The sequence below is a fragment of the Stutzerimonas stutzeri genome (genome assembly GCF_000952685.1).
GTDB lineage: Bacteria > Pseudomonadota > Gammaproteobacteria > Pseudomonadales > Pseudomonadaceae > Stutzerimonas > Stutzerimonas stutzeri_E.
Map to the genome: position 1 here is coordinate 1 of NZ_JYHV01000017.1, position 47,663 is coordinate 47,663.

The 47,663-nt window shown below is 57.8% G+C and carries 37 protein-coding genes and 1 pseudogene; 8 read left to right on the forward strand and 30 right to left on the reverse strand.

Going from position 1 to position 47,663, the window contains the following annotated elements; all coding sequences use genetic code 11:
- Positions 1–79: 79 nt before the first annotated feature.
- The 5 genes from UF78_RS10660 to UF78_RS10680 all read right to left on the reverse strand — a co-directional run bounded on the left by UF78_RS10660 (position 80) and on the right by UF78_RS10680 (position 8,938).
- Positions 80–1,333: an OprD family porin gene (locus UF78_RS10660; RefSeq protein ID WP_045162201.1), complete on the reverse strand. Its 1,254-nt coding sequence runs from the start codon at positions 1,331–1,333 to the stop codon at positions 80–82.
- 299 nt (positions 1,334–1,632) lie between these two features.
- Positions 1,633–3,891, reverse strand: coding sequence for an ATP-dependent DNA helicase (locus tag UF78_RS10665; RefSeq protein ID WP_045162232.1), 2,259 nt, complete (start codon positions 3,889–3,891; stop codon positions 1,633–1,635).
- On the reverse strand, positions 3,888–5,531 hold the full coding sequence (locus UF78_RS10670) for a VRR-NUC domain-containing protein (RefSeq protein WP_045162202.1): 1,644 nt from the start codon (positions 5,529–5,531) through the stop codon (positions 3,888–3,890). The genes UF78_RS10665 and UF78_RS10670 overlap by 4 nt, the downstream gene beginning before the upstream one ends.
- 185 nt (positions 5,532–5,716) lie before the next feature.
- Positions 5,717–7,105 (reverse strand): oxygen-independent coproporphyrinogen III oxidase, encoded by a 1,389-nt coding sequence (hemN, locus tag UF78_RS10675; RefSeq protein ID WP_045162203.1) that lies wholly within the window; start codon positions 7,103–7,105, stop codon positions 5,717–5,719.
- Between the two features lie 210 nt (positions 7,106–7,315).
- On the reverse strand, positions 7,316–8,938 hold the full coding sequence (locus UF78_RS10680) for a methyl-accepting chemotaxis protein (protein ID WP_045162204.1): 1,623 nt from the start codon (positions 8,936–8,938) through the stop codon (positions 7,316–7,318).
- A gap of 558 nt (positions 8,939–9,496) precedes the next feature.
- On the opposite strand from UF78_RS10680, the gene galU reads away from it, so the two are divergent.
- Positions 9,497–10,336 carry a UTP--glucose-1-phosphate uridylyltransferase GalU gene (gene galU, locus UF78_RS10685; RefSeq protein ID WP_045162205.1) on the forward strand — a complete coding sequence of 280 codons (840 nt, stop codon included), beginning with the start codon at positions 9,497–9,499 and terminating at the stop codon, positions 10,334–10,336.
- A 48-nt stretch (positions 10,337–10,384) separates the two neighbouring features.
- Here galU and UF78_RS10690 read toward each other — a convergent pair whose 3' ends face one another.
- A complete protein-coding gene (locus tag UF78_RS10690; RefSeq protein WP_045162206.1) occupies positions 10,385–10,807 on the reverse strand; it encodes a VOC family protein in 423 nt (140 codons plus the stop codon).
- Between the two features lie 72 nt (positions 10,808–10,879).
- Here UF78_RS10690 and gorA point away from each other — a divergent pair, with 72 nt between their 5' ends.
- A complete protein-coding gene (gene gorA, locus UF78_RS10695) occupies positions 10,880–12,238 on the forward strand; it encodes a glutathione-disulfide reductase (RefSeq protein WP_045162207.1) in 1,359 nt (452 codons plus the stop codon).
- Positions 12,239–12,372: 134 nt separating this feature from the next.
- Here the strand turns inward: gorA and UF78_RS10700 are convergent, their stop codons facing one another.
- Positions 12,373–12,864 (reverse strand): copper chaperone PCu(A)C, encoded by a 492-nt coding sequence (locus tag UF78_RS10700; protein ID WP_045162208.1) that lies wholly within the window; start codon positions 12,862–12,864, stop codon positions 12,373–12,375.
- A 206-nt stretch (positions 12,865–13,070) separates the two neighbouring features.
- On the opposite strand from UF78_RS10700, the gene UF78_RS10705 reads away from it, so the two are divergent.
- From UF78_RS10705 to UF78_RS10715, 3 genes are read left to right on the forward strand one after another with little or no spacing between them, the layout of a single operon-like run.
- A complete protein-coding gene (locus UF78_RS10705; protein ID WP_080890594.1) occupies positions 13,071–13,439 on the forward strand; it encodes a YidH family protein in 369 nt (122 codons plus the stop codon).
- 1 nt (position 13,440) lies between these two features.
- On the forward strand, positions 13,441–13,815 hold the full coding sequence (locus UF78_RS10710; protein WP_045162210.1) for a DUF202 domain-containing protein: 375 nt from the start codon (positions 13,441–13,443) through the stop codon (positions 13,813–13,815).
- A 23-nt stretch (positions 13,816–13,838) separates the two neighbouring features.
- Positions 13,839–14,885 carry a threonine aldolase family protein gene (locus UF78_RS10715; RefSeq protein ID WP_045162211.1) on the forward strand — a complete coding sequence of 349 codons (1,047 nt, stop codon included), beginning with the start codon at positions 13,839–13,841 and terminating at the stop codon, positions 14,883–14,885.
- A gap of 222 nt (positions 14,886–15,107) precedes the next feature.
- Here the strand turns inward: UF78_RS10715 and UF78_RS22605 are convergent, their stop codons facing one another.
- The 5 genes from UF78_RS22605 to xylA all read right to left on the reverse strand — a co-directional run bounded on the left by UF78_RS22605 (position 15,108) and on the right by xylA (position 20,585).
- The gene (locus UF78_RS22605; RefSeq protein WP_080890595.1) at positions 15,108–15,275 is read right to left on the reverse strand and encodes a DUF2790 domain-containing protein; all 168 of its coding nucleotides are present in this window, start codon (positions 15,273–15,275) and stop codon (positions 15,108–15,110) included.
- 59 nt (positions 15,276–15,334) lie between these two features.
- On the reverse strand, positions 15,335–16,471 hold the full coding sequence (locus UF78_RS10720; RefSeq protein ID WP_045162212.1) for a sugar ABC transporter permease: 1,137 nt from the start codon (positions 16,469–16,471) through the stop codon (positions 15,335–15,337).
- On the reverse strand, positions 16,472–18,028 hold the full coding sequence (gene xylG, locus UF78_RS10725) for a D-xylose ABC transporter ATP-binding protein (protein ID WP_045162213.1): 1,557 nt from the start codon (positions 18,026–18,028) through the stop codon (positions 16,472–16,474).
- Positions 18,029–18,130: 102 nt separating this feature from the next.
- Positions 18,131–19,132 carry a D-xylose ABC transporter substrate-binding protein gene (xylF, locus tag UF78_RS10730; protein ID WP_045162214.1) on the reverse strand — a complete coding sequence of 334 codons (1,002 nt, stop codon included), beginning with the start codon at positions 19,130–19,132 and terminating at the stop codon, positions 18,131–18,133.
- Between the two features lie 136 nt (positions 19,133–19,268).
- Positions 19,269–20,585 carry a xylose isomerase gene (gene xylA, locus UF78_RS10735; protein WP_045162215.1) on the reverse strand — a complete coding sequence of 439 codons (1,317 nt, stop codon included), beginning with the start codon at positions 20,583–20,585 and terminating at the stop codon, positions 19,269–19,271.
- A 143-nt stretch (positions 20,586–20,728) separates the two neighbouring features.
- Between xylA and UF78_RS10740 the strand changes: the two genes are divergently transcribed.
- Positions 20,729–21,961, forward strand: a complete 1,233-nt coding sequence (locus UF78_RS10740; protein ID WP_045162216.1) for a XylR family transcriptional regulator — start codon at positions 20,729–20,731, stop codon at positions 21,959–21,961.
- Positions 21,962–23,075: 1,114 nt separating this feature from the next.
- Here UF78_RS10740 and UF78_RS10745 read toward each other — a convergent pair.
- From UF78_RS10745 to UF78_RS10755, 3 genes are all read right to left on the reverse strand, one after another.
- The gene (locus UF78_RS10745; RefSeq protein ID WP_045162217.1) at positions 23,076–23,570 is read right to left on the reverse strand and encodes a nuclear transport factor 2 family protein; all 495 of its coding nucleotides are present in this window, start codon (positions 23,568–23,570) and stop codon (positions 23,076–23,078) included.
- A 144-nt stretch (positions 23,571–23,714) separates the two neighbouring features.
- Positions 23,715–24,125: a VOC family protein gene (locus UF78_RS10750; RefSeq protein WP_045162218.1), complete on the reverse strand. Its 411-nt coding sequence runs from the start codon at positions 24,123–24,125 to the stop codon at positions 23,715–23,717.
- Between the two features lie 158 nt (positions 24,126–24,283).
- Complete coding sequence (locus UF78_RS10755) at positions 24,284–25,024, reverse strand: SDR family NAD(P)-dependent oxidoreductase (RefSeq protein WP_045162219.1); 741 nt, start codon at positions 25,022–25,024, stop codon at positions 24,284–24,286.
- 157 nt (positions 25,025–25,181) lie between these two features.
- On the opposite strand from UF78_RS10755, the gene UF78_RS10760 reads away from it, so the two are divergent.
- A complete protein-coding gene (locus tag UF78_RS10760; protein WP_045162220.1) occupies positions 25,182–25,784 on the forward strand; it encodes a TetR/AcrR family transcriptional regulator in 603 nt (200 codons plus the stop codon).
- A 27-nt stretch (positions 25,785–25,811) separates the two neighbouring features.
- Here UF78_RS10760 and UF78_RS10765 read toward each other — a convergent pair whose 3' ends face one another.
- From UF78_RS10765 to UF78_RS10775, 3 genes are read right to left on the reverse strand one after another with little or no spacing between them, the layout of a single operon-like run.
- The gene (locus UF78_RS10765; RefSeq protein ID WP_045162221.1) at positions 25,812–26,789 is read right to left on the reverse strand and encodes a saccharopine dehydrogenase family protein; all 978 of its coding nucleotides are present in this window, start codon (positions 26,787–26,789) and stop codon (positions 25,812–25,814) included.
- Complete coding sequence (locus tag UF78_RS10770) at positions 26,786–27,187, reverse strand: VOC family protein (RefSeq protein WP_045162222.1); 402 nt, start codon at positions 27,185–27,187, stop codon at positions 26,786–26,788. The genes UF78_RS10765 and UF78_RS10770 overlap by 4 nt, the downstream gene beginning before the upstream one ends.
- A 19-nt stretch (positions 27,188–27,206) precedes the next feature.
- Positions 27,207–27,950: an SDR family NAD(P)-dependent oxidoreductase gene (locus UF78_RS10775; protein ID WP_045162223.1), complete on the reverse strand. Its 744-nt coding sequence runs from the start codon at positions 27,948–27,950 to the stop codon at positions 27,207–27,209.
- A 138-nt stretch (positions 27,951–28,088) separates the two neighbouring features.
- Between UF78_RS10775 and UF78_RS10780 the strand changes: the two genes are divergently transcribed.
- The gene (locus UF78_RS10780; RefSeq protein WP_045162233.1) at positions 28,089–29,006 is read left to right on the forward strand and encodes an AraC family transcriptional regulator; all 918 of its coding nucleotides are present in this window, start codon (positions 28,089–28,091) and stop codon (positions 29,004–29,006) included.
- Between the two features lie 106 nt (positions 29,007–29,112).
- On the opposite strand, the gene avs1c is transcribed toward UF78_RS10780, so the two are convergent.
- From avs1c to UF78_RS10840, 12 genes and pseudogenes are all read right to left on the reverse strand, one after another.
- Complete coding sequence (gene avs1c, locus UF78_RS10785; protein WP_045162234.1) at positions 29,113–29,367, reverse strand: AVAST type 1 anti-phage system protein Avs1c; 255 nt, start codon at positions 29,365–29,367, stop codon at positions 29,113–29,115.
- Between the two features lie 11 nt (positions 29,368–29,378).
- Positions 29,379–35,186 carry an AVAST type 1 anti-phage system protease Avs1b gene (avs1b, locus tag UF78_RS10790; protein WP_196298657.1) on the reverse strand — a complete coding sequence of 1,936 codons (5,808 nt, stop codon included), beginning with the start codon at positions 35,184–35,186 and terminating at the stop codon, positions 29,379–29,381.
- Entirely contained in the window at positions 35,183–36,364 is a 1,182-nt protein-coding gene (avs1a, locus tag UF78_RS10795) for an AVAST type 1 anti-phage system MBL fold metallo-hydrolase Avs1a (protein ID WP_045162225.1), read from the reverse strand. Before avs1a ends, avs1b begins: the two co-directional genes overlap by 4 nt.
- A 203-nt stretch (positions 36,365–36,567) precedes the next feature.
- Positions 36,568–37,044: pseudogene (locus UF78_RS10800) on the reverse strand (tyrosine-type recombinase/integrase); the annotation flags it as partial.
- A gap of 88 nt (positions 37,045–37,132) precedes the next feature.
- Positions 37,133–38,095 carry an LLM class oxidoreductase gene (locus UF78_RS10805; protein ID WP_045162226.1) on the reverse strand — a complete coding sequence of 321 codons (963 nt, stop codon included), beginning with the start codon at positions 38,093–38,095 and terminating at the stop codon, positions 37,133–37,135.
- Between the two features lie 250 nt (positions 38,096–38,345).
- Positions 38,346–39,242: a LysR family transcriptional regulator gene (locus tag UF78_RS10810; protein WP_045162227.1), complete on the reverse strand. Its 897-nt coding sequence runs from the start codon at positions 39,240–39,242 to the stop codon at positions 38,346–38,348.
- Positions 39,243–39,402: 160 nt separating this feature from the next.
- On the reverse strand, positions 39,403–40,395 hold the full coding sequence (locus UF78_RS10815) for a zinc-dependent alcohol dehydrogenase family protein (protein ID WP_045162228.1): 993 nt from the start codon (positions 40,393–40,395) through the stop codon (positions 39,403–39,405).
- Positions 40,396–40,780: 385 nt separating this feature from the next.
- Positions 40,781–41,572, reverse strand: a complete 792-nt coding sequence (locus tag UF78_RS10820) for an MBL fold metallo-hydrolase (protein ID WP_230623620.1) — start codon at positions 41,570–41,572, stop codon at positions 40,781–40,783.
- A gap of 281 nt (positions 41,573–41,853) precedes the next feature.
- Entirely contained in the window at positions 41,854–43,287 is a 1,434-nt protein-coding gene (locus UF78_RS10825; RefSeq protein ID WP_045162229.1) for a UvrD-helicase domain-containing protein, read from the reverse strand.
- A complete protein-coding gene (locus tag UF78_RS10830; RefSeq protein WP_052679314.1) occupies positions 43,280–44,989 on the reverse strand; it encodes an ATP-dependent nuclease in 1,710 nt (569 codons plus the stop codon). The genes UF78_RS10825 and UF78_RS10830 overlap by 8 nt, the downstream gene beginning before the upstream one ends.
- Before the next feature lie 191 nt (positions 44,990–45,180).
- Positions 45,181–46,269: a hypothetical protein gene (locus UF78_RS10835; RefSeq protein ID WP_045162230.1), complete on the reverse strand. Its 1,089-nt coding sequence runs from the start codon at positions 46,267–46,269 to the stop codon at positions 45,181–45,183.
- Between the two features lie 178 nt (positions 46,270–46,447).
- Positions 46,448–47,539, reverse strand: coding sequence for a hypothetical protein (locus UF78_RS10840; protein ID WP_155397628.1), 1,092 nt, complete (start codon positions 47,537–47,539; stop codon positions 46,448–46,450).
- Positions 47,540–47,663 lie beyond the last annotated feature (124 nt).

A 47,663-nucleotide genomic window follows, 5' to 3' on the forward strand; every position in this document is an offset into this window, starting at 1 on the left:
AAAAAAGCCCGTCACGAGGACGGGCGAAAGTTTCCGCAACAGGAGCGAGGAGCGTTGCGTCCAGCGTGGTGGATGCCGCTTACAAGATGGAGATCGGGTAGTTGAAGATCAGGCGGTTCTCGTCCAGGTCACGGGTGTTGGCCTGGGAGCGGAAGCTCGAGTTGCGCCACTTGATGTTGAGGTTCTTCGCCGGGCCGTTCTGGACGGTGTAGGCCAGTTCGGTTTCGCGGCCCCATTCCTTGGCATCGTCGTCGGCGGCGGTCTTGATGTTGTCGCCGCTGATGTAGCGGTTCATCAGGGTCAGACCCGGCACACCCATGGCGGCGAAGTTATAGTCGTGACGCACCTGCCAGGAGCGTTCGCCGGCGTTGTCGTAGGAATTGTTGAAGCTATCGTTGGCCAGCGAGCCGCCGCTGGTGCCGTTGACGCGCATCCAGCCGGTATCGCCGCTGACTTTCTGCAGGCCGACGTAGAAGGTGTTGCCACCAGTTTTCAGACCGAACAGACCGGAGTAGGTCTTGTTGTCCAGCTCGCCTGCCAGCGCGCTGCCGTCCTCGTCCCCCTGGAAGTAGCCCAGGTTGGCGGTCAGGGCCAGGTCGGAGCCCAACGGCTGAGTGTGCAGCAGCTGAACGTACTGCTGTTCGTAGACGTCCTTCAGCTCGGCAGTCCACAACCCTACGGTGGTGCGCTTTTCATTGAAGGCGTATTCGCCACCCAGGTAGTTGAAGCGGTCGGAGACGCCACCGCCGTAGCTCATGTCTTCCATGCTGGCGTCGTCGCGCGGGCTGTTCTGACGGAACTGACCGCCGCTGAGGGTCAGGCCATCGATTTCGCGCGAGGTGACCATGCCGCCCTCGAAGGTCTGCGGCAGCGAACGGCCGTCGTCGGCGCGCAGGATCGGCAGTACCGGCATCATTTCGCCGATTTTCAGCTCGGTATTGGAAAACTTGGCTTTCGCCGCGACGCCCAGACGACCGAAATCATCGGCCGGACGACCATCGCTATGACGCGGCAGCAAGCCGGTGCCGTAGGTACCGCCACCGCCATCGAGTTTGACCGCCAGACCGGCGAGCACGTCAACGCCAAAGCCGACCGGGCCCGGGGTATAGCCGGACTGGATGTTGAGTATGAAGCTCTGGGTCCATTCCTCGGCTTTGCTGCGGTCGGTGATCGAGTCGTCGCGGAATTCGCGGCCGATGTAGAAGTTGCGCGCGTTCACTGTGATCTTGGTGTCGTCGACGAAGCCTGCAGCACTGGCAGTGGCAGGGATGCCAAGCGCCAGGGTCAGAGTGCCTGCGAATACGGCGACAGACAGGGGGTTGCGTGGGGTCATTGTTGTTGTGCTCCCTTTTTTTAAGTAGTCCACCCCGTGCGGCCAAGGCCTAAGACGAGGCGGGATGTAGCGCGGCCGCAGATTCTGGAGCGGCGCTCGTCGGGCAATGAAACTGTTATCAGTTGTCTGACGACGTATCGGATTATGGCTATGCCGCAAGGCTTGTCAATTCAATTTGTAAAGAATTGTTAGGTCTCAGACTTTCGTCTAGTGCAATAGCTCGATGGCGTAAAAGGCGGAGAAACAGGCTGTTGCGGCGATTCGAGCCGAGTCTAGTCAGATGGCTGCACGGGGCTGACCTACGCTGGCCGTGGCCACCAGCCAGGCAGCAGTCGTCTGACCTGTGATCGAGCGAAGCGGTCGTCGATGAGATGAAGCGTGCCAGCGTCTTCCGTGGTGCGGATCACTCGCCCCGCAGCCTGCACGACCTTCTGCAGACCCGGGAAGAGGTAGGTGTAGTCGTAGCCGGCGCCGAACAGCTGATCCATCCGAGCCTTCATTTGCTCGTTCACAGGATTGACCTGGGGCAGGCCCAGGGTTGCCACGAATGCACCGATCAAACGTTTCCCGGGCAGATCGATACCTTCGGAAAACGCACCGCCCAACACCGCGAAACCGATGCCTCGGCTTTGCTCAGTAAACCGTTCGAGAAAGGCAACGCGTGCAGCTTCTTGCATGCTACGGGTCTGCTCCCAGTAGGGCAGGTCAGGGTGCTGCTCACTGAGCAGGGCGGTCACCTGTTGCAGGTAATCGAAACTGCTGAAAAAGGCGAGATAATTGCCCGGGCGCTCGCGGTACTGCTCGGCCAGCAGATCGACGATGGGCTGCAAGGAGGCGTAACGGTCCCGATAACGCGTGGAGATGTTGCGCGCCAGCCGTACCTGCAGTTGCTCAGCCCGAAAGGGTGACTCGACATCTATCCAGACATGATTGAGCGGCACGCCAAGGGTATCGGCGTAAAAACGCTGCGGCGCTAGCGTGGCGGAAAACAGCACGCACGAGCGCGCTTGGCGAATACGCGGGGCGAGAAAGGGGGCGGGGAGCACGTTGCGTATGCAGAGCACCGAGGCTTTCGTCCCATTGCGATCCAGCCCCGGGACCAGCGTACAGTCGATCAGCGAATGCTCACCGAACTCTTCGGCCAGTCGACAGAAATGCATGGCATCGAAATAAGCCGATAACAACGAGGGATCGAGCCCCGCGGGCTCTTCACTCATGTATTCGGTTATGGCACTGACGGCTTGTTGCAGCGCGTTGATGAGCTTGTACGGGATATCCGGGAGGACCTGATACGCATCGACCTGATCTCTGTGCAGGTCGCTCCAGCCGCGCAGCACGCGTTCGACAGGTCTTTTCAAAATCATCGGAAGAGTTTTCCGTAACTTCCTGATATTCCTTACATCTAGCTCGGCGCTGTACATGCTCCTGCCGCGTTCAAGCAGATTATGCGCCTCGTCGACCAGCACTCCGACGTGCCACTCATTGAGCAGCGTCAGGCTGTAGAGCAGAGCGCTCAGGTCGAAGTAATAGTTGTAGTCGCCGATCACCACGTCAGCCCATCGGGCCAGCTCCTGGCTCAGGTAATACGGGCAGATTCCGTGCGCCAGCGCGACCTCACGTAACGTCGCCTTGTCCAGGAAGGGTCGTGTGACGGCGTCGGCGCGAGCAGCTGAAAGCCGATCATAGAAGCCGCGTGCAAGCGGGCAGGATTCGCCGTTGCAGGCCTTGTCCGGGTGTTCGCAAGCCTTGTCACGGGCGATAAGCTCCAGTACCCGAAGCGGCGTGGAATCGCTCGACAGGCTTTTCAGTGCATCGAGGGCAAGTTGGCGGCCGGAAGTTTTCGCGGTAAGAAAGAACAGCTTGTCGAGTTGCTGACCAGGAAACGCCTTCAATTGCGGAAACAGGGTCGCCAACGTCTTGCCGATACCGGTGGGAGCCTGTGCCATCAGGTGCGTGCCAGTGCATACGGCCTTATAGACGGCCTCGGCCAGCTGCCGTTGACCGCTGCGAAATTCCCCGTAGGGGAACGCCAGGTCCCTTAGCGCCTGGTCGCGCTCGGCACGGTGCGCCAACTCCTGCTCGGCCCATGCAATGAAAAATTTGCACTGCGCCTCGAAGAAATTCTGTAGATCGTCCGCACTGAAGGTTTCGACCAGCAGCGTTTCCTTCTGCGTGACCACATCGAAATACACCAGCGCGATATCGAGCGTTTGCAGATAACGCGCTTCGCATAGCAGCCAGCCATAAACCTTGGCTTGAGCCCAGTGCAAATGGCGGTGATTGGCCGGCTGCCGGTCCAGATCGCCGCGGTAGGTCTTGATTTCCTCCAGGCGATTCTTTCCCGGGTCGTAGCCGTCGGCGCGGCCACGCACGTGAAGGGAGCCGTAACGGCCTTCGAGGGTGACCTCGCGTTCGTAGCCATTACCACGTCGTGCGGTGACAGTGGCGTGACCGGCGACGCCCTCCAGCGCGGTAGGCGAGGGCGTGAAGCGCAGGTCCAGATCACCTTGCTTGGCCGTGATTTCGCACAGCGCTCGCACCGCGACGCGATAACTCACCAGGTGGCCTCCGCCCATTGCACATAGCAAACGGCGATTGGCATCTGATGTCGCTGTGCAAAATCTATCCATCGCTTCTGATTGTCCTGCAGACGATCACCAGGGCCTTTTACTTCGATCAGTTGGTAGCGCCGATCGCCAGGCCAGAACTGGATGAGATCCGGCAACCCGCTGCGATGGTTGGGCACGTCCAGCAGAATGCGCTGGAAGAATGCCTTCAGGTGCTCGGCTGGAATGCATTCGAGCGCCAGCTCTAACAGCGTTTCGTCAAACAGTCCCCAACTGACGAACTGTGATTGCAGGCCGAACTTCTCGCGAAACACGCGGCGTATGCAGTCACGGTATTCGTCTGTGCCAAGTTTGCTCAGGCATTCATCGAAAAGCCCGGCTCGACGCGTATGGAAGTCGGGTCGGGCGAGATCAGCTGGAGCCGCATGGAACGGATGGAAGAACGCACCCGGCAGCGGCGCGAAGATCGCGTCCCAGCACAGCAGACCGAGCAGCGAGTTGATCAGCGCATTCTCGACGTAGTAGGCCGGCGCCTCGCTGCGCGACAGATGCTCCCGCACGGCTTGCTCGACGCTCAGGCCGGGTTGCCTGGCAATGGCAAGATCGATGCGTTCCGCTTCGACCACAACGCGGCGGCGTGCCACGGGCTCGCCGAGCGCACGACGCAGGCGTGGCAGGATCCGCTGCAGCTGCTGCGCTTCGTGTTCGCTTTCCGGCGCGGCATTGGCTTCGCTTGCCAGCTGCAACGCGGCTTCGGGCTGGTCGCAGCGTTCGAGCACTCTGATCGCCCGCTCGCGCGCACCGGGATAATTGTTTGTCGCGTGCAGGCGCAGGGCCTGGCTCAGGTCGCCAACACGTTCGCATTGGCGGCCAATGCTCAGCAGCAGCTTGCCGCGCCGATGCTCCAGCCATTCGTTGGCGTAGGGCACGTGAGGAATGTCGGCGAGCACCTCATCCAGCGCCTCGCCCGCCTCGAAACGTTCGCGGCAGCGATGCAGGTGCAAATAGGCGTCGACGTCCTCACGACTGTGGAACGCGCGCGAGGCGGGAGAGAAACTCACCTGTTCGTAGCGGAAGATGCCCAGGTCGGCGAGCACGAATTCTGTCCAGTCCTGGTGAATATTGCCAAAGAACATCAACCGTAGCCGGTCACACAACTCGCTGATGTTGAGCCCGAACGCGACTTCACCGAGCGCCTCGCACCAGTTGCGGAACGGTCGTGGCTGAACATGCTCGGCCAACAGCGTCTGCAGCAGGTCGGTTTTGCGCTGACTGCGGCCCGTCGGGGGGCCAAAGACCCGGATCAGTTCATCTTTATTGAGCAGGGCGAATAATTGAACCAGATCCAGCGTCGGATCCGCGTCGATCCAGCCCTGATCGATCAGCGCGGCGGAGGCTTCCAGGGGGCAGCCGATCTCGGCATAACGCAACTTGCTGGCACGGAATAACGTCCCCTTGCGCATCACCATGCGAACCAACAGCGCCTGCGAGGCTTGCGGGACTTCGCTGAACCGGTCTAGAAACGCGCGCTCGTGGTCGGCCAGCAGATCGCCATGGCGTTCGCCGACCCAGGCAAGCACCTGTCGAAAGTTCTCGAGGTAGTAGAAGGGGTTTTCCAGGGCCTGGCGCATCGAACGTCCGGTTCGGTCATACACGGGCGCATTCACCCGTTTGGCTGTGTATTTATACAGTTGTTGGCGAATTTGGCAACGGCGGGACGATCAGTGGTTTGGCGTGCTATTTGAAAGCAGGGCAGGCCGATGGCAGTGGATGTCTGCAGTGAGACGCACCCAGCAAGGCCGGGCGCGTTAGGCCGTCACACCGTGCGTGAGAACCGGCCGCGCTGCTCGCCGCCGAGATAGGCATCGAACGCCATGGCGACGTTGCGCATCATCAGGTGGCCCTGAGGCATCAGCACTACCGCATCGCTGCGTATCTCCACCAAACCGTCGGCCACCTGCTCGTCGAGCTTGGCCAGCGAATCGGCGAAGTAATCGCAAAAATCGATGCCGTAGCGCTCTTCGATCTCGGCGAAATCGACGCGTCCGTGACACATCAGGGAGATGATTACGTCACGGCGTAACCGGTCGTCTTCGCTCAGCTTGTATCCACGATGCACCGGCAGCATGCCTTCGTTCAGGCGTGCGTAGTACTGCGACAACTCCTTCACGTTCTGGCTGTAGCTGTTGCCGACCTTGCCGATGGAGGAAATGCCGAGCCCGATCAGGTCGCAATCGGCGTGGGTCGAATAGCCTTGGAAGTTGCGCTGCAGCGTGCCGTTGGCGCGGGCCAGCGTCAGCTCATCATCAGGCAGGGAGAAGTGGTCCATGCCGATATAGACGTAGCCGGCGTCTGTCAGGCGCTTGATGGTCAGCTCCAGCAGTTCCAGCTTGCGTTCCGGTGGAGGCATGTCTTCCGGGCGGATCAGCTTCTGCGCACGCACCAGATCCGGCAGATGCGCGTAACTGTAAGCGGCGATGCGATCCGGGCGAATATCGATGATCTTGTTCAGGGTGGTGTTGAAGCTCTCGACTGTCTGCAGCGGCAATCCGTAGATCAGGTCGACGCTGATCGACTTGAAGTTCACTTCACGTGCTGCCTGGACCAGCTCGCGGGTCTGCTCTTCGGTTTGGATGCGGTTGACCGCGATCTGCACCTGTTCATCGAAGTCCTGCACGCCAAAACTCAGACGATTGAAGCCGAGCGTGCGCAGTCCATGAATCTGTTCGGGCGTGACGGTGCGCGGATCGACCTCCAGAGAGAACTCGTGATTGTCACTGTCGTCCATGTTGAAGGCGTCGTGCAGTGCATCCATCAGGTCGGCCAGTTGCTCGCTGGTGAAATAGGTCGGCGTGCCGCCGCCCAGATGCAGCTGGGTCAGCTTGCGTGAACGATCGAACAGCGCCGCCTGCATCTGGATTTCACGCTTGAGATATTCCAGATACTCGACGGCACGATCGGTCTTGTGGGTGATGATCTTGTTGCAGGCGCAGTAGTAGCAAAGGCTTTTGCAGAAGGGGATGTGGATATACACCGATAGCGGCTTGGGTGCCGGGGCGTCGTTGGTCTCCTGCGCGGCGCTGCGATAGTCGTCGATGGCGAAGGCCTGATGGAACTGGGGCGCGGTGGGGTAGGAGGTGTAGCGAGGACCCGGACGGTCATATTTTTCGACCAGGGCGCGGTTAAAGCTCGGCGTTTGGTCCATGTGCGGTTTCACCTTGCGGGTTAATAGGGGAGTGGCTGGATGGGGAGCTCCGTCGACAGCCAGCGACATCGTGCCGCGATTATCCTTGATTCTAGTCACGGTTCGGATGTCTCAAATCAAGAACGCTGCGACTGCCAGACGCCGATATTCGACGCTCAATCCACCCGTCCCGGCGTATCAGAGCGTCGAACCCGTCTGGTTCGTGCGTGCTTAGAGACGGAATTGCCCGACCAGGCGGTTCAGCTCGGCCGCCAGGCGCACCAGCTCATCGCTGATCTGCGAGGTCTGGCTGGCATCCGTGGAGGTCGTGTCGGCAATGTTGCTGATGGTGGTGATGTTGCGGTTGATTTCCTCGGCGACCGCGCTTTGCTCTTCTACCGCCGTGGCGATCTGCATGTTCATGTCGTTGATCGTGCCCACCCCGCCAGCAATCACGTTGAGGCTTTGGGCGGCCTTGGCAACGCAGTCGGAACCGGCATGAGCGCGAATCTGTGCGTTCTGCATAACTGTGACCGCATCGCGCACACCGCTCTGCAACTGCTCGATGGTCGCCTGGATATCTCGAGTGGATTGTTGCGTACGCGAAGCCAGGGTGCGCACCTCGTCGGCGACCACCGCGAAACCGCGGCCCTGTTCGCCAGCGCGTGCTGCTTCGATCGCGGCGTTGAGTGCGAGCAGATTGGTCTGTTCGGCGATGCCGTTGATAACGCCCAGCACCATGCCGATGGAGGCACTGTCCGTCTCGACCTGCTTGATCACCTGTGCGGCCCGTTCGATTTCCCGAATCAGCCCGTCGATGCCGTCCAGCGCCTCGGTGGCCAGGGTTACGCCGGCTCTGGATTGCTCGTCCGCATCGTTCGAGGCCGATGCCGTCTGGCTGGCATGCCGCGCCACTTCCTGCACCGTCGCGCTCATCTCGTTCATCGCCGAGGCCACCATGTCGGTTTCGCTGCGCTGCGCCATGACCGCCGAATGGGTCTTTTCGGCCACATTGGCGACTCGGTCCGACACGGCGCCCAGTTGGCGGGTGATGCCCGCGACCGCTTCCAGGCTATGGCGAAACTTGCCAATCATGCGGTTGAATGAGTGCCCCATGGCACCCACTTCATCTTCGGCATGGACGGATACGATGCGGCTGAGGTCCTCGTCCTCCGTCATCGCCTCCATGGTGTGGCGCATGTCGTTGACGCGACTGATGATCACGCGGCGAATGATGTAGCTCATCACGATCAGGCCGGCCAGCAGAAGCAGAAGCTGGATGCCGGCGGAGATCATGACATTGCGATTGATTTCACCGTCGAGAACCGACAGGTCGTAGCTGATCCGCACAGCCCCCATCACCGAATTTTCGGCAACCTGGTGACACGAAAGGCAATTGGTGCCGCGGTAATCCCGATGAGCAAGGATTGGGTTGACGACGGTGAGCACTCGACCATCCTTGCCCTCCCTGACGTCCATCGTCGCCTTGCCTGCCAGCGCATCGCGGTCCATTTGATCGGCCGCCGCCTCGTGTGCGAATCCTGGGCCGAAGACCTTGGTCACCGGTTCGCCACGTACGATGCGCGCGTCAATCACGCCGGGCCTTGAGAGTATCTTTTCTCGCAGCACTTCGCGCTGGGCCATGGTGCCGGTCAGCATCATTGCGTTGATGCTGTCGAAGTACGAGTCGGCGGCATCCTTGGTTTGCTGTTCGACGACCTGCAACACCAGTCGCTTCTCGGTGCTGGCGGCATGCAGCAACGAGGCGGAAAGCACCAGTGCGAAAACCAGCACCAGGGCCAGGTTGATCTTCGCCTGGACGGACATCTCGCGGTTAGCGTGAGCGCTGCTCATCATCATCCTTACTACTGCTCGGAAACGAAATCGCCTGAAAGCAGGCGATAGACGTGGGGGCTACAGAACAGGCGGTCCAACGCAAGCGTTCGCTCCGTTCGATCAGCCAGGCAGTTGGCGATATGTTAAAGGCTGCGATCGGCTGCGCCTTTGGGACTCGCACCGTATCGGGCGCTAGTTGCTGTTTCACTGATCTGGGTCAGTCAAACGCTTCGTTTCGCTTGCGAAAAACGGAGGTGCTCCAAAGTACGGCGAACGAGTCGGCGGCGCGGATCTACGGCACGGGGAATCCTTGAATCTCCGGTCGTCCCGATTCACTTGGCCACTTGGCAAGCCGCTCGGCACCGAGCACTCTATGCCGCGCGTGCAAGTCAACGACCGCCGGTCAGCTGGCAGCTTCGTTTACCGACTCGAATTTTGCTGTGTGAACCTGCGAACCCCTAATCGTTTCGGCGGTCGTAGCCTCTAGTCAGCCGCTGTCGGCGGGACATGCAGGGTATGGCTGTTGACCGATCCAGGCGCAGTGCATCAACCGGAACTATCTTTTCAAGGACTCACATGATCAAGAAATGCCTTTTTCCTGCGGCCGGATATGGCACGCGCTTCCTTCCTGCGACCAAGGCCATGCCCAAGGAGATGTTGCCGGTAGTGAACAAGCCGCTCATCCAGTACGGGGTTGAAGAGGCGCTGGCTGCAGGGCTTAACCAGATCTCGATCGTTACCGGTCGCGGCAAACGTTCCCTGGAAGACCACTTCGACATCAGCTATGAGCTGGAGCATCAGATCCGCAACACCGACAAGGAAAAGTACCTGGTCGGCATCCGTAAGCTGATTGACGAGTGCAGCTTCTCCTACACCCGCCAAGTCGAAATGAAGGGTCTGGGCCATGCCATTCTCAGCGGCCGCCCGCTGATTGGCGACGAGCCCTTTGCCGTGGTTCTGGCCGACGACCTGTGCATCAACGTGGACGGAGATCCGGTACTGGCGCAGATGGTCAAGCTCTACAACCAGTTCCGCTGCTCGATTGTCGCCATTCAAGAAGTGCCGCCGGAAGAAACCAGTAAGTACGGTGTTATTGCCGGTGAAATGATCCGTGACGACATTTTCCGCGTCAGTCACATGGTCGAAAAGCCCAAGCCGGAAGACGCGCCGTCTAACCTGGCGATTATCGGTCGTTACATCCTGACGCCGGATATCTTTAACCTGATCGAGCAAACCGAGCCGGGCAAGGGCGGCGAGATCCAGATTACCGACGCCCTGATGCGTCAGGCGCAGGATGGCTGCGTCCTGGCATACAAGTTCAAGGGCCAGCGTTTCGATTGCGGTAGCGCCGAGGGTTATATCGCGGCGACCAACTTCTGCTACGAGAACTTCTATCTGACCGGCAAGGCGTTCTGATTCACCTAACGCCGAACACAAAGCCACCCAAGGGTGGCTTTGTGCGTTTCATGGCGCCGGCATGTCATCGGCGCCTGGTCCCAACGGCTGGCCATAGCTGAACTCGACGTAGTTGCCCGCCGGATCCCGCAGGCCGCAGTAGTAGCCGACCGGGTAGGGTTCATCACGCGGCTCCCAGATCAGGCAGCCAGCCTGGCGAGCCCGAGCGGCAATCGCATCGACTTCACCGCGGCTCGACAGCGCGAAGCCGAAATGGCTGTAGTCATTGTCGGCCAGCGCACGGTCCTGCCCCCCCGGCATGATCACAAAGATGAAATCGCGCTCCTTGCCAGGCTCAGCCATCCAGACGATGCGTGAACCTTTTCCAGCGCGCTCGTGAAATACGTGCATTCCGCAGAACTGTGCATAGAACGCGATGCATGCGTCCAGGTCGGGGACATGCAAGGCGAGGTGGGTCAGGGTAGGGCGCATGCGGCACTCCTTCGATGATCGGGCCAACGACGTTGGGTTATGCTTTGCGTTCTACATTGGAGACAACAGTTCATGGCTTACGACTTCGATCTATTCGTCATCGGTGCCGGCTCCGGTGGTGTCCGTGCCGCTCGTTTCGCCGCTGGCTACGGTGCCCGCGTCGCGGTTGCCGAAAGCCGTTATCTGGGTGGCACCTGCGTAAACGTCGGCTGCGTACCGAAGAAACTGCTGGTTTACGGTGCCCACTATGCCGAGGATATCGGTCAGGCCCAAGGCTATGGCTGGACCATCGATGGTGCGACTTTCGACTGGAAGACCCTGATTGCCAATAAGGACCGCGAGATTCAACGCCTCAACGGTATCTATAAGAATCTCCTGGTCGACAGCGGCGTCACCTTGCTGCAGGCGCATGCGCGGCTGGTCGATGCCCATACCGTCGAAGTAGACGGCCGTCACTACAGTGCCGAGCACATTTTGATCGCAACCGGTGGCTGGCCTTTCGTGCCGGACGTTCCGGGTCGCGAGCATGCGATCACCTCCAACGAAGCCTTTTATCTCGATGAGCTGCCGCGTCGCGCGCTGGTGGTCGGTGGCGGCTACATTGCTGTCGAGTTCGCCTCGATCTTCCATGGCTGTGGCGCCGAGACCAAGCTGCTTTATCGGGGCGACCTGTTCCTGCGTGGTTTCGATGGTTCGCTACGCGATCACCTCAAGGATGAGTTGATCAAGAAGGACATCGATCTGCAGTTCAACGCCGACATCGCGCGCATCGACAAACAGGCGGACGGCAGCTTGCTCGCCACACTGCAGGACGGTCGCGTATTGGAAACCGACTGTATTCTGTACGCCACTGGCCGGCGCCCGATGCTGGACGGGCTGGGGCTCGAGAATGTCGACGTCACGCTGGACAAACGCGGTTTCATTGCGGTTGACGAGCAGTTTCGAACTACCGCGCCATCGATCCTGGCAATCGGCGATGTAATCGGTCGCATCCAGTTGACCCCCGTTGCGCTTGCCGAAGGCATGGCGGTGGCGCGCCAGCTGTTCAAACCGGAGGAGTACCGGCCGGTCGATTACAACACCATCGCCACCGCGGTGTTCAGCTTGCCGAACATGGCGACGGTCGGCCTGACTGAAGAAGAAGCACGCAAGCAGGGGCACAAGGTGGTGTTGTTCGAGAGTCGCTTCAGACCCATGAAGCTGACCATGACCGGTAGCCTCGAGCGCAGCCTGATGAAGCTGGTGGTCGATGCCGAAACCGACAAGGTACTGGGCTGCCATATGGCCGGACCGGATGCCGGCGAGATCATGCAGGGCATGGCCATCGCCTTGAAAGCAGGTGCTACCAAGCGAATCTTCGACGATACGGTGGGTATCCATCCGACGGCGGCTGAAGAGTTCGTCACCATGCGCACGCCAACGGGAATCTGATCGAAGCACTGTGTTGCGCACGTCCGACCGGCCATGCGTCATGGCCGGTCGGACAAGGCATCATTGTGGAGGAGGGTGCTGATTTCCAGGGCGGGCAGCTAGGCACCTCAGCTGTCATCCGTGGTCGTCGACGCTCAATGATGCTGGTGGGTGTTGCCATTCGGCTCCGGAGCCTGCTCCTGAATGGCGACATCAACGGTTACTTCACCAGCTTTATCGAAAATCAGCGTAAGGGGGAAGCGCTCTCCGGCGACCAGCGGCTCGCTCAGTTTGAAAAGCATCACGTGATTGCCTCCCGGCTTGAACGCCACTTCGCCACCGGCAGGCAACTCGACCGAGTCGATACGCTCCATGCTCATCACGTCGCCCTTATGGACATGGGTATGCAACTCGGCTCTTTCGGCGCGCGGGGTCTGAATGTCCATCAGTCGATCCGGCGTATTACCGGGATTGCTCAAAGTGAAGTACACCGCACCGGTAGGGGCGCTCGGCGGCATGGCACGGGACCATACCTGCGTAACGATCGGCTTCCCATCGTTCATTTGATGGCTGTGTGCATGGTCATCAGCCATGGCGGTCAGAGTAACCGTGCCGAGCACGAGAGCGGTTGCCAGACGAAGCAGCATGAAGTTTCTCCAGAGTGGTGTGCGATGCCGAACATTATCATGACGGCTTTCACGTCTCATGAGAGCAAAGCCAATCGCGCCAGCGATGCTGGCGTCGCAATGAACCTGCAGCGCTGCTGCGTTTCTGTTTGAATGAAACGCCGAACGCGGTTTACAACGAAACGGGGACAGGCCTAGGTCCCATCTGATCGGAGATGCATCAACCAATGGAACGAAGTCGCTGGAGTCACCGGCTGTTACCCGGCGGAAAAGAACCTGATCCGCGATTCACCCTGGCCAACGAAAGAACCTTTCTCGCCTGGATCCGCACGTCGCTGGCGCTATTGGCTGGCGGCGTCGCGGTCGAAGCCTTTGCCGGAAGCGTCTTTACCCTGGAGTTGCGCAAGGTGCTGGCCGTCTCGTTGTTATTGCTGGCCATGTTCATCAGCTCAACGGCCTGTATCCGCTGGCTGAGCATCGAACGGGCGATGCGCCACAGCGGCCCTTTGCCGTTTCCGTTGCTGATCCCGATTCTTTCGATCGGCGGCACGTTGGTTACGCTGGTCCTTATCAGTTTCATCGCCCTGCGCAGCTGACATGCACATATCCTTTCGTCGTCGCCTGGAGCCCAAACCGCCGCGGCCGCCGTTGCACGAAGACCCGGGGTTGCAGCCGGAACGCACCTCGCTGGCTTGGGGTCGAACGCTGCTCACCATGCTCACCGTCAGCTCACTTTTCTTGCGCTGGATGCCATATCACGGAACCTTCGTCGCGATGCTGATCGCACTGTCGTTGCTCACGGCGCTAGGCATCTGGACCACCCAACGGCATCGTTACACACGCAGTGCCAGCGGCGTGAAAAGTGGACGCATTCAAGCTGACGCGGTCTCGGTACTGTGGTTGGGTGCTTCAGTTTCCATACTCGCCGTGTTAGGGCTCTATACCGTTATTTTCTTGCCGATCAGTAGGTGAGGCAGCAACCAGAAGAGGCTTAGATGACCACCGCCAATCAGCAATTTGCCAGCGACAACTATTCGGGCATCTGCCCGGAAGCTTGGGAGGCCATGGCCCGGGCGAACCAGGGCCATGATCGGGCTTACGGCGACGACCAATGGACGACCCGCGCCGCGGACCATTTCCGCCAGTTGTTCGAAACCGATTGCGAAGTGTTCTTCGCGTTCAATGGCACGGCGGCCAACTCTCTGGCGCTGTCTTCGCTCTGTCAGAGCTATCACAGCGTGATATGCGGCGATATCGCGCATATCGAGACTGATGAATGTGGCGCGCCGGAATTCTTCTCCAACGGCTCCAAACTGCTGGTGGCGCGGACCGAGCAAGGCAAGCTCACACCCACGGCAATCCGTGAAATTGCGCTGAAGCGCAAGGACATCCATTACCCCAAGCCGCGCGTCGTCAGCATTACCCAGGCCACTGAAATCGGCACCGTATACCGGCCCGACGAACTCCAGGCCATCAGCGATACCTGCAAAGAACTGGGGCTGCATCTGCATATGGACGGCGCACGTTTCGCCAATGCCTGTGCGTTTCTTGGCTTATCGCCGGCGGAGCTGAGCTGGAAGGCTGGCGTGGACGTGCTCTGTTTCGGCGGGACCAAGAACGGTATGGCCGTGGGCGAAGCCATTCTGTTTTTCAATCGCGACCTGGCTGAAGATTTCGAATACCGCTGCAAACAGGCCGGACAGCTGGCGTCCAAGATGCGCTTTCTATCTGCGCCATGGGTCGGCTTGCTGGAAAACAATGCCTGGATGAGATACGCCGACCATGCGAACAGCTGCGCCCAGTTACTTGCGACGTTGATCAGCGATGTGCCGGGCGTGGAGCTGATGTTTCCCGTCGAGGCCAATGGCGTTTTCGTAAGCATCCCACCCTTGGCCCTGGAAGCGCTTAGAAGCCGCGGTTGGATGTTCTACACCTTCATCGGTGTCGGCGGTGCGCGCTTCATGTGCTCCTGGGATACCAGCGAGGAGCGTGTGCGGCAGTTGGCGGATGACATTCGCGTTGTCGTTATGGAGAACCAGTAGTTGCGACCTTCGCCGGTGCCGCACGGAAGCGGCATCCACCCGGTTTGCGGCCGAAGCCGATAGACATTGATTAATTCACAGGTTGGTTTGCACGGCCGGTTCAATCCAGCCCGAAGATGTTCGCGGCGGATCTAGTAAAAGATCCCGCCGGCATCGTGAAGCATGTACATGGCGCCTCGGCGATCATTAACTCCGACTACATGCCGTGGACAAAACGACGTACTACAGCGTTTGGGATTTTCCGGACGAATCGATGTACTTCATGGTCTGCTCCACCGGTTCGCAGACAGCACTATCTCGAGTCGAGATAGACAACACTTTTTCTATATCCAGCTTCGTTCCGTACGCATCTGAACAAAAGATGGGTGTGATATTGGTTATCACACCCATCGATGCGGAACACGGGTGCCGTGATCCGGTGCGCCCGTAAGTTAGTGCATTGGTTTACGTCAGCGCCGTCCGGTTCGGGTGCTCACGTCTACCCACACGGCCAGCACCAGAATGCTGCCTTTGACAATCATCTGCCAGTAGCTGTCTACGTCGAGCATGGACATGCCGTTGTCCAGACTGGTGATGACCAGCGCGCCAAGGAGGGCGCCGTAGACAGTGCCGGAGCCACCGCGCATCGAGGTGCCGCCAATGAAGCAGGCGGCGATGGCGTCGAGTTCGCCCATGCTGCCGGCCGACGGTGAGCCGGCGGCCAGGCGCGCGGTGTTGACCATGCCGGCGAATGCGCACATCACACCCATGATGCCGAAGATCCACAGTTTCACGGCCTGGACGTTGATGCCCGATAGCCGCGTCGCCTCCATGTTGCTACCAACCGAATAGATGCGTCGGCCGAATACGGTCTGGCTGGTGACGTAGCTGAACACGCCAAGCAGAACGAGCAGGAGCAGCACAGGAACCGGAATGCCGTCGTAGCTGTTAAGCGTGTAGACGAACCCGGCCAGCACGGCGCCTATCAAGGCCACGCGCAACAGGTCGCGAACCAGCGAGTGCGCAGCCAGCCCGTGAAGGGCGCGATTGCGGCGCTGTCTCCACGTCAGGAACAGCGTCAGGGCGAACAGCAGTACGCCAAGTACCACACCCACCGTATGCGGCAAATAACCCTGGCCGATGTAAACCAGGGACGGCGATACCGGAGCAATGGTGGTGCCGCCGGTGATCCCCAGCAGGATTCCGCGAAACGCCAACATGCCCCCCAGCCCCACGATGAAGGAGGGGATGCGCAGGTAGGCGGTCATGTAGCCGTTTGCCAGCCCGATCATCAGCCCGCACAGAGCGACCAGGCTCAGGTTCGCCAGGAGCGGCACGTTGTAAATCACGTCCAGGATCGCTGCCAGCCCGCCAAGCAGGCCAAGCAGCGAGCCCACCGACAGATCGATCTCGCCGCTGATAATCACCAGCACCATGCCGCAGGCGAGAATTCCCGTGATGGACATCTGCCGCAGCAGGTTGGAAAGGTTACGCGGCGTCAGAAACCCGCCCTCGGTCTGCCAACTGAAGAACAACCAGATAATCGCTACAGCGATCACCAGCGCGAGCATCTTGTAGCGGCTGAATAATTGTTTGACGTGGTTCATTTACGCGGACTTCCGATCATTATCGTTATGGTCAGCGGGTTGGCTGAGCGCGGCGGCGAGCACCTGTTCCTGGGTGAGTCCGTGATTGACGAAGTCTCCGCGTAGTTGGCCTTCGCCGATGACTAGGACACGGTCGGAAATTCCCAGCACTTCGGCCAGCTCCGACGAAACCATGATGATCGACACGCCTTGAGCCGCTAGCGCACCCATCAGCTTGTAAATCTCGTACTTGGCACCGACGTCCACCCCGCGGGTGGGTTCGTCGAGAATCAGCACGCGGGGCCGCGTCAGAAGCATCTTGGCTAGCACGGCCTTCTGCTGATTGCCGCCGGAGAGACTGGTGATCGGTAAAAAGGGGCTCGCGGTCTTGAGATGCATGCGCGAAATTTCCTGATCGATGCTGCTCAGCTCAGCTTCGGCATCGATGCGGGTCATCCTCGCGTAGTTCTCCAGGACCGCCAGCGTGATGTTCTGGCCGACACCCAGGTCCGGGATGATGCCTTGGCGCTTGCGGTCTTCGGGAACCATGCACAGCCCGGCGCGGATGGATTTGCGTGGCGTTCGGGTGTCGATCGGCTTGCCCTCTAGCAAGACGTCCGCTTCGTACCCGCCCGGATAGGAGCCGAAAAGCGCCGACACCAGCTCCGTGCGGCCGGCGCCGACCAGCCCCGCGATACCGAGGATTTCTCCGCGCTTGAGAACGAAGGAAATGTCGTCGACCCGTTTGCGCTTGGGATTGTCGACGTCGTAGCAGGTGACGTGGCGCGCCTCGAAGATCACTTCGCCGATGTCGTGGGGTTCGGTGGGGTAGAGGTTGCTCATCTCCCGTCCCACCATCTGGGCGATGATTTTCGGAATATCCATGTCCGTCATGGCGGTCGTTGCGATGTGTTGGCCGTCGCGGATCACCGAAATGGTGTCGCACACGGCCGCCACTTCATCGAGCTTGTGGGAGATATAGACGCAGGCTACGCCCTTAGCCTTGAGGTCGCGGATGATGTCCAGCAACACCTCGATTTCCGAGCGGGTGAGGGCGGATGAAGGCTCGTCGAGGATCAGCAGCCGCGCTTGCTTGTTCAATGCCTTGGCGATTTCCACCAGCTGCTGGTAGCCACCGCCGTACTGCGACACCGGCAGCGAGACGTTCATGTCTGGCACCTTGAGTTCACGCATCAGGGCTTCGGCGCGGTGGATCATCGCCGGATAGTTCATGCGCCCGCCGGGCAGGGTCAGCTCGTGGCCCATGAAGATGTTTTCGACCACCGACAGGTCCGGAACCAGCGTCAGCTCCTGATGGATGATGACGATCCCGGCCGCTTCGGTTTCGTTGATCGATTTTGCCCGTAGCGGCTGACCGTCCCAGAGAATTTCACCGTCCCAGGTGCCGTAGGGATAGACGCCCGAGAGCACTTTCATCAGCGTGGACTTGCCGGCGCCATTCTCACCGCAGAGGCCCACGCATTCGCTAGGCTTGATCTTGATATCGATGCCGTCAAGGGCTTTGACGCCGTTGAAGGCTTTGACGATGCCGTTCATTTGCAGCAGGTAATCGGTCACGGGAGATACTCACAGATAAGCAACGGGCGGGGACGGCAGGGGCGCCTGCCAATCCACGTGGGTCGCGGTCGGGTCGTCAGTCGAGTCTGCTCAGCTCGATGATCATTGCCCGGCGATCTGTGCCTTGGTGTAGAAGCCGTCCTTTTCCAGCAGATCGATGTTGTCGCGAGTCAACAGGGTAGGGGTGAGCAGGATGGTGTCGACTTGCTTGGCGCCGTTGTCGAGCTGGGAGCTGTAAGCTGGCTTCTCGTTGCGCGCCAGCTGCACCGAGAGCTTGGCGGCTTCCGAGGCGATCAGTTTCAGCGGCTTGTAGACGGTCATGGTCTGGGTGCCTCCGATTACCCGCTTGACCGCCGCCAGGTCGGCATCCTGGCCGGAAATCGGCACCTTGCCGGCCAGCTTCTGCGCCGCCAGCGCCTGGATAGCGCCCCCTGCCGTGGCGTCATTGGAGGCGACGATGCCATCGATCTTGTTGTCGTTTCGGGTAAGGGCGTTTTCGACGATGCTGAGCGCTTCGGTCGGGTTCCATTCCTTGACCCACTGTTGCCCGACGATCTTGACGTCGCCCTTGTCGATCGCCGGCTGCAAGACCTTCATCTGCCCTTCACGCAGCACCTTGGCGTTGTTGTCCGTAGGGGCGCCACCGAGGAGGAAGTAGTTGCCCTTGGGCGCCGCCTGCAGCACGCCCTGGGCCTGCAGTTCACCGACCTTTTCGTTGTCGAATGAAATGTAGGCGTCTATATCGGCGTTCAGAATCAGCCGGTCGTAGGACACCACCTTGATTCCGGCTCGCTTGGCCTCGGCCACGACGTTGGTCAGCACGGTTGCGTTGAACGGCACGATGACGATCACGTCGACGCCGCGGGAGATGAGGTTCTCGATCTGTGAAATCTGCTTCTGCTCGTTGGCATCGGCCGACTGGACGAAGACCTTGGCGCCCAATTGCTCCGCCGCCGCGACGAAGTAATCACGGTCCCGGGCCCAACGCTCCAGGCGCAGGTCATCGATGGAGAAGCCGATTTTCGGATTCGCGGGATCGGCCATGAGTGGAAGCGAGAGCAGGGCAAGGGCCCCGGCGAGGAACATGCGCTTTACGGTTTTCATGGTGGTGCGCCCTTTTATTGTTGTTGGAGACACTGCCTGACGATTGGGTAGTGCTATAGAACAGTAGAAAGTCGGACGGCGCCGTGCGTAACGAAGTGTCGCGAGAATGTAACCGCCTGACGCCGACCGGGTGCTGTCAGGGGTAGATGAACTGGTTGACCACGTTTTCGAGCATCTCCTGACGACCGCTTACTGCCTGCGGATGCAGTTCGTTGGCGAAAGCATGTTCAGCCAATGATTCGAGGCTGAACTCGCCCGCCAGCACTGCCTGTCCAAACGGCTGCTGCCAGCCGGCATAGCGTTGATCCTTTAGCTGCTGGAGTCGGTCGTTCTGCACCATGGCTGCCGCGCGCTCCAGGGACAGAGCGAGGACATCCATCGCGGCGACGTGGCCATAGAACAGATCGACTTCATCAAGGCTCTGCCGACGCACCTTGGCGTCGAAGTTGAACCCGCCATTCTGGAAGCCACCGGCTTTGAGAATTTCATAGATGGCCAGGGTCATTTCTTCGACGCTGTTGGGAAACTGATCGGTATCCCAGCCGTTCTGTGGATCACCGCGGTTGGCGTCGATGCTCCCGAAAATCCCCAACGAAACTGCCGTTGCGATTTCGTGATGGAAGCTATGGCCCGCGAGGGTCGCGTGGTTGGCCTCGATGTTGACCTTGATTTCGTTTTCCAGGCCGAATTGATGCAGGAAGCCAAATACGGTGGCGCTGTCGTAGTCGTACTGATGCTTGGTTGGCTCCTGGGGCTTGGGCTCGATCAGTAGGTCGCCCTTGAAACCGATCTTGTGCTTGTGCTCGACCACCATGCGCATGAACCGGCCCAGTTGCTCGCGTTCGCGTTTCAAGTCGGTGTTGAGCAGGGTTTCGTAGCCTTCACGGCCGCCCCACAACACGTAGTTCGATCCGTTGAGGCGTTGAGTGGCGTTCATGGCGCTAAACACCTGAGCGGCGGTGCAGGCGAACACTTCCGGATCAGGATTGCTGGCGGCGCCGGCGGCAAAGCGTGGGTTGCTGAAGCAATTGGCGGTACCCCACAACAACTTGATTCCGCTTTCTTCCTGATGGCGTTCCAGATGGTCGATCATCTGCACGAAGTGGTTGCGGTACTCCTTGAGCGAGTTACCTTCCGGGGCAACATCCGTGTCGTGGAAGCAGTAGTAGTCGATTCCGAGTTTGGAGAAGAACTCGAATGCAGCCTCCGCCTTACCCATCGCCATTTCCATCGGATCTGCAAGCTGCTGCCACGGACGCTTGAACGTGCCCGCTCCGAACACATCGGAGCCTGGCCAGACGAAGCTGTGCCAATAACAGACCGCCATGCGCAAATGCTCACGCATGGGTTTGCCGAGGATGAGCTTGTCGGCATCGTAGTGACGGAAGGATAGGGGAGAATCGCTGGCGGTGCCTTGATAGCGAATCTTTTCGACATCGGGGAAGTAGGGCACTTGTAATGTCCTTTTGTTCTTGGCGGTGTCCCGATACTAGCAACGGCCCTATGGGTAATTAGTATGAAAGTCACCAACCCAGGGTTCGATTTTGACCTAGCCTTTACTACCGCCTAGGTACTGATCGGCTCAGGACAAGAACAATGAAAACCGTACCGCTCGTTCACCGTATTGCTCTGCTGTTCAACGGCAGCAAGATCTACGACCGCGGCATCATCAGCGGCATCGGTAACTACTTGAGCAGCACTCGAGCATCCTGGGATCTTTTTCTCGAGGAGGATTTCCACTGTCGGCTGAAAGGGATCGAGCGCTGGCAGGGGGACGGGATCATCGCCGACTTCGATGATCCGATGATTGGCGAGGCGCTGGCCGACATCAAGGTGCCCGTTGTGGCGGTAGGCGGTTCCTATCAGGACGAGCGCGCTTATCCGAAGGGTATTCCGTACGTCGCCACCGATAACGAAGCGTTGATAACGCTGGCGTACGAGCACCTGATCGAGGCCGGACTGACGCGTTTTGCCTGCTTCAGCCTGCCTGAAGCACAGGCCAATCGTTGGGCGCAGGAACGAGAAAAGGTGTTTCGCCAACTGATGAAACGCGATGGCTTGCATGCCGAGGTCTATCGCGGGATGGGTACCAGCGCGCCGCTTTGGGACAGCGCCGTCGAAAAGCAGATCGCCTGGCTGCAAAGCCTGCCCAAACCCATTGGCATCATCGCCGTGACGGATGCTCGCGCCCGGCAGTTGCTGCAAGCCTGCCTGACCGCCGGGATCGCAGTGCCGGAGCAAGTGGCGTTGATCGGTATCGACAACGACCCGCTGACACGCAGCCTGACCCGGGTGCCATTGAGCTCGGTCGTTCAGGGCACCGAAACCATGGGCCGGACCGCTGCGCATCTGCTCCATCAAATGCTGCACGGTGTGCCGTCGGCCAGCACGCACATACTGATACCGCCTGATGCGGTCAACGTACAGCTATCGAGCCTGCATCAGCCATTGGGTAACCCGTACGTCATGCGGGCGCTGTTGTTTATCCGCCAATACGCTTGCCAGGGCATCAAGACAGCGCAGGTAGCGGCCTATGTGGGCGTGTCGCGTTCATCGTTGGAGTCGCATTTTCGAAAAGCGCGAGGGTGCAGCGTGCATGACGAGATTTTGCGTTTCAAACTGGCCGCAGCTACAAGCAGGCTGGAGAACACCGATTCGACGATGGTGGATATTGCTCAACATTGTGGCTTCAAATCTGCGCAGTACCTGCATAGCGTGTTTCGGCGCGAGTTCGGGTGTACGCCCCGTGAATACCAGCAAGCCGCCAACAACGTTGGGAATCCCCGCGCAGAGACGAGTAGCGACAACAGATCAGTTCTCGCGACGTGATCCTGCATAACGGTAAACGGCGCATTTGACCCGGGGGACCTCATGAACACTCACAACCCAATACGTTATTTAACATAATATAGATTATGCGAATGCCGGGCAGGATGGGGAGTGTTGCGCTAGGCTCATCCATCAACGTGTTCTGCAGCAACAGTACATTCAATTACAGGCAGCTTTAGCTGTTGTGCATCTATGCCTCGCATCCGGCTCCGCGACTCCAGCATCCCACCGGCGCTCACTGGCTCGGTGCTTATCGATGAACTAGGCTTGCCACGCTATTGGGCGACTGTCTGGTCAGTGCTGCACGGCGCGGCACTACATGAGTCAACCTTGTCGGCTCACCTATCAGTAATCGAAACGCTATACGACTCAGTCAAACAGCAGATGCATATGGATTGTCTTGACCGGCTAATCACAGATCTTCGCTTCGATGATTTAGAAAAATGCCTCGAAGGTTTCTTCGTTAGCTTGCGCAATCGCAGCGCGCAAAACGAATCAGATCATTCTGCAAATTGGCGTACCGCCATTGCTTTCGTCAAAGACTGTGTCGACCGGCTTGCGAGGAACAGCACGACAACGCATCTGGATAAGCTGCACTCGCGATTGCTTCGGTTAGAGCGCCTGTATCTCGATGGGGTGATCAGAAGCAATTCTGCAGAGGTTTCCGAATCATCCCGAACAATCTATCGCATCTAGCAAATTGGTTGCCATTCAACCTGTTTGCTTTAAACGTCATATGCTTTTTTTTACATCTTATGACTTGCGTTAGAGCTATGTCGTCAAGTGCTGTATTCGGGGTTGAGCTGAGGGGTGACTATGGGGCCGGTTTCTATGTTGTTGCTTGCGATTGGCAGCGTTTTTTTTACGATCGCTGCGACTGGCGTGTTAGGGGTCTTGCTTGTAGATAAGCTAGAACGTAAGGGCAAGCGCTCCGGTATTTCGTGATGTGAACACTTTGCCATCGAGCTAGCTGCTCAAAATCTGTTGAATCCCAGAAAGCAAAAACCCCGCTATAGCGGGGTCTTCACTCAGGGTACAGAGGCACGACCGTAAATTTCGGAAAACCCCTGCTCACTTTCATTTTAGGCATTTTTGCGAGAAAAGCCAGCCAAGGCTAGGCGGTCTGCGCTACCGCATCCCTCTGAGCCCCTTTGACGTGGTGTTGAAGGCCCCCTGCAAAACGCAGCGTGACCTCCCGCCGGGTGAAGCGCCATTCCCCGTCACTCCGCTCAAACTGATCGAGGTACTTGCCGGTGCAGATAGGTTGTAACGGGAAGCCATCCACCTGCTGATGAACCGTGTAATAGCTTGCCGAGCTCGCCCTTTCACCGGACGGGTCCACGTCAATGAGCTGGTTGGTAATGGAGTGCCACGTACGCGGAGTGCCATCCCCATGGACCTGCAGACCCGCGTTGAAAAACACCAGCAGCCCTTCGACAGTCGATGCCTCGTTGCCTAGCACATGAATAACGGCATGCTTGAGAACCTCTGCCACGCCCTCAAAGTCACCGTTGTCGAGACGATGGATATAGGTGGCGTGGAGGCGATGGATCGCGCGCTCGGCATCCAGGCGCGCCACGAGATCCCGTTGGTTGGTGCTGTCAGTCATATCAATTGCTCCAAGGATAATGTCGGTAAACAGGATTCAGTTCTGGGACGCCCCCCTCGGCGCATAGCTCGACGCGTTGATATGGCTGGTCGCATCGCTGGCTAAGACCGACGCCCGTTAAACACCCAACGTGGGCCCTGGCGCTCAAGTCGTCAGCTGGCAAACAGCCTCCAGATTCACTCCGTCAGGGCCCAGCACATAGGCCGCGTAATAATCAGAGTGGTATTGAAGCCTGATCCCTGGTGCGCCGTTGTCCTGTCCGCCAGCAGCCATGGCAGCCGCATGGAACGCATCGACCTCCTCATGAGTCTGCGCGATCAGCGCGATATGGGCCCCGTGGCTGGGGACGGGAGCGTGGTGCAGCCAGAGGAATGGCTTTCCTGCGGAACCGAACCCCAGTCGCCGAGGCGTCGATTGCGGAGGGTCGGTCTCGATGCTCATCATCAACGTGATGCCAAGCGGCTTGAGCGCCTGTTCATAGAAATCACGTGCATGCAAAATGTCCGAAACACCGATGCCCATATGATCGATCGCCGATCCGGCAAACTCACTCATCAGGTAACTCCTCAAGGCGCCGATCTTCGGCAGGTTCGTAGGGCTCGCTATCCATCAGCGACTGGTATTGCCGGTTGCGCGGCGTGGTCGTGTCGGCAGCCGGTTAGATTCAAGGAAGGTCGGCACGGGGCAAAGCGGCCGCTCCATGCCCGTTCCGTTCATACCTGGGAAGCGCCACCGTCGGCGAACAGCTCGGCGCCGTTGATGTAGCTCGACGCATCGCTCGCCAGGAAGAGCGCGGCCTGGCCGATCTCGTGCGCCTGGCCGATCCGGCCGAGCGTGCTCTTCTCATTGAAAGCATCGATCACCTGCTGCGCGTTTTCGCCAAGCACGTCGCGCAGTGACGGGGTGTCCACCGGACCGGGGCTGAGCAGGTTGATGCGTACGCCCGAGCCTTTAATGTCGAGAATCCAGCTCCTCACCATCGCGCGTAATGCGGCCTTGGTGGCTCCGTAGACGCTCATGCCAGGCCCGGGATTGATCGAGGAAGTCGAGCCGATGATGACGATGCTGCTGCCCTCGCCCATCAACGGCAGCGCCCCTTGAACGGTAAACGTGGTGCCTTTGACGTTGGTTGCGAACACCCGATCGAAACCCGCTTCAGTGATTGCCCCCAGAGGCTCGACTTCACCCATCCCGGCATTGGCGATCAACACATCGATACGGCCATGGACTGCGCTTATGTGCGTGTACAGATCGGCAAGTTCTGCAGGGCTCGAGATGTCGGTTCGCACGGCAGAAACATTCCCACCGAGGCGGCTAACGGCTTCGTCGAGCTGAGGCTGGCGGCGACCGGTGATGATCACGTCGGCGCCCTGGCTGACGAACACTTCGGCGATCGCAAAGCCTAGGCCCGAAGAACCGCCAGTGATCAGCACAACCTTGTTTTTGAACTGCATGACAAATACCTCAACGAGTGAATATGTAGCGGACACTACATAAACCCAAGGTTGCTCGCAAGCTATTTAGCGATCACTAAACTTACCTTTCAGGGAATCGCGATTGAACATGCATGTAGCGATCGCTACAGTGTCGTATCAACCTTGAGAGATACCCATGAACGAAAAACCCAGGCAGCGCCGCCCCGCCTTCGACCGAGAGCAAGGGATAGCCATCGCACAGGCACTGTTTCATCAGCGTGGTTTCGACGCTGTCAGCCTGGCCGACCTGACCGAGGCGATGAACATCAAGCCGCCGAGCTTTTACGCCGCCTATGGCAGCAAGGCCGAGCTGTTCGAGCGTGCAATGCATCGCTACGCCGGTGAAAACGCGCTTCCTGTGGACGAGTTACTGGCACCGGATCGACCACCTGCCGAAGCGCTGACCGCGCTGCTGGTTGCCGCTGCGAAGCAGTACGGACGCGACAGCGCTTTGCGGGGCTGCCTGATCACCGAGGGCATGCGCGCGGACGATCCGATCGCCCGCAACATGGCCGAGAAGCTGGGCGACACCGGGATCCAGACGATCCGCCGTTACCTTGATGAGGTCCGGCCAGAAGCTGCTCAGGCGCTGGCTGACTACCTGCTGGTCACCCTGCGCGGGCTGTCGGCAGCAGCATGCAGTGGCATGTCCTGCGAACGCCTGGTGGAGGTGGCACAGACTGCTGGCAAGCTGATCTCTCGTGAGTTCGAGGCAAGCGACAGTGCTGCGAATTGCTGAGTAAATCAGCATTGCCGTACCAGAGGGTCAGCGATCAGTGATGGTCGTTCCGACGATGCTCTCGGCGAATCCAACGCCCAGTAGCGTTGCCGGCGTCTCGAAGCCCGGCCGCCGCTCGCCACTCAATACCCGGCGCGCCGCCTCCACCGCAGCGATCGGTGTGTAGGTGTAGCCGTTGACAGTCTCGATCACTGAACGCGCAACTGTGCCGTCAGCGCCGGTGACCTCAGCCACTGCTCGGGCGCGGTGGGCTTCACGTTGTTGCGCGTTGGGCCCATCAGGAAGCTGTGAGAGATCGCCTTCGGGAAAGGGCTCGCCTGAGAAATGCACGAACATGGAAATGTTTGGAATACCGGTGGAGTGCCAGCCGGTAACCAAGTCACCGAAAGACAGCGGCGCACAGACTTCCAGGCCGTCGCCAAAATCGAAGTGTCGTGGTTGCGCATCGGGCGTTGCCACGAGCTGCCCGTCAATCCGCGCTAGCAGCCCTGCTCCAATAATCTCGCTAACGCTCAGGGCCGATCCGCGTGACATGGAACCCGCGACCTGAAGAGCAATGCTAAGTGACTGCGGATCCTGCACTCGGCGAGCGACATGCACCGCCAGGCAGTCTGTCGGCACCACGTCCCAGCCAACGCCAGGCAAAAGCATGACGCCTGACTCGGCCGCTTCAGCGCCCAACCGTTCGGCCAGCCGGTACACATTGATCTCGGCCGTGATATCCAGATAGTCGACACCTGCCTTGATACAGGCCCGCATCAAGGCTTTGGCTGTTTGCGCGAAGGGCCCGGCAAAGTTCACCAGCACGCCAACGCCGTCGAGGGATCCTGCCATCGGGGCATCAGGCGTGAACACGCGATAAGGAACGTCCAGCTGGGCAGCCAGCACGCGCAGTTTGTCGTGGCTGCGCCCGGCAATGACAATGTCCAGCCCTTGTGCCTTGGCATACTCCGCCGCCATGCGCCCCACGTAACCGGTTGCGCCATAGATCATTAATTTTTTCATTGGACGTGCTGCCAGTTCTTGTAGACGAATTCCAGGCTATAGCCGTCAGGGTCCAAGACATTAGCGGCGTAGTAGTTCGGGTCGTAATGCAGTCGTGCACCCGGCGCGCCTTTATAGACCGCGCCATTGGCCAATGCGGCCGCATAGGCGGACTCAACTTGAGCCTTACTGTCTGCGACAAAGCCGACATGCACCGCTCGGCCTTCAACTACACCCTTGCGCAACCAGAAAAACATGCGGCCATTGGCGCCGAAGCCTTTCAGGTCCGGGTGCCCAGGCGGGCCGTCCTTGCCGTCGTAGTCCAGGCGCGCTGTGATACCCAGCGGCATCAAGGCCGCTTCGTAGAAACGGATAGAGCGCTCGATGTCGCTCACAGACAGAAAAATATGATCCAGCATGGCAACGTCTCCCGATCGTTCAGATGATGTAGCCGCCCGCGACTTCAATGGACTGGGCATTGATCCAAGCGCCCTCTTCCGACAACAGCATGACGATGATCCGAGCCACATCTTCCGGCTCTCCGACTCTGCCCAACGCTGTTTGCGCAGCCAGCATCGCCTCGAATTCGTCATTGAGCCCGCCGCCCAACTCGGTTCGAATCGCTCCAGGGGAAACAGCGTTGGCACGGATACGCCGATCTCCGAACTCCTTGGCCATATAGCGCGTGAGCACTTCCAGTCCACCCTTGAACGCCGCGTAAGGTGCCACTCCAGCCGTGGCCACCCGCGTGGTGGCGCTGGTCAGGTTGACGATGCTGGCGTTTTCTTCCAGCAGTGGCAGCAAGGTCTGCGTCAGGAAGAAAGGGCCCTTGAGATGGACATTGAACAGCCCATCGAACTGCGCCTCGCTGACAGATGCCAACGGGTTGAACAGGCCGTAACCGGCGTTATTCACCAAACCTGCGAGGGTACTCGTACCCCAGGTCTCTTTGAGCGCAGCGAGAACGGCCTCACGGAACGCTTCGAAACTTCCGACATCCGCCACGTCGAGCTTGAGTGCAACGGCCTTGCCGCCCGCTTGTTCGATGCGTCGCACCACCGCCTCTGCGGCATCGGAATTCTGGTTGTAGGTAAGGATGACGCCCATGCCGTGGCGCGCGGCGTGTTCCGCTGCACTGGCACCAATTCCTCGACTGCCTCCGGTAATGACGATAACGCCCATGACGTGCTCCTTCGCTGATTGAATGAGCCTCCACGTTAAGGGACCTCGTCATCGCGGGCGCAGCCGTTCCTACTCTAAACCTGCCTGTTTCTGCTTTTCGCTTGCGCTGCGCCTGTTCTGCAATTCAGCATGGCCAGTATGAACGATCAGCTAACCGAACTCCGCATCCTCGCCGCCAAAGCCGAAAACCGCCGCACGGAGACGGGCATTCCGCGCGTCGCCATGGTCCAGGGCAAAATTCCCGAACATATGCTGGCGGCGGTCTATGACCCGATGATCAACCTGATCCTGCAGGGCAGCAAAACCATGACCGTGGGCGACTCCACGCTGCGGTACGACCCGGCGACCTATTTCGTCATGTCCATCGAGCTGCCCGCGGTGGGCACGGTGCACCCTGCGGCAACAGGCGAACCCTACCTGGCCGTCAGCCTGACACTCGATCCAACCGTGTTATCCACTTTGCTGGCTGACCTGCCTAAACCTGCTGGTCGTCATGAAGGCGACCCGGGTTTCTCGGTAGCCGCCGTCACGCCCGAACTGATGGATGCCTGGGTGCGCATGTTGCGATTGATGGGCAACCCTGATGCCATCGCAGCCCTCGCGCCTGCGTACGAGCGCGAGATTCTGTTCCGCGTGTTGCAAGGCCCCCATGGCTGGATGCTGCGGGAGATCGCAGCACCGGATACCGCCATGGCCCGAGTAAATCTGGCCATTCAATGGATCCGTCGAGAATTTGCCGAGCCCATCAGAGTAGAAAGCCTGGCTCAGAAAGCGGCGATGAGCGTCTCGGCCTTTCACCGCCACTTCAAAGCGGTGACGACATTGAGCCCTTTGCAGTATCAAAAGCGCGTGCGTTTGCTCCAGGCGCGGATGCTCATGGTGGCCAGTGGCAAGAGCGTCACAGCGGCAGCTTTCGAGGTGGGCTATGAAAGCGCGACACAATTTAGCCGGGATTACGCGCGGGTATTTGGCCTTCCTCCTGCCAGGGATGTAGGCAGAATACTCGGAGAATCCAGGACGTCCAGGAGGACGGAAACGGGACCGTTCCATTCCTAAGGACCTACTTGCCAACCGGCCCCCGAAGGGCTGCATCGGCCAGAAGCTGCCATTCATTGCAAGGTGAATACGGTTAAATGCACTAGGACGGCAATGGCTCGCTATATCAGATTTCCTCATCGGCGAAAGGAGGGGAGAAGTTTCGCATCTGGTACGCCATGTTTGCGTGCAAGCGGGCTGATTCATCGATGCTAAGCAAATCGATCCGGCCATTCGGCAGATGCCTTACCTTCAAGAGGCTTTCTGGCCCCCTTAGTCCCTTGGCAAAATGTACTAGCCCCATGCGGAGCTGTTCGGCCGAATAGCCCAATCGCTCTTCGAAATCTGCTCGTGTCACTGGTGTTTCATAGGAATGCATCATGGAATCGCCCTTCACACGTTATTCAGAACTGCCCGCACAACCCCATCGACTCGCAGCGCCCAAGTGATTTTCCAGCCCGGCGGGAGAGTGAGCGCTCCCCGGTGCACTGCGAGCAGCGCCACTTCATATCGACGACTGTGTTCGCTGCTAGAAACGCTGCTGCCATCCCGCCAGTGATACCTGACAGTTGCTGACGGGCTTGCCCCGATGAGCTGAGTGAACTTGGATGTCGGCACAGCCGGACTGAGCGAGCCAAAGTAAGCTACTTCAGGCTGCGCTCTGACACAGATCGCCATCTGTTGATCAGTGGCATCAGGTGGAAGCTCTGTTGATTTGAATCCATAGCGCGAGTGATACGGAGCCTGCCTTGGATCGGGAGGTACTAAAAGTGAGATGAGCTCGACAAATGCTGTTTGGCTCTCCAGTTCCATAAAGCACTGGAGATCCAAAAACACCAGATCATCACAGGACGGCCGATAGTCCTGCTCGTTACCATGCTCCATGGCAGCTACAAGGCCGGCTAGCAACCTGTTACCTCTTTGGGGCGTCGGAATGGTGCTGGGGTTGTAGGTACGGAGCTTCGCCTCGATGGCGAAAAACCTGTCCACAGGCATCGGACGAAAAAGCGCAGCGTTCAGAGCGTAGCGCAGTTTGCCCGCCCAACGATCAGTAGAAAGATGATCGGGCTCGCGAAAGCTCTGCGCGACCTTGACTTCCAATTGCTGTGCCACCTCAACCGAAAGGGGCAAACAGCTTTCGGCTAACACTGACCCAATCTGCAGCCTTGACGTCTCCGTGAGGACACCGAGCTCTGCCAGTTCATGCCAAAGCTCATGGTGTCCTTGCTGGAAGAAATCAGGCACTTCAGTGGGCTGTCCAGAGGTTGGGGCAAGGCTGTCGAGGCACTTGGAGCGCATTGCTAACACAACGGCAGCCGCCTCAGTGCAGCCCTGCTCACTCGCCCGTTGGGCAATGCGCAGGAGGGTGGCAAATCGCGCCACATGACGACATTCTGCTAACACATCAGCGATAACGATGTGCGGTGCTAAGCGCTGCCACAACGAGGTCGCATTGCGGCAGGACAGAACGTCGAGAATGGCTGCAGATATGTCCGCCCGGTTGCGCGGCTCCATAGAGAACGCCAGTTTCACTACGCAGGCAAACCAGGTGTCGTCACTCGAGGCCAACCACAGCAACATCGCCGCGCCACTGTCGCGGCGCTCCCAGGCGGGATGATCAAGCGTCCAGAGCAGCAGTTCAAAAAGCGCTTCCGCGGCATCCATCGCTGAGCTGTCGAGGTAGTTGAACGCAGCAGTCGGCGCGTCCCCTACCATTTGCCCGACATGCTCTACAGCGATGCCAAGTATTGCGGCCTGCTGTGCGGCGTCAATCTTCTTTGCGACCACGTTGATGAGGTGGGAGGCGATCCACCAGCGTTGCGCATGACGCTCTTCCAGTATCAGCGGGCCATAGAGTCGCGCCAACACGTTTCCGTCCTGTATCTCCGCCTCGATTAAGAGCTCAGCCGGAGTACCTGTATGGTTTTTTTCCCAGATGGACCAGCCCCCCGCTTGCAGTTTACGCAGGACGTCAACACACGCGCTGACCGCCGCGGACGAATTACGCCGCTTCAAGAGCGAGCGCGCCGCCTCAATATCTCTTCGGGCCTCCCTATCGACCGACCGTTTGCCAAACACACCAGGGTGATAGAGCATTTCCGTATGCTCATCTGCTTGATCCTGTTGAGTTTCCGGATTGACCGGTTCACTTTCGGTCGTCCTACGGTGAGCTGTGTTAAAGCCATACATGGAGGCAAGTTGCTCAAGGCGGTCCTGTCCGATGCGGTTCTCGGCCTCTTCCAACAAACGGGCAAAGTCAGCTCTGATAGCTGCGGGCAAGGAAGGCACTAACTCTCGCAACAGCAGCCAACCCCACTCGGCATGCATGCTTTGAACAATGACGCGGATTTGCCGCTTCGCCCAGGCCATGCCGTCTGCGTCATCTGCCCGGGCGGTGATGATAAGGGCGTACTCCAAGCCCCACGCTCCCAAATGGCGTTCATCCCCATGCAGGTACACCTCCAGCAGTGCCCAGCGAAGTCGCCAGTCAGTCTCACTCGGCACTTGGCGAAGCAAAGCGAGCAATGCCGCCTGCTCCTCCAGCGCGCCGCCAGGGAAGCGCATGCCAACTAAAGGTGAAACCCGGTCCAGATTGCCGGCTGCAGCTTGTGCCAAGAGCTGAGGCAATGATCCGCAAGACTGGTGCTGGAAATATTGAATGGCGTCAGCGTATAGCGAGCGCCGGCCGAGTTGAGCGATGAAGTTGCCCTTGTCTGCCCGCACATACCGCTGAAACGTCATATCCCCGCTTGCTCGCTCCAAGTAAGCAGCGATCTGAGCCAATGATTTCGTTGCTACAGGCGTATCAACGGGAAGCGATTCGAGCGTGCTGGACATCAGGGATAGTTGGTCTTCCTTGTACCAGCTCGGACCCATAGAAAAACGCAGGGCGAGTTGGTAGGTTCTGAAAGCCTCTTCTGTCGCGCCTAATCGCGCGAGTAGTGGGACAATACGCAGTAGCTCAGGGATGAGCTCATACCTGTTCTCGACATTGGCCCCAACATAGTCTCGCCATCGGATGACCAGGTTGAACAATGCGTCAGCTGCTGCTTCTTCCAGCTCTGCGGTGAGGAATTGCTCAGCAACGACTGCTAATGTCTGGCGAAAGCCTTCATTGTATAGGCCGAACTGTTCGTCAAACGTCTCATCCAGCATCTGCATGAGCCTTCCTGCCTGCAGAGGGAAGCAGTCCAGTATCAGTTTGGCCAAACGCAGGTATAGCCCAGGGATAATGGTTTCTGGAATAGCATAGGCACGCTGCCAGCGGATCCGAGATGCCAGCGGAAAGGCACAGCACGGGAAAATCACGTCAGCCACGAATGACCATACCTGATCGACGGTGGCGTGATCCGCGCCTGCTTTTGCTCTGCGCGCGGCTCCGTCGGCCCACGCGATGGCCGCAGCGATCGAGCGCAGTGGCCCTTCCCAGTTGTGTGGTGCGACCGGTTGGATCACCGGCCGCGGCAGGGTTTCATCGAGGAAGTACCTGGCGCGCAGCTGCTGGTACGACTTATGGAAGCCCTCGATATCCGGATCGGCGCGGTTGGCCTTATAGAATGTCAGCGTCGAGTTAGTCTGCACGATGTCCGCCGCGCACTTTTGTACCAACTGCCGAGTTGCCCCCGTCTCGATCAGGGTATCGACAATGCTGAAATTAAGGTCCTTGGGCATCTGGAGCGCATTGCTGGCCTCCTCCAAGTCTTCCAGCAGCAAGTTGATTTTGTCCTGGGGCAGTCGAACGCCATACAGACGAGAGTTCATCTCGGCGCATTCGAGTATGTGGAGCAGTACACTCTGGATCTGCTCAGGATCTGCATAGGGAAGATTGAGTTGTGCGACGGATCTGTACTGGCCCCTCAGGCAAAGCAACGCGCCGCTCACGGTGCTACTGAGCCGGGATACAACTTCGCTTTGCCTTTCGGCGGAGAACGGGCTTTGAGGGCCGCGCACGATCCCCCGCACTACCGCGCCAAGGAATCCCTCTAATGGCGGCTGCCCATCCGCTGCTACCTCCAAAGCAAATCCGTGCAAGCGCTGTAGCACGGTATCAAGGAGCAGATCGGTTTCGATGCTCCCTTCAGATTCCCATTGTTCAAAAACCTGGTTTAGGGAGAGCTGAACTTTGCTCAAGAGGAGTCTGGCTCGTTCCTGGCTCCCCATACGTGTCAGCGCGTGGGCGACGGTGAAAGCTTCGTGCGGGTTAACAATGAGGCGACCGTTGCGAATGACATGCCGCAGGGCCTCATCGGTTTTGCCGAGCGCTAACAGTGCTAGCGCGACCCGTTCGGCCGATTGTGTAAAAAGGGTGTCGTAGCGAAAGGTCAAGCGTTGCGATAGGAGCAACAAGCGGATTATATCGGTGGCCGTACCGATACGTGTCGCAGCGGCAAGTGTCTTATCGATGTCACCCAGGAGCACATCCGGTTCTGAGCCGAGCATAACGGAGGCGTCCACCCAGGCTTGCTGACAATCCTGTATGGCTCGCAGTTGCGACTGTGCTCCGCCCAGCAGACCGTGATAGACCCTGTTTAGCTGCCCGTAGTCGCCACTTTCCGAGGTGGAACAGAAAGTCGCCAGCCGCTCCTGCAGTAGGTGGTTCACGGCCGAGGTTTTATGCGCAATGAACTCCGAAAAGGATGGATGATAGATCTCAGTGCTACCCGGCTGAGCGAGGAGATGCTGGATCCGGGCTAGCGTGGATACATAGACCGCACTCTCGGCTGGCAGCAGCATGACAGTAAGGTCTGTTGTTGAGATGCCCCAACGGAGCCGAGCAATGATGCCCAGCAGATTGACCGCGTCTTGATCTGGCAGTAATTGCCCCCACAGGGTCTCGTAGTAGTCCTGAATAGAACCACTGAATGCAGGCAATTGAGCGATATCGGCTCCACTAGCACCGCCGTTTACCAAATCCGCTAGATAGCGGAGGTACAGCGGGTGGCCCATGGCTCGCTCACATAGCAGAGCTACCAAGCTTGACGTGGCCACGCTCCGCTCGAGCAATTCGACGCACAATTCGCGCTGACTATCGTGTTCAAGGGCAGGAAGGGTCAGGCGCCCTGCCGCCTGTAGCAGCGGGCCGAAAGCATTGGCATGCGCATCCAAGCCCACGCCGGTAAGCACGATCACAAGCCCACGAGACAAGGCCAATGGCAGCAGGCCTACAAAGCGCTGAAGACTGTCCATGCTTACGCCAACCGCTTCGTTCAAGCCGTCGATAAACAGTACCCCGACCTTGCCGGCAGCAGCGCTTCGGTTGGCCAAGTCCCGGAGTGTCTCATGGGTCTGCTGAATAAGTTCAGGGTATGACAGCTCACGCAACCTGGCCGGCTTACCGCTCACTTGCATCGACCACAATGAGTTGAGCCAGTCAAAGAACACTTCCGGCTGAGTCTGATGCGCAGGCGTGATCCCTCGGCCACGCTCCGACAGCGCATACACCCCCAATACTTCGAGTGGGTGGGTTTGAGGTGCAAACTGCCTGCAGTAGGTCGACTTGCCAATACCGTGCGCACCTTCTAGCAAGAGGTATCCACCGTTCACGCTCGTCAGACGGCTTTCAAACAGCTCGTCAAATTCCGGCCGTGCACCATGCGGCGCGCTTTGCTCAGTTTCGACAGGCTTTTCAGGAAGCACGCCATTGGCCTCTAGGAACGGTCTCAACTTGTCAATACTCAGCGCCGCGAGCGAGGTATCGACATTCAACCGCAGCATGCCTCGGCAAACGCGGCCGACCATCAAGGCCGCTCCTGAGAGACCGTGGTAATCAAAGAGATGGGTTCCTGGCGCGACAGAGAGATCAAGGTCCACACCGTGGATCAAGTCGCTAAGCACTTGCTGGACTTCGCCGTTGAGGGAATGTCCGAGATCCAGCTTGCTCGCCGGATAGCCAAACGCATGCCAATTCTCGCCCGCTCGGGGAAGTCTGGAATCTATCGCTATAGGGTCAACGTCCAAGGAGGCGGGAAGGCGAAGCAGGCATACGTCGAGAGCGTCGTCCTGCGCCTCAAGAACCACCGTAAGCTCAGTTGCTGAGGCTCCTGCACCGAAGCGGGCTGTGAGGGTGCCACCCTCCACAGCAGTGGTCTTGACGCAATGAAGCGCCGTCAGCACGAGCGTGGGCGCGATGAGCCAGCCTGTTCCTGCATCGCCGGCGCCGCTAATCATGCATGTGGCTTGTTTGACTGCTTCATCCGTCACGGCTGGGCCTCTCCCAGTTGAATCCACTCACCTTCTATCACGTGCACGCTGAAGTGCGCGCCGGACTTCGATGAGTAAGTGCGCAACCTTCGCGAGGCTGCCGTTTCGTAGTTGAAATAGATCTTGCGCACGAAGGTTGCGGGCCGGTCGACAATGGCGGCCAAAACTGCAAAATCCGGGTGGCCATGCCGCTTGCCATTAGTGGAAATCAGAAAGCAGGGGGCGTCTACCAGCGCTAGCAGCTCCACACTGGTGTTGTGATAACTGCCGTGATGGGAGACTTTGATGGCATCAAACAGCTGTACCCCTGTGTCTGCCTGCCGTCGCTTCAGTTCATGAACCATGTCTTCAGCCCAGGCGTCGCCTAATAAGAGAACGCTTGCCTGCCCTGCCGTAAGCAAAAGCGCAATGGAACTGCCATTGGCAATTCGCGTGTCGGCTGTATACACCTCGACCAGTGGGAGATCCTTGTTTGCAGCAATTGGTTGAACGCTGAGAGAAACTGGCTGTTGATCCGCATGGGCACACCACATCTCGTAGGCATCATCCACAAGATCGCTACTCTGCCCCGTGCCTCGATAGCCCAGTTTCTGCATTTCCCGAGTCCATAGGGTTCGAAGGCTTTCCAACCGCTCGACGCTAGGGCCAAGTACATCAAGCTGTACCTCGTTCGGCAATTCGAGTGGGGCACAGTGTCTGTCTATGCAGCGGGATCCGTCACCAAAATTCCAGTGGTAGCCTTGGCCCCTAATTAGCTTGGCTAGCGAGCTGCCCTGGCCGGCACTAATTGGGTCGGCTGCCCGCTCGGCAGTCATTGGGTAGCCACGTCGCTTAATAGCTTCGAGCACCCGTGTATCTTCGCTCACGCCAGGCCCGGTAGGCGGGCAGGGCAAAGAGCGCAGGCTGTTATGCCAGACGGCGTCGACTTCGATGCCTCGGTTTCCAGCCCCACCATTTGCCGAAAAGAATTTAAGAAGCCCACTGATATGATCTGCGTCGATATGAGTACACACCACCAAGCTGAGGCGCTCGCCCCTACGTGACAGTTCAGCTAAATCCTGGGCGATGTAGCCGGTGTAAGTGCTCGCATACCCTGCATCAATCAACAAGTGATTTCCGTTGGCATTGATCAGGAACGCATCGCCGTTGTTCGCCGGATACATCTTCAGTTTCAGCATGCCGCGCAACACTCATGTGGTCATCAGTTTCGCAGTTTATGCGTGGAGGCTTCCTTGGTTAAGTATTCGCGCCGCGCAGCTGCGTAGCTGGCTTAAGGAGGGCTCATGCCCGTCGTAATTCGACTAGTACTGGATCGAAGAGAATGCCTGCTTTTGGCCGGTTAGCGACGGCCTCTCCTCGACCGTCGCGATGCATTGCATGGTCAAACTTCGGTCTGTTCCGCCATCTCCAAAGCGTCATCGACCTCGATCCCGAGGTATCGAACGGTGCTCTCCAGCTTCGTATGGCCTAGCAGTAGTTGAACCGCCCGCAGGTTCTTCGTCCTGCGATAGATAAGTGATGCCTTCGTACGTCTCATTGTGTGAGTGCCATACATGGCCGGATCAAGGCCAATGGCTTGCACCCAGCCTTTTACGATACGAGCGTATTGACGAGTGGATAGATGGTCTGAGGTATGCAGCCGGCTCGGAAAAAGGCAGCCCTCGCTACGGAGCTGAGCTTGATGTATCCAGGCGGCGAGAGCAGACCGTGTTTGCTCTGTGGTCTCGAACTGCACTGGCCGGTGCGTTTTCTGCTGCATCACCATGGCTCGTGATGACACATGCTTGCCATGGGCAACATCGCGCACACGGAGCTTGGTTAAGTCGCAGGCTCGAAGCTTGCTGTCGATGGCCAGATCCTCCACGTGTGGAAGGACAAGGATGGCTAGCCAGAGCAGTGGTCGCTAACCGGCCCAAAGCGGGCACGCATCAAGTCTTCATATTCCTTCAGGCAAAGAGTGGAAGCACATACTCCGCCAGCTCTTGAATACTTTCTTTCACTGAGCGGTGCGACACCCTCATATTCAAAGCAATGTGCGACACACCCTGGTCACGCTGTCGCTGCCAGAGACTGATGAGCGCATTTCGCCCCCCGCGCAGTCCTCGTCCCCAGCGAATAGGGGTATTGGGGTCTTTGTCCAGCTCGAAGAAGGTTCCATAACCGTAGGGTTTGAACGCCTCTGGCCCACATGCAGACTGCCAGAGGCTAATCAATGAAGGTAATTGCTCAAGGTTGCTCTGGTGCCAGATCCAGCCATCCATATGCTCTGCCAACCAAGTTAGTTCCTGGCCACAACGCCCTACCGCCAACATCGGTAGCCGTGCATGAAATGCCTTAGGAACCAGATCTAGGGTTCCGTCCAACCTACCGTAGTGACTCGACTTGTGAATGGGAAATGACCCGTTCGAGACAGCACGGATCACAGCATATGCATCACGAAAGCGAGATTCTCGATTGTCGAAGTCGGCTCCAAAAGCTGGGTACTCCGAGGGGCGATCTCCTGTCGAAACTCCCAGCAGGAATCGCCCTTGGGAAAGCTGATCGACTGACAGCGCCTGCTTGGCCACGGCAATAGGATCTCGTAGCGGGAGGATCACTCCGGCTGTGCCGATCGCAATACGACGAGTTGCCGCAGCAAGCCATGTCGCATACACCATCGAGTCGTATATCTGGGCTACATCCCCAAAAGCCGGGTCGCGCAGCGGTACGTCACGTAGCCAAAGAGCAGCGAAACCCAGATCGTCAGCAAGCGCAGCTAGCTCGGTATGTTCTGCCATGGTCGGAGTATCGCTCAGGGGATAGCCCTCTAATGGCGCCAACAGGCCGAACGTCAATTTTCCTGGGACAAAAACTTTGGCAAAAACACTGTCAACCAGCCCATGCGGGGGCACTCTTTTCTCCGACATCATCGCTCTCTCAGGTGTTAAGCCAGTTGGCCAAGCGGGCTGCTTGACTGGTTCGCTGGTTCACGAACCTCATCGCGAGGGCTCTGGCAAATGGGCAAGCTCATCGAGTAAGGCACGCACACTGCGGCATCTGCCCAGTACAACGACTGGCGTCATATTCAGTTGTAGAGAGAACGGTACGCGTCGACGAAGGCGGGATACATTCACTAACGAGTTATGGACTGTTATTCGAGCCAATACCAATTGATCCGCTCTAACGCCTTTTCTCTTGGAAAAGCGCGCTCACCCACTCGACAAATACCCGCACATTGGGTGAGAGATGACGTCGTTCTGGGAACAATACGGAAACGGCCTTCGGCTCGACTGGAACATCTGGCAGAACCTCCACCAGGCGTCCACTATCGATGTATCGCTGCAACGCTGGGCGCAGCCCCTGCACCATCCCAATCCCTGCCAACGCGCAGTAAAGCAACGCCTCGGCATTATCGACGACAATGCCGCTGCGCATCTTCACACTGATAGTTTTACCGTTGCCCCTGAACCGCCAAGGCATGATCTGGCGACGCTGCTCAACCATGAAGTTGACCGCCAAATGCGCCTGCAAATCATCCAGCGAGCCTGGTAAACCATACTTCTTTACGTAGGAAGGGGCCGCGCAGGTCACCAGAGCAACCTCGCCGATACGCTTGGCAACCAGGCTCGAATCATCCAGGTCGCCTAGCCGCACAGAGCAATCGATGCCACCCGCGATGAGGTCGTTCAGGTTGTCGGAGGCGCCCAGAGATATTTCCAGGCCGGGGTAGCGCTCCATGAACTCGGGCAGTCGTGGGATGACTATGGCGTGACCGAGTACGGTCTGCATGTCTATCCTGAGTTTTCCTCGCGGCGGACGAGTCGGCGAGAACCAGTCTAGAGTGTCTGCAAGGTCGGAGAGTAACTTCAGGCTGCGTTCATAGAACTCATCGCCGGCGGGTGTGGTGTTTACTCTGCGTGTGGTGCGGTGCAGCAGCTGCACGCCCAGTTCGTGCTCAAGATTTTGAATAAGCTTTGATAGTGCCGGCCGATGCACATTGAGCGCCTCGGCAGCTTTGGTGTAGCTACCATGCTCAACCACTGCCACGAACATTTGCATGGCTTCAATCAGGTTCATCGCCATCCTCTACCTACCTGCACGGGCCAGAAATACTCTGCAAAGAGGATGATAGCGAAGCTGGGCTACCTCTCTCAGGCATCAGAAAAGGAAAATGCCATCGCTGCTCCCGAGCAGCGATGGCATACAGCAGCCAAATTAACTGCCGCAGGGGGGCTACTCAGTCAACCACGACGACAATCTTGCCGATCTGCGCGTTCGACTCCATTCGGCGATGTGCTGCCGCGATGTCCTTGAGTGAGAAGACTTGGTCGATGACAGGCTTGAGCTGACCACTTGCCAAGCCTTTGGTGACGAATGCCTTGGCATTGGCCAGTTTCTGCATATCCGTGGTGATTTCAAAAAGCTCATAACCGCGCACGGTCAGATGTTTGCCGAGAATATCGAAAACCGGAACTGGAATATCGCGATGATCCAGAGCGCCGTACTGAAAGAAGATTCCGGTGCTGGCCATGGACTTGATCAGCTTGGTCGCTTCGGGGCCACCAACGGGATCGAAAACAATACGAGCACCCTTGCCCTCGGTGATCGCTGCCACCTCGGCAATCAGATCCTCTTCCTGAGTAGCGATAACATATTTTGCCCCAGCGTCCAGCAATGCCTGACGTTTAGCACTTGTGCGGGTAAGGGCCACCGGGATGGCGCCCTGCATGTTGGCGATCTGGATCGCAGCCAGGCCGACACTGCTCGACGCAGCCGGGATGAGCACCGTTTCGCCAGCCTGTAGATTGCCGTACTCAACCAGTGCGCCATATGCAGTGACAAACATCATCCAGCTGGCCGCTGCCTCCACGAAGCTGAGGTTGGACGGATGCTTGACGACAGCATGCGCAGGCGCATTGACCACCTCACCATACATGCCGTAATCAGCGAAGGAAAACGCCGGCACGACGCTTACTATGTCACCGGGAACAACGTCGCTGACGTCACTGCCAACCGCGCGAACAATCCCGGCCGCTTCATAGCCAAGCTTCGCCGGGAACTGGGGATCGATCACGTACTGCCCAGTGCGGTACATGATTTCAGCACGGTTCAGGCCGATGGCTTTTACTTCGATCTGAACCTCGCCGCTTTTCGGCGATGGTACGGCGACCTCATCGAGAGTCAGAACATCAGCGTCACCGGTACGGTGAAAATGGACAACCTTGGGCATGGCACACCTCATTAACGGCAAGAGACAGCGGTTACTTCTGGAAAGTTGTGCAGATGCTACTGAGCCTCTTGCCTGCAATAGAGCACTGATCGGTTCATAGATTGGTACTCAAGCAGAACCAATCTCCGGCTGATGGGCAAATGAAAAAGACCACGGACGAGCCGTGGTCTTTTTCACTTCGCTGGCGCTATTTAGCGTTCAGAGTTAACAGGGTTTCGGTACTCAACAGGCACCCAGCTGTAGCCCTTTTCTTCTTTACGCAGATGTCCAATGCCAGGAAAGGGCAAGTGCGCCGCTGCCACGGACCAACGCTCACTGGCAGCCTCAGCGAAAAGCCGGGTGCGAGATGCAACGGCCGCTTTAGGATCAACATCAACCGCGATGGTCACCTCTGGATGCGGTAATTGCACAGAATGCACGTGCACAATGTCACCCCAAAGCAGCAGCTTTTCGCCCCCCGAACTGAGCAGGTAAGACGTGTGGCCGGGGGTATGACCATTTGACGGCACGACCTGAATGCCAGAGGTGATGGAGTCACCTTCATTGAAGGTTCTGATTTGCCTACATCTGAGTACGGTGCAATTGCATCACGCGCCATCTTGAAGAACGGTCGCTGGTCTTCAGGCAGTGAGCCCTCCTGCTTCACGTCGAGCCAGTAATTCGCATCTCGGTCTGCGGCCCAGACGGTTGCATTAGTAAAGGCTCGTTTGCCGCCTGGTAGGGTCACGCCGCAGGCATGGTCAGGGTGCAGGTGCGTTAGCAGCACTGCATCAACCTCTTCAGGCGTATAACCGGCAGCACGGATGTTGTCGACCATCCGCCCCATGGTAGGGCCGAAGCAATCAGACGAGCCCGAGTCGATTAGCACCAGCTGCGTACCGTCATCGATAAGAAAGGCATTGACCGCCGTCTGTACGAACGGAGCCGCCTTTTGATACTCATGCAGGATGTGCTCCTGGATCTTCTCATGCGGCATGCCCGCGAGGTGCTTCGGATCCAGATCGATATAGCCGTCGTAAACGGCAGTAACCACGGTGTTGCCAACCATATGCCGGTAAAAGCCGGCTGCCTGCTGGTACAGGTCGGTCGGAGCTGCGAGTGCAGCCTGCGATGCGACAGCCATAACCCCGATTACGCCGAGCATCTTAAGACGCTGCGGTAGATTTAGTGCACCCATGACAAACTCCACAATCAGGCACCATTGCCTAGTGCGAAATCGTATGAGCGCACAAAGCGCAGACCCATAGCGTCAATGGAACCAGATTGGTAATTAAAGCCGATACATTCGACCTAGTGAAGGCTATGAGAGAGGTATCACATTGGGGATGGCTGCTTTTGGCCGGGAGTCGCCTGTCTCATCAGGCAGGAGTCGGCCAAAAGCGGACCGATTTGCTCAAGTCTGAAAAGGGGCTCACAGGAGCCTCGGAGGTCCCTGCCCTATGGGTCTATAGCATCAGATCACTTTGCTGGAATGTATCTACCCGTACCGATGATGGTGAGCGACTTCGAGCCACGTGTCATCGCGACATACAAATGCTTAGCGTCAAGCGAGTCTGCATCAAGGATGACGGCATGGTCGTATTCCAGGCCTTTGACCAGCAGCGTTGTCCCAATGAGCTTCCTGTGGCTGAGAGGCCGCCCCGTATGCCTCATTTCGCGCTGGTACAGGTTTGCGGCCTCTGCAAGAGTTGCTCCTTCTCCATCTACGTGTAGCTTCAGCACGTTGAGTAAGCGATACAGGAGGTCACGGCGATAGGGCGATGTTTCTGGATTTGACTTCAACGCCAGAAAAAACGACTTGAGGTGGCTGCTGGATGGGTTATTGAGGTAGTCATTCGCTGCATGCAGGACTAGGGGGTACTTTGTGCTTTTACTAAGTTTCGCCACCTGGCCTCTCTGGGTTCCGGCAGTCAAAGCCTTGGTCACGCCAGTAAAACACTTCTTCGCAAAATCCAAAGCGAGAAGAAATCCCGCTTGGGCAGTCATCGCGACTCCGAGCTTCTTGATGAATAAGTGAAGGTCTTTGCCTTCAACTTCCTCGATAGAAGAAAATCGACCTGCCATGCTTCGGGCCAAAAGGTGGGTCTTACTCTTGGACTTGGGATCTCCACCGTGCAGAGCAATCACGCTCTCGTTGTGCCCTAGCTGGCCGCAGAGCGATGAATACTGTTTGGCCTCCAGAAACGCGGGGGCGGTTGCAACTCGAATCACGCTGCGTGGCAGCCCACCAACTAGATCAAATTTCTGCCCCTGCTCAATCTTCTTCCGCGCCTCGTTCAGCCAGGCGCCCAGCTCATGTGCTTCAGCCTGTTTCCAACGCCAAGGGGTATCTAGCTCGCCCAGGCAGTCGAAAGTGGGATACACGCTTGCGTTCCAGTCCACAGGCTTACCATCCTCAAAATCAAAGATGGCCTGCAGGGGATCGCCCAGGATCCGGCAGGGAAAGACATCTGCCAAGGCGCAGACCAGCGAGTGCTGTGAATCGGAGCAGTCCTGGTACTCATCTACATAGACTCCCTTGTAAGTGGCCGATACGACGTGGCGAATGAACTGCTTCTTCAGCAATCCCGAGCAGCTTTCATAGAGCTTGCTCCACTGCTTGCTGGCCGGATTTTCAGTCGCCCAACCGGAGCTTTTGGGGTAGGCCAAACAAAGGCGCAGCGCCCAGCTTGCAATCGTATCCACCTGATATTTGGAGGCAGGAACACCAAGTAACATCATCTTGGTTTTTATCGAGTTCACGCCCGCAAAGGTGTGAGTCAAGATCAGTTGCCGGCCGCCAGCGGCCCGCACTGCCAACGCAATGAGGTGCGTCTTGCCGTATCCAGCAGGTGCGATAACGTACCCTCGGTTTGGGCAGTTGCTGAGTTTGGTTGCTAGCTCCTCAGACATGTTCTGCCCATGCCCAAAGCTTGCCGAGCTCAAGTGCAAGGTTCTTTTGGGCGAAATCAGCGTCGAGGAAGGCTTGGCTTACCGCCTTAAACCATAAGTCACCCCTGGTGGTGTCCTTGAACCAGCAGGACTTCTTCGCCGCAAAACCTATGGCTGTACGCAGCTCAGGACGATCTATCCAAGTGCCAGTGTCCTTGTCTAAATCACCTGCAAGGAGCCTAGAGCGCACATGGTCGTACACAGGGAAGCTCAGCTCGTCTTGAGCGAGTTTTAAACTAGCTAGCACGCTTGGCCACGGAAGATCCTGAAAGGCCCTCTCCTCAAGTGAAAGCTTGTCGCTCCACATCAGAACTGGGATGTTCAGAGCCGCTAGCTCTTTCTCATCCTTTGGAGAGAACTGATCTTCGGCGTCACCATCAGCGAGCACCGTCACGTCATAGCCAAGCGATTTGAAGGCTTTTGCAAGTGCCTTTACTTTGCTGCCTCCCTTTGCATCTAGCAGCGCAACACCGTGGAAGGAAAACGGATCCTTCTTGCTCGCCATCTGGAAGTCGTCAAAACCCCTCAGGAAGCCGACCTCTGTTGCGCCTTCGCAAACCACTACCTTCTTTGCCAGAAATGCTTCGGTGCTTGATCGAATCTTCCCTTGAACCTCGTGATCCTCAAGGCCTTCTTTGGCAGCGGAAACGATCTGAACCACGCCGTCGGAATTGTGAACTACATGAAGCTCATTCACGGTGAGTTCGCGCAGCACGGCTGGAGAGTGGGTCGTGAGGAAGTACTGCCCTCGTTCGTCATCTCTCACGTGCTTGATGAGGCGGGTGATCCGGTGTGGCTCGAGGCCAAACTCCACCTCATCAAACAAGGTGATGTGGCCTTCTTCTAACCCCACAGTTTGAATGCCACACAGCAGCATCCGGCGAGATCCAAGGCCCAACTGACGTAGCGGCATGTCGCCGTCGTGCAGCGACAGCCCGCCCACTTTCAGATTTATGGAGCTCAGATCAAGGTGAGCTTTGTAGGAATCCACCACAGGTACGCCGAGCAGCTTGGCCATCTCTTGTGATTTCGCCGCCGCGGCATCGAAGTTCACAAGATTGGCATCACGATCAGTGTCCAGCGATGTCCTGGCGTTTCTGGAGACATTCGCGAGCAGCTCATTCAAGCTCTGTGCTTCCGTGATCTTGGCCAGCGCTGTTCCATTCGCCCAGGACAGTTGCTTCTCACTGTACGCACCGATAAGGCCCACACTGACTTTGTTTCTGTCAGCTTGCTTGAACGGTGTCCCCTCGGGGTTGCGATCACAGACCACGATCCACTTCGGCTCCAGATCCTTTTCGACCGTGAGCCGTACGGTCAAAACATTCTCCAAATGGTCGTCCGGCTCGTCCGTGAGAGTTCGAGCAGCTGCGTCCCAGCCGCGGAGGTAGGGGCCGTACTTGTGTAGCGAGCAGAACTCTTCAGCCAGTTTGCCAATCGTGACTTCTATGGCGATGGTCTTCTCGACCTTGCATTGATAGAAGTCTGAATCGCTGAGCGTGAGATTCCATTGGGGATAGAACGTAAATCGGATTGCCTCCAGGATCGTCGACTTGGAGGAGTCGCCCTTCCCTATGAGACAGAAGATGTCGGATTCAGGAAGGGCCCAGTCAAGCTCTTTCACCCCACGAAAGTTCTTGATCGTAATTTTTCTGATTTTCACCGAGCAACGTTCTCCATAACTTCGTATATGAAACTGGGGGCTCTGCTCATGTCACAGTCGCCACAGCTCGTCCTTGGTGGTGCTATATGCCTTTTTACCCTCTAACCGCAGCATAAGACACCCGACCTTGAAAGGAGCAATGTCAGTCCGGCAGCGGTTAGGCAAGACCATGTTCTGAAGGCTTGGGGTAGTCAGCTAATGGTGACAAGGCGAAGGATGCGGTCGACCGGGCGGTACTCCAGGGCCACAACTACACGTTCCGGGTGGCCGTCAACTCGCGGGAACTCAAGCAGGATGTTGAATTTGCTGAGCTGATGGGTCGGTTGGCTCACCCACTCGAGGTTGTACAGGTAGTTCATCCGCAGGTTGCTTCGGATTGCGGTCTCAAGCTCGGCCTTGGTCAGTTCTGCCAAGCCGGCCTTTTGCAGTTTTCCTAGCTTCGTGGTCTGAAGGTACTTCTCGAACTTGGCATCCTCAATGAGGACCGTGAACTCTGCCAGCGGTGCTACAGCAGACGACATGGCCCTTACCGCGATCTCCAGGTCGTCGTCGGTGACATCGAGCAGCAGGCGTTCAGGCTTGTACGAGAGGAATGTGCAGAAGTAGATCGACTGAATGCTCCTGAGTCGGAAACCTTGTTTCACGTAGTCATGCTGGTGGAGGTTGAAATCCTGCGTGTTCGGTCGATCATCTTCGTGCCCCATGATGACTGTGCCGCCATGCTTGATCACATAATTCATCAGGTTCAGCGAGGTGAAGGTTTTGGCTGCGCTTGAGTAAGTGCACGGCAAGTAGCCTACGTAGGCAGGAAGCTGCTGGAGTTTGGAGTCGACGCCAGAAATAGCACCTTCGGACAGGTTGTTCACGTACAAGACGAAGCACGTATCGGGCAGACGAAAACTCGTGCTGACTACTGCGGGATCCAGCAGCTTGCGCGCAAGCCGATCGCCCGAGCCGAAAAGCTCTCCACCCAGGATGCTGTGGGTCGTTTGGGCATCCAGCGCGCTAAATAGCGCTTCGGCGCACTCCACTCCAGGCACGAAGCTCCGGGCACAAAGATCCGTATCGAAAAGGAACGCCGCCTCGTGCTTTGTTGGTTGCGGGGTCAGGGCTGTCCTGAGCGAGGCGTAGTCGATCCCCTTGGCTTTAAGGATACCGACGCACTCGCCATGAAAATTCTGTATTTCAGCAAAGGTACGTGCATCGCTGAGGGAAAAGCACTCACGCATTACAGGGAGCAGAATGTTGCCGCGAGCGTTCAGGGTATGAATTGAGGGCATGTCCTAGTACCTACAGCGCGAGTGCGTAAGCATACGCGTTCAGGTATCCCCTTCCGGAAGCTTTCTCCCGTTACAAAAAGGCAGCTATTGGCCGCTTTCGGCCTGTGGTAATCGGCTGAAAAACGACCCGAAGCGGCAGTAGGGATCGGCGATACGCCAGAGAGCAACTCAGATGGCCCTACGAAACCCTAGATGATTCCTGTTTGTAAATTTGAGTAGCTAGCTTCTCTACGGCTAGAGTCGCACCCCTCTTTTCGTTACCGCTATTAATTACCAATATTTCACCGGAAACTAACTGTTCTGGAGTTTCTACGCCGTCGCTATCAATCAGCAATTGAACCAACGGCTTGGTGCCAACCCTGTGTTGCAAATTCTCTTGCAGCTCAGCCTCTAGACGTTTCCCACGTCGGAAAATAACGATCGCGCAGTTTGTGAACAGACTAGCCTCGCGACGTTTAAGTGCTCCTTCCATTGCGGTTCCGCTACCGCAGCCAATCCCTTTGGCTCTAAGAGCGCTTTGGATTAGCTCCACAAAACGCATTGATGAGTCGGACTGATCCAAAAGAATAATGTCGCACTTGCTATCAGACCAAACTTGAAGCTCATACGCTCCGGGAGTCAAATCATCACTTGATGAGCAGGCTTTGACAAACTCTTTGCCGAGATCACTTAGCTGCACACCATCTATGAAACCTTTAGATGTTAGGCTGACGACCGCGAGGTGCTCAATGCTGCCAGGGACATAGCCCGTTAAAATAGACTCGGCTGTGACCGAACCTGGTCCTTGCTTAGGAATTATTGCGTATTTTGAAACCACATATAGCTTTCTTAAAAAGTCTAAGTGATCCCAAGCAATATCTTTCAGAGCAAGAATATTATGCCGCCTAAGCTCAGGTTTTATTTTTCCTAATGCGATGGTCCGGGTAAGCAGTGCGTAAGGTATTGTTTTCTCGTCTTCAATATCCGATAGACATGCGTGCATCAGCGCATGAAAATTAGCCTCTTCTAGCTCACCGTCTAAAATATCTTCTTCAGACACTTCATCGCGGTAAAGAAGATGTTGATGGAATTCTAAAATTCGCCGGTCGTCTCTAGCATGTACATAGTCCCGAACTTTTCCCACTCCGGTTTTTGAAAACTCATACAACGTGTCAGCGATTGGAGAGCCTGCCGAGGCAATATGCACGCCAACTTTGGCAGCGAGGTCGGCGATCCTTAGTACCGTAGCAGTATTTGGGTGCCTTGATATGCCAATCAGTTTTTTTGTCATCCTTGCCATCTTCAATGCTTTCTAGTGGGTAAACCGAGGCTAGACCATCTGATTCTGACCAGATAATCAATGCGTAGGCGGAACCTGTAGGTTCGATCTTGCCGCAAAACTAATGGATAGCTTG

What these genes read in the sequence shown, in the direction of transcription:
- UF78_RS10810 (WP_045162227.1), bottom strand. Translation starts at nt 39,242, where the DNA reads ATGAACCTGATTGAAGCCATGCAAATGTTCGTGGCAGTGGTTGAGCAT.
- UF78_RS10670 (WP_045162202.1), bottom strand. Translation starts at nt 5,531, where the DNA reads ATGCGCCAGGCCCTGGAAAACCCCTTCTACTACCTCGAGAACTTTCGA.
- UF78_RS10775 (WP_045162223.1), bottom strand. Translation starts at nt 27,950, where the DNA reads ATGGGCGTTATCGTCATTACCGGAGGCAGTCGAGGAATTGGTGCCAGT.
- UF78_RS10815 (WP_045162228.1), bottom strand. Translation starts at nt 40,395, where the DNA reads ATGCCCAAGGTTGTCCATTTTCACCGTACCGGTGACGCTGATGTTCTG.
- UF78_RS10715 (WP_045162211.1), top strand. Translation starts at nt 13,839, where the DNA reads ATGACCACCGCCAATCAGCAATTTGCCAGCGACAACTATTCGGGCATC.
- UF78_RS10825 (WP_045162229.1), bottom strand. Translation starts at nt 43,287, where the DNA reads ATGTCTGAGGAGCTAGCAACCAAACTCAGCAACTGCCCAAACCGAGGG.
- UF78_RS10820 (WP_230623620.1), bottom strand. Translation starts at nt 41,572, where the DNA reads ATGGGTGCACTAAATCTACCGCAGCGTCTTAAGATGCTCGGCGTAATC.
- UF78_RS10765 (WP_045162221.1), bottom strand. Translation starts at nt 26,789, where the DNA reads ATGAAAAAATTAATGATCTATGGCGCAACCGGTTACGTGGGGCGCATG.
- UF78_RS10760 (WP_045162220.1), top strand. Translation starts at nt 25,182, where the DNA reads ATGAACGAAAAACCCAGGCAGCGCCGCCCCGCCTTCGACCGAGAGCAA.
- gorA (WP_045162207.1), top strand. Translation starts at nt 10,880, where the DNA reads ATGGCTTACGACTTCGATCTATTCGTCATCGGTGCCGGCTCCGGTGGT.
- UF78_RS10750 (WP_045162218.1), bottom strand. Translation starts at nt 24,125, where the DNA reads ATGAGTGAGTTTGCCGGATCGGCGATCGATCATATGGGCATCGGTGTT.
- UF78_RS10710 (WP_045162210.1), top strand. Translation starts at nt 13,441, where the DNA reads ATGCACATATCCTTTCGTCGTCGCCTGGAGCCCAAACCGCCGCGGCCG.
- galU (WP_045162205.1), top strand. Translation starts at nt 9,497, where the DNA reads ATGATCAAGAAATGCCTTTTTCCTGCGGCCGGATATGGCACGCGCTTC.
- UF78_RS10805 (WP_045162226.1), bottom strand. Translation starts at nt 38,095, where the DNA reads ATGATGTCGGAGAAAAGAGTGCCCCCGCATGGGCTGGTTGACAGTGTT.
- UF78_RS10840 (WP_155397628.1), bottom strand. Translation starts at nt 47,539, where the DNA reads ATGACAAAAAAACTGATTGGCATATCAAGGCACCCAAATACTGCTACG.
- UF78_RS10755 (WP_045162219.1), bottom strand. Translation starts at nt 25,024, where the DNA reads ATGCAGTTCAAAAACAAGGTTGTGCTGATCACTGGCGGTTCTTCGGGC.
- UF78_RS10705 (WP_080890594.1), top strand. Translation starts at nt 13,071, where the DNA reads ATGGAACGAAGTCGCTGGAGTCACCGGCTGTTACCCGGCGGAAAAGAA.
- hemN (WP_045162203.1), bottom strand. Translation starts at nt 7,105, where the DNA reads ATGGACCAAACGCCGAGCTTTAACCGCGCCCTGGTCGAAAAATATGAC.
- UF78_RS10680 (WP_045162204.1), bottom strand. Translation starts at nt 8,938, where the DNA reads ATGAGCAGCGCTCACGCTAACCGCGAGATGTCCGTCCAGGCGAAGATC.
- UF78_RS10745 (WP_045162217.1), bottom strand. Translation starts at nt 23,570, where the DNA reads ATGACTGACAGCACCAACCAACGGGATCTCGTGGCGCGCCTGGATGCC.
- avs1a (WP_045162225.1), bottom strand. Translation starts at nt 36,364, where the DNA reads ATGCTGAAACTGAAGATGTATCCGGCGAACAACGGCGATGCGTTCCTG.
- UF78_RS22605 (WP_080890595.1), bottom strand. Translation starts at nt 15,275, where the DNA reads ATGGGTGTGATAACCAATATCACACCCATCTTTTGTTCAGATGCGTAC.
- UF78_RS10770 (WP_045162222.1), bottom strand. Translation starts at nt 27,187, where the DNA reads ATGCTGGATCATATTTTTCTGTCTGTGAGCGACATCGAGCGCTCTATC.
- UF78_RS10720 (WP_045162212.1), bottom strand. Translation starts at nt 16,471, where the DNA reads ATGAACCACGTCAAACAATTATTCAGCCGCTACAAGATGCTCGCGCTG.
- UF78_RS10780 (WP_045162233.1), top strand. Translation starts at nt 28,089, where the DNA reads ATGAACGATCAGCTAACCGAACTCCGCATCCTCGCCGCCAAAGCCGAA.
- xylF (WP_045162214.1), bottom strand. Translation starts at nt 19,132, where the DNA reads ATGAAAACCGTAAAGCGCATGTTCCTCGCCGGGGCCCTTGCCCTGCTC.
- avs1c (WP_045162234.1), bottom strand. Translation starts at nt 29,367, where the DNA reads ATGATGCATTCCTATGAAACACCAGTGACACGAGCAGATTTCGAAGAG.
- UF78_RS10700 (WP_045162208.1), bottom strand. Translation starts at nt 12,864, where the DNA reads ATGCTGCTTCGTCTGGCAACCGCTCTCGTGCTCGGCACGGTTACTCTG.
- UF78_RS10660 (WP_045162201.1), bottom strand. Translation starts at nt 1,333, where the DNA reads ATGACCCCACGCAACCCCCTGTCTGTCGCCGTATTCGCAGGCACTCTG.
- UF78_RS10740 (WP_045162216.1), top strand. Translation starts at nt 20,729, where the DNA reads ATGAAAACCGTACCGCTCGTTCACCGTATTGCTCTGCTGTTCAACGGC.
- UF78_RS10690 (WP_045162206.1), bottom strand. Translation starts at nt 10,807, where the DNA reads ATGCGCCCTACCCTGACCCACCTCGCCTTGCATGTCCCCGACCTGGAC.
- UF78_RS10835 (WP_045162230.1), bottom strand. Translation starts at nt 46,269, where the DNA reads ATGCCCTCAATTCATACCCTGAACGCTCGCGGCAACATTCTGCTCCCT.